General features: G+C 62.5%; 49 protein-coding genes, 4 tRNA genes and 1 other RNA gene (1 of these 54 cut by a window edge). 35 read left to right on the top strand and 19 right to left on the bottom strand.

Annotated features, from left to right (window positions below):
• Positions 1-93 precede the first annotated feature (93 nt).
• The 8 genes from QLG02_RS04650 (at position 94) to hypA (ending at position 9075) form a co-directional block, all read left to right on the top strand.
• Positions 94-185 (top strand) — tRNA-Sec (locus QLG02_RS04650).
• Between the two features lie 269 nt (positions 186-454).
• Entirely contained in the window at positions 455-1891 is a 1437-nt protein-coding gene (gene selA / locus QLG02_RS04645; protein WP_282464629.1) for an L-seryl-tRNA(Sec) selenium transferase, read from the top strand.
• Between the two features lie 4 nt (positions 1892-1895).
• Complete coding sequence (gene selB, locus QLG02_RS04640) at positions 1896-3779, top strand: selenocysteine-specific translation elongation factor (RefSeq protein ID WP_282464628.1); 1884 nt, start codon at positions 1896-1898, stop codon at positions 3777-3779.
• Positions 3776-6214, top strand: a complete 2439-nt coding sequence (hypF, locus tag QLG02_RS04635; RefSeq protein ID WP_282464627.1) for a carbamoyltransferase HypF — start codon at positions 3776-3778, stop codon at positions 6212-6214. The genes selB and hypF overlap by 4 nt, the downstream gene beginning before the upstream one ends.
• A gap of 5 nt (positions 6215-6219) precedes the next feature.
• Positions 6220-6471 carry a HypC/HybG/HupF family hydrogenase formation chaperone gene (locus QLG02_RS04630; RefSeq protein WP_040065728.1) on the top strand — a complete coding sequence of 84 codons (252 nt, stop codon included), beginning with the start codon at positions 6220-6222 and terminating at the stop codon, positions 6469-6471.
• Positions 6465-7577, top strand: a complete 1113-nt coding sequence (gene hypD, locus QLG02_RS04625; RefSeq protein ID WP_041217651.1) for a hydrogenase formation protein HypD — start codon at positions 6465-6467, stop codon at positions 7575-7577. The genes QLG02_RS04630 and hypD overlap by 7 nt, the downstream gene beginning before the upstream one ends.
• Before the next feature lie 85 nt (positions 7578-7662).
• Positions 7663-8667, top strand: a complete 1005-nt coding sequence (hypE, locus tag QLG02_RS04620; RefSeq protein WP_282464626.1) for a hydrogenase expression/formation protein HypE — start codon at positions 7663-7665, stop codon at positions 8665-8667.
• Positions 8668-8733: 66 nt separating this feature from the next.
• Entirely contained in the window at positions 8734-9075 is a 342-nt protein-coding gene (gene hypA / locus QLG02_RS04615; protein ID WP_024944968.1) for a hydrogenase maturation nickel metallochaperone HypA, read from the top strand.
• On the opposite strand, the gene QLG02_RS04610 is transcribed toward hypA, so the two are convergent.
• Complete coding sequence (locus QLG02_RS04610) at positions 9053-9433, bottom strand: hypothetical protein (RefSeq protein ID WP_282464660.1); 381 nt, start codon at positions 9431-9433, stop codon at positions 9053-9055. The genes hypA and QLG02_RS04610 overlap by 23 nt on opposite strands.
• Between QLG02_RS04610 and hypB the strand changes: the two genes are divergently transcribed.
• Positions 9314-10186 (top strand): hydrogenase nickel incorporation protein HypB, encoded by an 873-nt coding sequence (gene hypB, locus QLG02_RS04605; protein WP_282464659.1) that lies wholly within the window; start codon positions 9314-9316, stop codon positions 10184-10186. The two genes, QLG02_RS04610 and hypB, sit on opposite strands and share 120 nt — an antisense overlap.
• A 356-nt stretch (positions 10187-10542) precedes the next feature.
• Here hypB and QLG02_RS04600 read toward each other — a convergent pair whose 3' ends face one another.
• The 11 genes from QLG02_RS04600 to hybO all read right to left on the bottom strand — a co-directional run bounded on the left by QLG02_RS04600 (position 10543) and on the right by hybO (position 21697).
• Entirely contained in the window at positions 10543-11184 is a 642-nt protein-coding gene (locus QLG02_RS04600) for an ATP-binding cassette domain-containing protein (protein WP_282464625.1), read from the bottom strand.
• 100 nt (positions 11185-11284) lie between these two features.
• Entirely contained in the window at positions 11285-12073 is a 789-nt protein-coding gene (locus tag QLG02_RS04595; protein ID WP_282464624.1) for an ATP-binding cassette domain-containing protein, read from the bottom strand.
• The gene (locus QLG02_RS04590) at positions 12067-12879 is read right to left on the bottom strand and encodes an ABC transporter permease (RefSeq protein WP_282464623.1); all 813 of its coding nucleotides are present in this window, start codon (positions 12877-12879) and stop codon (positions 12067-12069) included. The genes QLG02_RS04595 and QLG02_RS04590 overlap by 7 nt, the downstream gene beginning before the upstream one ends.
• Entirely contained in the window at positions 12869-13846 is a 978-nt protein-coding gene (locus QLG02_RS04585; RefSeq protein ID WP_282464622.1) for an ABC transporter permease, read from the bottom strand. Before QLG02_RS04585 ends, QLG02_RS04590 begins: the two co-directional genes overlap by 11 nt.
• Positions 13847-13857: 11 nt before the next feature.
• The gene (locus tag QLG02_RS04580; RefSeq protein WP_282464621.1) at positions 13858-15489 is read right to left on the bottom strand and encodes an ABC transporter substrate-binding protein; all 1632 of its coding nucleotides are present in this window, start codon (positions 15487-15489) and stop codon (positions 13858-13860) included.
• Positions 15490-15595: 106 nt separating this feature from the next.
• Positions 15596-16144: a hydrogenase-2 assembly chaperone gene (hybE, locus tag QLG02_RS04575; protein ID WP_282464620.1), complete on the bottom strand. Its 549-nt coding sequence runs from the start codon at positions 16142-16144 to the stop codon at positions 15596-15598.
• A complete protein-coding gene (locus QLG02_RS04570) occupies positions 16126-16656 on the bottom strand; it encodes a HyaD/HybD family hydrogenase maturation endopeptidase (protein WP_226031841.1) in 531 nt (176 codons plus the stop codon). The genes hybE and QLG02_RS04570 overlap by 19 nt, the downstream gene beginning before the upstream one ends.
• Positions 16656-18359, bottom strand: a complete 1704-nt coding sequence (hybC, locus tag QLG02_RS04565) for a hydrogenase 2 large subunit (protein WP_282464619.1) — start codon at positions 18357-18359, stop codon at positions 16656-16658. Before hybC ends, QLG02_RS04570 begins: the two co-directional genes overlap by 1 nt.
• A complete protein-coding gene (gene hybB / locus QLG02_RS04560) occupies positions 18356-19543 on the bottom strand; it encodes a Ni/Fe-hydrogenase cytochrome b subunit (protein ID WP_011706348.1) in 1188 nt (395 codons plus the stop codon). Before hybB ends, hybC begins: the two co-directional genes overlap by 4 nt.
• Positions 19536-20561, bottom strand: coding sequence for a hydrogenase 2 operon protein HybA (gene hybA / locus QLG02_RS04555; RefSeq protein ID WP_282464618.1), 1026 nt, complete (start codon positions 20559-20561; stop codon positions 19536-19538). Before hybA ends, hybB begins: the two co-directional genes overlap by 8 nt.
• A 2-nt stretch (positions 20562-20563) precedes the next feature.
• Positions 20564-21697, bottom strand: coding sequence for a hydrogenase 2 small subunit (gene hybO, locus QLG02_RS04550; RefSeq protein WP_201888946.1), 1134 nt, complete (start codon positions 21695-21697; stop codon positions 20564-20566).
• A gap of 730 nt (positions 21698-22427) precedes the next feature.
• Here hybO and QLG02_RS04545 point away from each other — a divergent pair.
• From QLG02_RS04545 to alr, 10 genes are all read left to right on the top strand, one after another.
• Positions 22428-22796: a response regulator gene (locus QLG02_RS04545; protein ID WP_282464617.1), complete on the top strand. Its 369-nt coding sequence runs from the start codon at positions 22428-22430 to the stop codon at positions 22794-22796.
• A complete protein-coding gene (locus QLG02_RS04540) occupies positions 22793-23113 on the top strand; it encodes an STAS domain-containing protein (RefSeq protein ID WP_254200026.1) in 321 nt (106 codons plus the stop codon). Before QLG02_RS04545 ends, QLG02_RS04540 begins: the two co-directional genes overlap by 4 nt.
• Positions 23100-25256: a chemotaxis protein CheA gene (locus tag QLG02_RS04535; protein WP_282464616.1), complete on the top strand. Its 2157-nt coding sequence runs from the start codon at positions 23100-23102 to the stop codon at positions 25254-25256. The genes QLG02_RS04540 and QLG02_RS04535 overlap by 14 nt, the downstream gene beginning before the upstream one ends.
• Positions 25257-25317: 61 nt before the next feature.
• On the top strand, positions 25318-26976 hold the full coding sequence (locus tag QLG02_RS04530) for a methyl-accepting chemotaxis protein (protein WP_282464615.1): 1659 nt from the start codon (positions 25318-25320) through the stop codon (positions 26974-26976).
• 9 nt (positions 26977-26985) lie between these two features.
• Positions 26986-27513: a chemotaxis protein CheW gene (locus QLG02_RS04525; RefSeq protein WP_011706355.1), complete on the top strand. Its 528-nt coding sequence runs from the start codon at positions 26986-26988 to the stop codon at positions 27511-27513.
• A gap of 2 nt (positions 27514-27515) precedes the next feature.
• The gene (locus tag QLG02_RS04520; RefSeq protein WP_282464614.1) at positions 27516-28379 is read left to right on the top strand and encodes a protein-glutamate O-methyltransferase CheR; all 864 of its coding nucleotides are present in this window, start codon (positions 27516-27518) and stop codon (positions 28377-28379) included.
• The gene (locus tag QLG02_RS04515) at positions 28376-29452 is read left to right on the top strand and encodes a chemotaxis response regulator protein-glutamate methylesterase (protein ID WP_282464613.1); all 1077 of its coding nucleotides are present in this window, start codon (positions 28376-28378) and stop codon (positions 29450-29452) included. The genes QLG02_RS04520 and QLG02_RS04515 overlap by 4 nt, the downstream gene beginning before the upstream one ends.
• 2 nt (positions 29453-29454) lie before the next feature.
• On the top strand, positions 29455-30663 hold the full coding sequence (locus tag QLG02_RS04510) for an EAL domain-containing response regulator (protein ID WP_282464612.1): 1209 nt from the start codon (positions 29455-29457) through the stop codon (positions 30661-30663).
• Between the two features lie 108 nt (positions 30664-30771).
• Positions 30772-32403, top strand: a complete 1632-nt coding sequence (locus tag QLG02_RS04505; RefSeq protein WP_282464611.1) for a methyl-accepting chemotaxis protein — start codon at positions 30772-30774, stop codon at positions 32401-32403.
• A 475-nt stretch (positions 32404-32878) separates the two neighbouring features.
• Positions 32879-33991 carry an alanine racemase gene (gene alr, locus QLG02_RS04500; RefSeq protein WP_244088892.1) on the top strand — a complete coding sequence of 371 codons (1113 nt, stop codon included), beginning with the start codon at positions 32879-32881 and terminating at the stop codon, positions 33989-33991.
• Positions 33992-34137: 146 nt separating this feature from the next.
• Here the strand turns inward: alr and QLG02_RS04495 are convergent, their stop codons facing one another.
• Positions 34138-34833, bottom strand: coding sequence for a B3/4 domain-containing protein (locus QLG02_RS04495; RefSeq protein ID WP_282464610.1), 696 nt, complete (start codon positions 34831-34833; stop codon positions 34138-34140).
• 43 nt (positions 34834-34876) lie between these two features.
• Here QLG02_RS04495 and QLG02_RS04490 point away from each other — a divergent pair, with 43 nt between their 5' ends.
• On the top strand, positions 34877-35479 hold the full coding sequence (locus tag QLG02_RS04490) for a helix-turn-helix domain-containing protein (RefSeq protein WP_166463855.1): 603 nt from the start codon (positions 34877-34879) through the stop codon (positions 35477-35479).
• Positions 35480-35803: 324 nt separating this feature from the next.
• On the opposite strand, the gene QLG02_RS04485 is transcribed toward QLG02_RS04490, so the two are convergent.
• The 3 genes from QLG02_RS04485 to dauA form a co-directional block, all read right to left on the bottom strand.
• A non-coding RNA gene (locus tag QLG02_RS04485) (RtT sRNA) lies at positions 35804-35932 on the bottom strand.
• Between the two features lie 55 nt (positions 35933-35987).
• Positions 35988-36075 (bottom strand) — tRNA-Ser (locus QLG02_RS04480).
• Between the two features lie 183 nt (positions 36076-36258).
• Positions 36259-38055 carry a C4-dicarboxylic acid transporter DauA gene (gene dauA, locus QLG02_RS04475; RefSeq protein WP_171280683.1) on the bottom strand — a complete coding sequence of 599 codons (1797 nt, stop codon included), beginning with the start codon at positions 38053-38055 and terminating at the stop codon, positions 36259-36261.
• Positions 38056-38549: 494 nt separating this feature from the next.
• Here dauA and QLG02_RS04470 point away from each other — a divergent pair.
• From QLG02_RS04470 to QLG02_RS04425, 10 genes are all read left to right on the top strand, one after another.
• Positions 38550-38625 (top strand) — tRNA-Asn (locus QLG02_RS04470).
• Positions 38626-38627: 2 nt separating this feature from the next.
• A tRNA-Asn gene (locus QLG02_RS04465) sits at positions 38628-38703 on the top strand.
• A 143-nt stretch (positions 38704-38846) separates the two neighbouring features.
• Positions 38847-39332 (top strand): YqhA family protein, encoded by a 486-nt coding sequence (locus QLG02_RS04460; RefSeq protein ID WP_011706364.1) that lies wholly within the window; start codon positions 38847-38849, stop codon positions 39330-39332.
• 117 nt (positions 39333-39449) lie between these two features.
• Entirely contained in the window at positions 39450-39899 is a 450-nt protein-coding gene (locus QLG02_RS04455) for a hypothetical protein (RefSeq protein WP_282464609.1), read from the top strand.
• 4 nt (positions 39900-39903) lie between these two features.
• The gene (locus tag QLG02_RS04450) at positions 39904-42873 is read left to right on the top strand and encodes a hypothetical protein (protein ID WP_282464608.1); all 2970 of its coding nucleotides are present in this window, start codon (positions 39904-39906) and stop codon (positions 42871-42873) included.
• On the top strand, positions 42873-43697 hold the full coding sequence (locus tag QLG02_RS04445) for an FTR1 family protein (protein ID WP_039213490.1): 825 nt from the start codon (positions 42873-42875) through the stop codon (positions 43695-43697). The genes QLG02_RS04450 and QLG02_RS04445 overlap by 1 nt, the downstream gene beginning before the upstream one ends.
• Positions 43698-43793: 96 nt before the next feature.
• Positions 43794-45218, top strand: coding sequence for an FAD-dependent oxidoreductase (locus QLG02_RS04440; RefSeq protein ID WP_282464607.1), 1425 nt, complete (start codon positions 43794-43796; stop codon positions 45216-45218).
• Between the two features lie 34 nt (positions 45219-45252).
• Entirely contained in the window at positions 45253-45813 is a 561-nt protein-coding gene (locus QLG02_RS04435) for a hypothetical protein (protein ID WP_282464606.1), read from the top strand.
• A gap of 179 nt (positions 45814-45992) precedes the next feature.
• Positions 45993-47276: a hypothetical protein gene (locus QLG02_RS04430; RefSeq protein ID WP_282464658.1), complete on the top strand. Its 1284-nt coding sequence runs from the start codon at positions 45993-45995 to the stop codon at positions 47274-47276.
• Positions 47277-47327: 51 nt separating this feature from the next.
• Positions 47328-48515 (top strand): Bcr/CflA family multidrug efflux MFS transporter, encoded by a 1188-nt coding sequence (locus QLG02_RS04425; RefSeq protein WP_049047841.1) that lies wholly within the window; start codon positions 47328-47330, stop codon positions 48513-48515.
• Positions 48516-48632: 117 nt separating this feature from the next.
• Here the strand turns inward: QLG02_RS04425 and QLG02_RS04420 are convergent, their stop codons facing one another.
• Complete coding sequence (locus QLG02_RS04420; RefSeq protein ID WP_016351033.1) at positions 48633-49100, bottom strand: DUF4357 domain-containing protein; 468 nt, start codon at positions 49098-49100, stop codon at positions 48633-48635.
• Positions 49101-49297: 197 nt separating this feature from the next.
• Between QLG02_RS04420 and QLG02_RS04415 the strand changes: the two genes are divergently transcribed.
• From QLG02_RS04415 to QLG02_RS04400, 4 genes are all read left to right on the top strand, one after another.
• On the top strand, positions 49298-49978 hold the full coding sequence (locus QLG02_RS04415) for an ABC transporter ATP-binding protein (protein WP_282464605.1): 681 nt from the start codon (positions 49298-49300) through the stop codon (positions 49976-49978).
• A gap of 21 nt (positions 49979-49999) precedes the next feature.
• Positions 50000-52447, top strand: coding sequence for an FtsX-like permease family protein (locus QLG02_RS04410; protein WP_282464604.1), 2448 nt, complete (start codon positions 50000-50002; stop codon positions 52445-52447).
• Positions 52444-53511, top strand: a complete 1068-nt coding sequence (locus QLG02_RS04405) for a lipocalin-like domain-containing protein (RefSeq protein ID WP_282464603.1) — start codon at positions 52444-52446, stop codon at positions 53509-53511. The genes QLG02_RS04410 and QLG02_RS04405 overlap by 4 nt, the downstream gene beginning before the upstream one ends.
• A gap of 302 nt (positions 53512-53813) precedes the next feature.
• Positions 53814-54179, top strand: coding sequence for a hypothetical protein (locus tag QLG02_RS04400; RefSeq protein ID WP_282464602.1), 366 nt, complete (start codon positions 53814-53816; stop codon positions 54177-54179).
• 80 nt (positions 54180-54259) lie between these two features.
• Here QLG02_RS04400 and QLG02_RS04395 read toward each other — a convergent pair whose 3' ends face one another.
• Complete coding sequence (locus tag QLG02_RS04395) at positions 54260-55201, bottom strand: hypothetical protein (protein WP_348994619.1); 942 nt, start codon at positions 55199-55201, stop codon at positions 54260-54262.
• 666 nt (positions 55202-55867) lie between these two features.
• Between QLG02_RS04395 and QLG02_RS04390 the strand changes: the two genes are divergently transcribed.
• Positions 55868-56251 carry a hypothetical protein gene (locus QLG02_RS04390; protein WP_268031129.1) on the top strand — a complete coding sequence of 128 codons (384 nt, stop codon included), beginning with the start codon at positions 55868-55870 and terminating at the stop codon, positions 56249-56251.
• Positions 56252-56444: 193 nt separating this feature from the next.
• Here the strand turns inward: QLG02_RS04390 and QLG02_RS04385 are convergent, their stop codons facing one another.
• On the bottom strand, positions 56445-57671 hold the 3' end of the coding sequence (locus QLG02_RS04385; protein ID WP_282464600.1) for an FAD-binding and (Fe-S)-binding domain-containing protein. It continues 1566 nt past the right edge of the window; 1227 of the gene's 2793 nt are visible here — the last part of the coding sequence; its start codon lies beyond the right edge, outside the window — the gene reads right to left on this strand; the stop codon is at positions 56445-56447.

Here is a 57671-nt window from a genome sequence, read left to right as displayed (position 1 = left end):
GGACATTTTTCAGAAAATCGGCCAACTCGCTATTTTTAAACATAAAAAAGCGTTGCCAGTCACAGAAAATTGCCACAAAATGGTGGCCATTGCGGAAGCTGATGGGGTCTGGTGGCCTCCTCGGTCTTCAAAACCGATGAGAGCCGAGAAGGCTTTGGCAGGTTCGATTCCTGCCTCTTCCGCCAAATTTCATATATTGGAGAGAAACCGTCAATTATGTTTCAGGCTGGTTGGCGACTGTTTCACATATTGTTCTAACAAGGCGCCTGTCGCATTGCCAATATAATCTGAATGCGCTCCGACACGCTTATTTATCTGCTCGAACATTAATTTATCCATTTGCCTTTTTAATTAATTCATGAATGGCGAAAAGCAGCAAATAAGCAGCGTCGCAGCGGCCTTCCTCCGGCAAGGCGGCGTGCATGTCACTCCCACGCACAGCCCGGGTCATCCCATGCCAACTCCGTCTGACGTATCCTCCCTCGCCCCCAGCGCCTCTTATGCCGCGACTCCAGCAAACCAGCGTCGATTGCCACAAGTGCAACAGCTGCTGCAGCAACCTTTTCTCGCCGGTTTTATCGAGGCGCTGAGCCGCCCGCTGGTGACCCAGGCGGTGCGCGACACCCTGAACGAACTGCGCCAAAGTGAGACGTTTCGCCAGCACGGAGTCACCGCTGAACGCCTTGAAGCGCTGATTGCCAAGCGCTGCCAGCAGCTGCTGCGCCAGCGTCAGACCCGGGTAATCAACGCCACCGGCACCCTGGTGCATACCAATCTGGGGCGCTCGCCGTTAAGTGCCGATCTGTGGGACGAGGTGCGCGACCTCAACACCGGCTACAACAATCTGGAGCTGGATCTCGCCACCGGCAAACGCGGCGGGCGCAAGGGGCTGATCGCCCCCCTGCTCCGTTGCCTCACCCAGGCCGAGGATTCGCTGGTGGTCAACAACAACGCCGCCTCGCTCTTTTTGCTGCTGCAGGAGGTGGCCAAGGGGCGCGAGGTGATCGTCTCGCGCGGCGAGCAGATCCAGATTGGCGGCGGCTTTCGCATTCCCGACATTCTGGCCCTCTCCGGCGCCAAACTGGTGGAGGTGGGCACCACCAACATCACTACCGCCAAGGATTACCTCGATGCCATCACCGATCAGACCGCGCTGGTGCTGATGGTGCACAGATCCAATTTCGCCATTCGTGGCTTTACCGAATCCCCCGACATCGGCGAAGTGGCCCGCGTCCTGCCCGAGCACGTGGTGCTGGCGGTGGATCAGGGCTCGGGCTTGACCAGCGAAGAGTTTGCGCCGGATGAAACCTCGGTGCGTCAGTACATCAAGGCGGGAGCGGATCTGGTCTGCTACTCAGGCGACAAGCTGCTGGGGGGGCCGCAATCGGGCATCATCAGCGGCCGCAGCGATCTCATCAAGCGGCTGGAAAAACACCCCATGATGCGCACCTTCCGCCCGAGCCGCATCGTCTACTCCCTGCTCGAACGCCTGCTCATTCACAAGCTCAACAAATCCCCCGTCGGCGAGGGCATAGCCCAGCAAGTCTTAAGCAACCCGGCCGCCATGCAGGCGAGAGCCTCCCAGCTGATGGCCACCTTGCCCGGCTGCTTTGTGCCGGTCCCCGCCCAGCTGGTAGTGGGCGGCGGCACCTTGCCGGACGAGTTCTACCCGGCCCCAGCGCTGGAGTGCACCGACCCGCGCCCGGCCCAGCAGCTGCTCGATGATTTGCGCGAACTGCCGGTGCCGGTGATTGCCACCGTGCGCCAGCAGAAGGTGCTGCTCAATATGGCGACCCTGTTGCCGACCGAGATGGAACTGCTGATCGCCCAGCTCAAGGAATTGCTGCAGCCCACTCCGCTCAATGCAACAAATGCGCCCGAGGAGCCCTGATCCCATGACCCCCTATCGCGCCGTTATCGGTCTTGCCGGCCACGTAGATCACGGCAAGACCCTGCTGATCAAAGCCCTCACCGGCATCACCACGGCCCGCGCCCATGAGCAGGCCATCGGCATGACTCAGGATCTCGGCTTTGCCCACTTCGACGACGGTCAAGGCAACACCATAGGCGTCATCGATGTGCCCGGTCACGAGCGCTATATCCGCAATATGGTGGCGGGGCTCTGGAGTCTGGATCTGGTGCTGCTGGTCATCGCCGCCGACGAGGGGTGGATGCCGATGACCGGCGATCACCTGCGCCTGCTCAAGGCGATGGGGGTGCCGCGCCTCTTGGTCTGCATCAACAAGTGCGATCTGGTCTCCCCCGACGAGCTTTTGCTGTTGGAAGAGAGCCTGCTGGAGCGGGTGATGGACGAGAGCGGCATGGTGCCCGACATCGTCAGCGTCAGCGCCAAGACCGGCGCCAATATGGCTGCCCTGCACACCGCCATCGTGCGCCAGCTCGCCGAGCTACCAGCCTCACAAGCGGCTCGCGAGCAGAGCGCCCCGCGACTGTATGTAGACAGGGTCTTTACCGCCAATGGCACCGGCACCGTGCTTACCGGCACCTTGCAGCAGGGCAGCCTCAAGGTGGGGGACAAGCTGCGCCTCTACCCTGCCGATCGGGAGGTGCAGGTGCGCTCCCTGCAGGCCTATCACCAGAGCGTCGACGAGATCGGCGCCGTCTGCCGGGTAGCGGTGGGCCTTAAAAAAGTGCCCCACAAGGAGGTGGCCCGCGGTCACTGCCTCACCAGCGCCGCTGGCCAATGCGAGGCGGCGACGCATCTGATCGTGCGACTCAACGCCGAGAGCCCGAGCGGCAAGGCACTACGCACGCAGGAGGTGGAAGTGGCCCTCGGCAGCTGGCATGGTCGAGCCCGTTTTGTCCCCATCAAGGACACCCGGCTGGCACGGCTGATCGTTGCCAGCCCCATCCCCTGCTTCTTCGGCCAGCCAGTCGCCATCATTCGCCACGGCAGCAGCGAACTGCTGCACGGTGCCCGCATCGTCTGGTGCGGCGACATCCACCCCGCCAGACGCAAGGCGCTGCACGCCCTGCTGGGCGAGCTGCCGGATGACTTGGAGCACTACAACCCGGCCACCCTGCAGTTGGGGCTCAACGGCTATGTGCTGGCCAGCCGCTTTGACCAGCGGCCAGAGCAGGTCACCCCCCTCGGTGACTGGCTGCTGGACACCCACTGGCTGGCTCAGAGCCGTGATCAGCTGCTGGCTACGCTGGCCAGCGAACCGCTGAGTGCCGCCGAGCTGGCAACCCGCTTTGGCATCGCCCTGCCGGTCATGCAAGCCCTGCTCCAGCAGCTCAAGAGCGAGCAGCTCATTCGCCTGCACCATGACAAGTGGCAGCCGGGCAGCGGCGAGTCGGAAGATGATCTGGGAGAAGAGGCGCAGCTGGTACTCAAGGTGGTGCGAGATCAAGGCAAGGAGGGGTACGAGCCCGGTAAACTGGGCCCCGGCGGCGTGGAGCTGGATCCCTTTATCACCCGCAAGCTGCCCGCGGCCCTGCAGCAGGGCTTGCAACAAAAAGGCGCCCTGCAAAAGCAGCTGCGCAACCTGGCGCGACTCAAGTATCTGGTGCAGCTCGATGGCCCCATCTACTACGACGCCGAACTTTACAACCAGATGGTCGCCGCCGTGCTGGCGGGCCAGCAGGTGGGAGATCTGATCGACATGGCATCCCTCAAGGAGATCACCGGTTTGTCGCGCAAATACGCCATTCCGTTCTGCCTGCGCATGGAGATGGATGGCTGGGTACGGCGCGAGGAGAACGAGCGCCGGGTGCTGCGTTTGCCAGCCACTCAAGATGAGATGGAGCCGGCATGAGCGCCACCATCGCCCCCTCTGGCTCTCCCAATCCTGTGGCCAGCCGGCTGCGCCGCGAATTTCATATCGACGGCATAGTGCAGGGGGTCGGCTTTCGCCCCTTCGTCTATGGGCTGGCACTGCGCCACGGCCTTGCCGGTTATGTCTTGAACGATGCCAACGGCGTCACCATTGGCGCCGAAGGCTCCCCCGAGCAGCTCGCCAGCTTTGCCCGCGAACTGCGGGAACTGGCACCGCCGCTTAGCCGCATCGATCACTTCAGTGAGCGGGAACTGCCCCTCGCTCATGATCCCGACTTCGATGGCCAATTTCATGGCCAGTTTCGAATTAAAGCGAGCCAGCAGCAGAGCGCTGCCACGGTCGCCATCTCGCCAGATCAGGGGATGTGCGAGGCGTGCGCCACGGACGTGGCCAACCCCAAAGATCGCCACCACCGCTACCCCTTTACCAACTGCACCCACTGCGGCCCGCGCTACACCATCATCCGCCGCCTCCCCTATGACAGACCCCACACCGCCATGGCGAGCTTTGCCATGTGCCCGCGCTGTGCGACAGCCTATGAAAATCCGCTGGACAGGCGCTACCACGCCCAGCCGGTGAGCTGCCCCGAGTGCGGACCCCATCTCAGCTGGCGCAGCGGCCGCGGCGATGCGCTGGCCGAGCGCGAGGATGCCCTGCAAGCAGCTGCAAGCGCTCTGCAAGCGGGCGCGCTGATTGCGGTCAAGGGGATGGGTGGCTATCACCTGATGTGTGATGCCCGCAATGAACAGAGTGTTGCCAGATTGCGAACGCTCAAGCGACGCGCGCGCAAGCCGCTGGCGGTGATGATGGGCTCCCTGGCCGAGGCCAAACTGCATGTCACCGGCTGCGAGGCGGAGTGGAAGCTGCTCGCCTCTCAGGCCAGACCCATTACCTTGCTGCGCAAGCGCAAAAATGATGATCGGCACTCAGAATCTGGACAGTCAGCCGCGCCGCTGGCCGAGGGGATAGCCCCCGACATCCCCTACCTCGGCATCATGCTCCCCTATACCCCGCTGCACCAGTTGTTGCTGGATGCCTGCGCCATCCCGCTGGTGGCTACCAGCGCCAATGGTCGCGGCAGCCCGATCCTCATCGAGTGCGATGCTGTGGTCAGGGAGCTCGGCAGAGAGATTGACGGCATCCTGGATCACAACCGCCCCATCCTGCACCCGTGCGACGACAGTCTGGTGCAGTGGGCGGGCGGGCGACGCCAGACGTTGCGGCTGGCCCGGGGCTATGCCCCCTGCACCCCCAGCCTGAAACAGGCGGTCAAGGTGCCGCTATTGGCAGTCGGGGCGCAGCAGAAGAACCAGCTGGCGCTGGCCTTCGGCCGTCAGCGTATCTACAGCCCCTATATCGGCGATCTGCACAGCCTGCCGATGCAGGGCCACTTCGAGCAGACCCTGGCCACCTTTCGCGATCTCTACGATCTCAAGCCCGAGTTGCTGGTATCGGACCGCCACCCGGGCTATCTCAGCCACCAGTGGGCCAAGGACTATTGCCAGGATCAGGGTGCCACCCACCTCGAGGTACAGCACCATCACGCCCACCTGCTGGGGGTGATGGCCGAGCACGACATCACGGGCCCGGTGCTGGGTGTTGCCTTCGATGGCACCGGCCTTGGCAATGACGGCACCCTCTGGGGCGGCGAGCTGCTGCTGGCCGATGTGAAGGGCTTCGAGCGTGTTGCCCACCTTGCCCCCTTCAAGCTGATCGGCGGCGAAGCGGCCATCCGCGAACCGGTACGCCAACTGCTGGGGCTGCTATTTGAATCACACAGTCCTAAGCAGATCAGCACACTCGATATTCCGTTGATCAACAAACTGCCTATAGAGCGGATCAGCAACCTGCACCAGCTCTGGCAGCTGGGTCGCAACGCCCCCCGTACCAGCTCCATCGGCCGGCTGTTCGATGCCGTGGCGGCGCTGCTGGGGGTGATCGATACCCCGGATTACGAGGGCGAAGCGGGGCTATTGCTGGAGGCGGCCGCCTTGCAGCTGGCCGCCGATGAACAGCCCTTCCCCCTCGCCTTTGATCTCAGCCAATCAACAGGGGAGCCGCTGCAGATCGAGTGGGCCGAGCTCATCAATACCCTTGTCAGCGAGCGGCGCCAAGGCACTTCCACCGCCAGCCTGGCCGCCGGTTTTACCCGCGCCATCAGCAAGCTGGTTGTTGCCCTGGCCGAGTGCTTCCCCGGCTATCCGGTGGCACTCGGGGGCGGCGTCTTTCAAAACCGGGTACTGATGGACCAGCTGGTGCCCGCTCTCGAAGCCGCCGGTCGGCAGGTATTGACCAGCGAAACCCTGCCGCTCAATGACGGTGGCATCGCCGCCGGTCAGCTCTGGTTTGCCATCCACCATCTTGCCACGCATCAGCCTGTCACCACCGGTTGTGCCACCTTGTCGGAGTCCTGAAATCCATGTGTCTATCCATTCCCTCTCAGGTGGTGCAGCTGCACCCCGAAGATAACTGCGTCACCGTCGACACCCTGGGGGTGCAGCGACGCGTCAGCTGCATGCTGCTCGAAGAGCCTCTCCAGGTGGGCGACTATGTGCTGCTCCATATCGGCTTTGTGATGAGCAAGATTGACGAAGAGGAGGCGCAGGCCAGCCTCGAGAGCTTCCGCCAGATGGTGGCCCTGATGCCCAAACAGGATATCTTGCCATGCTGACCTTGAATGATCTCTTTCAGGGCTTTCGTCAGCCCGAGGTGATCCGCGCCCTCGCCGCCCAGATCACTGAACTCGCTAAAGATCTGCCCGAGCCGCTGCGGGTGATGGAGGTGTGCGGTGGCCATACCCACACCATCATGAAGTACGGCCTGCACCAGCTGTTGCCGGCCAGCATCGAGTTTGTCCACGGCCCCGGCTGCCCGGTCTGCATCATGCCCAAGGAGCGCATCGATCAGGCCATCGAGCTGGCTAGCCAGTCCAACGTCATTCTGGTCACCCTGGGGGACATGATCCGGGTGCCGGGATCCAAAGGCACGCTGGCCCAGCAGCGCGCCAAGGGGAGCGATATCCGCCCGGTCTATGACCCCCTCGATGCCCTGCGTATCGCCAAAGAGAACCCTGAGAAAACCGTGGTCTTCTTCGCCATCGGTTTCGAAACCTCCACCCCGATGACGGCGGCGCTGCTGGCTGCCGCCGAAGCTGAGGGGATTGAGAACCTCTTGTTTCATATCAACCATGTGCTGGTGCCCCCCGCCATTCACGCGGTGATGGCTGACGGGGTGGCCAAGGTGAACGCCTTTATCGGCCCCTCCCACGTCAGCGTCATCACAGGCGCCGATATCTACCTGCCCATCGTCGATCGCTATCAGGTGCCTGTGGTGGTGAGCGGTTTCGAGCCGGTGGATGTGATGGAGGCGCTCTTGATGATGGTGCGCCAGAAGGTGGAGGGTCGCTACGCGCTGGAGGTGCAGTACAGCCGCGCCGTCACCGCCAGCGGCAATAAAGCCGCCCAGCGGCTGGTCGAGCGCTTTTTCGAGACCCGCGAGCACTTTCGCTGGCGAGGTCTGGGGGATATCAACGCCTCCGCCCTGCGCCTGCGCGATGCCTTCGCCAAACGCGATGCGGAGCGCCACTTTCAACTCAATGATACCCCCATCGATGACCACAAGGCGTGCCAATGCGCCGATATCCTGCGCGGCCTGGCCAAGCCGAACCAGTGCAAAGTCTTTGGCCGGGGCTGCACCCCGACCCAGCCCATGGGCAGTTGCATGGTCAGCTCCGAAGGGGCCTGCAATGCCTACTACCGATATATGGGGATCCAATGAGAGAAATTCAGTTAAGCCACGGCGGTCGGGTGATGAGGAGAGATGAACCAGCCTGTTTCTGCAATCTTGTGGAGAACCAGACCCGATGAGAGAAATCCAGTTAAGTCACGGCGGCGGTGGTGTCGAGATGAACCAGCTGATCAACCAGCTCTTCTTTCGCCACTTTGGCAACGAGATCCTGCTGCGCGGTGAAGATGCCGCCCTGCTGCCGGTAAACGGCCCCGTCGCCTTCACCACCGACAGCTTTACCGTCTCGCCGCTCTTCTTCGAGGGGGGCGATATCGGCAAGCTGGCCATCGCCGGTACGGTCAATGATCTCGCCATGATGGGAGCCAAGCCCGAGTATCTGAGCTGCAGCTTTATCATCGAGGAGGGCTTTCCCTACGCCGATCTCGCCCGCATCGTCGAGTCGATGGCCGCGGAGCTGGCCAAGAGCGGCGCCCGCATCGTCTGCGGCGACACCAAGGTGGTGCCCAAGGGGGCGGCCGACAAGATCTTTATCAACACCAGCGGGGTCGGCACCTTCCCGCTGCCTGAGCAGAGCCGGGGCATCTCGGTACGCAACCTCAAGGCCGGTGACGCCATTCTGGTGTCGCGGGATATCGGCAGCCACGGCGCCTGCATCCTGATGGCCCGCGACGCCCTGCAGCTGGGATCTGATCTCAAAAGCGACTGCACCACCCTCTGGCCGCAGGTCGAAGCGCTGCTAAAAGCGGGGATTACCCCTCACGCCCTGCGCGACGCCACCCGCGGCGGCCTTGCGGCCGTGCTGAATGAATGGAGCACAGCCTCCCAGGTGGCCATCGAGCTGGAGGAGTCCGCCATTCCGGTCTGCGATCCGGTGCGTGGCCTGTGCGAGCTCTACGGCTTCGAGCCCCATGATCTCGCCAACGAGGGAACCATGGTACTGGCCCTGCCTGCCGAACAGGCGCAAGACGCACTGGGCATCTTGCGGCAATTCAACCCCGCCGCCAGCCAGATCGGCGTGGTACAGGCAAGCGATCGCCACAAGGTGATCCTGAGCAACCCCTGGGGCAGCCGCCGTTATCTGGAGCTGCCTCAAGGGGAGCTGCTTCCGCGGATCTGTTGAGCGGCCATGCCGTTCCGTCAATTACAGGGAGGAGTCACTCCTCCCCATATCGGTTAAGGAGCCACCATGCACGAAATGTCTCTGGCCATGGCCGCCATCGATCTCGCGGCCGAACAGGCCACCCAGCGGGGCTTTACCAAGGTGACCGCCCTCTGGCTCGAGGTCGGCAGCTTCTCCTGCGTCGACCCGGACACCATTGCCTTCTGTTTCGAGGCCGCCGCCAAGGGCACAGCCGTCGAAGGGGCCCAGCTGCACTTTCAGCACCAGGCGGCAGAGGCCTGGTGTTACGACTGCAACCAGACGGTCACCCTCACCGAGCGCGGGCAGGCCTGCCCCGAGTGTGGCGGATACAAATTACGAGTCGCGCAGGGTGATAGCCTGCGCATCACCGACATCGAGGTAAGTTGATATGTGTAGCGTATGCGGATGCGGCCAGGCGCGGATCGCCGGCCATGAGCACGATCATGAGCATCATCACGAGCATGAACATCACCATGAACATGGTCATGAGCACGACCATCATCATGCTCATGACGCCCATCACCATCATGGCCACGAGCAGAGTGCGCCGCGCACCCTGATCATTCACCACCACTACCACCATCAGGGGGATGTCCATCATCACTACCACGGGGTGCTGGCTCCCATAAGCCATGAGGGGCATGATCACTCGCATGAGCACCACCATGATCACCCCCACGACCATCATCATGAACATGCCCACTCTCATGACCACGGCCATTCCCACGCGCATCCCCATGATCACAGCCATGACCATGACCATGACCATGACCATGACCATGACCATGACCACCAGCAGGGTGATCTGCACTACGGCAAAGGGGAAGCGGGATTGTCGGTTCCGGGCATGGGGCAGCGCCAGCTGATCGCCATCGAGATGGATGTGCTGGCCAAGAACAACGCGCTGGCGGCCCACAACCGCGAGCACTTCGACGAGGCGGCCCAGCTGGTGCTCAATCTGGTATCGAGCCCGGGTTCAGGCAAGACCACCCTGCTGTGCGAAACCCTGCGCCAGCTGGCTGACCAGCGGCCTTGCGCGGTGATCGAAGGGGATCAGCAGACCAGCGCCGATGCGGATCGCATCCGTGCTACCGGCGTCCCTGCTGTGCAGATCAACACCGGCAAGGGCTGCCATCTGGACGCCAAAATGGTCCACGACGCCTGCCACCAGCTGCCCGCCAATGAAGGTGGCATCCTCTTTATCGAGAACGTGGGTAATCTGGTCTGTCCCGCCAGCTTCGATCTCGGCGAGAAGTACAAGGTGGCGATCCTCTCCGTCACCGAGGGGGAAGAGAAGCCGCTGAAATACCCGGACATGTTCGCCGCCGCCCAGCTGATGGTGATCAACAAGATTGATCTGCTGCCCTATGTCAGCTTTGACGTGGCCCGCTGCATCGAGAACGCCAAACGGGTCAACCCCTATATTCAGGTGATCCAGGTCAGCGCCACCACGGGTGAAGGGATGGATGCCTGGCTTAACTGGCTGGCCAGTGCCTGAACCGGTTAAACGCCGCTGATAACGGTAGAAAACAAGAGAGGGAGGCTGATGCCTCCCTCTCTTTTATCTGCGAACCTTGCCAGCCGTTCTATCTGCCCAGAATAGGCAGCATCGCACACTCGCGTCCCCTCACCCTGGCCCTCTCCCCAGGGAGAGGGAACCGGTTCGTGGATGCCGAATTCCGCTCTCTTTTCAACAGTGAAAGGGGAGCTTGTTCATGGATGCTGGCAATATGCTCGAAGTACGCGCACTGCGAGCATAACAACCAGCATTGTGCCCCCCAAGCTTGGGGAGAGGCACCTTCAGCTCCCTTCTCCCCTTGCGGGAGAAGGGCTGGGGATGAGGGGACCTAACCCTCAAGCCGCGCTTTCGGTCAGCTCCCCAGATTCGGGCTGCATCTCGCCAAAGCGCAGCACCCGATGGCAGATCTGGCGCAGCAGTGCCTGCTGGTGACTGAAGACAAGCATGCCAAGACCACGCTGCTCGCACTCAACCATCAACTCCCGCCAGAGCTGGCGCTGAATTTGCGGATCCAGCTGGGCGGTCACCTCATCGGCAATCAGCAATCGGGTGCGGGGATCGAGGGCGCGCAGCAACGCGATGCGCGCCAACTCGCCACCGGAGAGCTGACCGGGTTTACGACCGAGCCACGCAGGCTTGACCATAAAGCGGGCCAGCATGGCCTCATCGGGACGCCACACATCCCACAGCGCTTGGCCGGTGGTGCGATAGGGATTGAAGGTGAGTTCCGGGTGCTGGGGCACCAGCTGGATGGGATTGTAGCCTTTCACCTGCTTAGGCAAAGGCTGCCCATCCAGCAGGATCTGCCCGCCAGTCCCAATCGGTTGCCAACCGGCCAATACCCGCCCCAGCGTGGTCTTGCCATGACCGCTCGGGGCGGAGATGCCGAGCCGCTCGCCCGCTTTCACCGTCAGCGATAACCCCTGCCAAAGAGCGCGTTCCCCCTGGGCGATATTGAGATTTCGTACTTCCAACATCAGGAAACCTCCGGCACAGAGAAGAGTGCGTTGAACTCCGGCAGCGCCTGCCACTGAATGTCTGCCGCGCAGCACACGGCTAGTCTCAGAGATACCAACATCAGGAAACCTCCGGCACAGAGAAGAGTGCATTGAACTCCGGCAACGCCTGCCAGTGGGCTCTGAGCATCTCGCTCCCCTGCCCCTGGCGCAGATGGTGACAGCTCAGGGTATCGCTCACCTGGCCCTGATGCAGCGCCACGATGCGATCGGCAAAGCGGGCTGCCAACGCCAGATCGTGGGTGACCCAGAGGATACCGCTGCCCTGATTGGCCAATTCACGCAACTGGCTGAGCAGCTGGCAGGCCAACCCCTCGTCGAGCCAGGCGGTGATCTCGTCCGCCAGAATGTAGCGAGCGCCGCCAAGGGCCGCGGTGCAGGCCAGAATGCGCTTGGCCATGCCGCCGGAGAGCTGGCGCGGATAGCGGTCCAGAGTGGCGGCGGGCAGCTGGTAGCGCAGCAGTTGCTGGCCGAGCCGATCGCGAGAACCGCTCTGGCCGCACAGACGCGCCGCCCGGCCCAGCTGGCGCTCCACCGTCAGCAACGGATTGAGGGCGCTCACCCCCTGCGGCACATAGCAGAGGGTGTGGCCGCGCAGTCCGGCCCGGCTGGCGTCGCACAGGGGCACGCCATCGAGGGAGATGCTGCCGCGCATGCGCAGGTTGTCCGGCAGCAGGGTCAGGGCGCTTTGCAGCAACAGGCTCTTGCCCTCACCGCTCCCCCCCACCAGCGCGACGATCTCCCCCGGCGCCAATTGCAGGCTGATATCGGTCAGCAGGGGCCGCCAGCTGCGCCGCCCCAGCCAGGAGTAGTGGGCCGCCTCTATGGTCACCTGGTCGAAGCTCAGCATGATTCCCCCCCAAACCAGAGTTGTTGCAGGGCACGGGTGGCCTGATCAAACAGTAAAACCAACGTCAGCAACATCAACCCCGGGAAGAGGGCCAGCCACCAACCGCCACCGGCCAGATAACGCAGGGCATCGGCCAGCAGCAGACCCAGCGAGGCCTCGTGGGCCGCCAGCCCAAAGCCGAGAAAACTCAAGGCCGCGCTGTGCAGCACCGCATGGGGGAACATCAGCAGGGTGCCGATAAACCACTGGGGCAACAGCCCCGGCAACAGGTGGGTGCGCCAGCGGCGCAGCGCCCCCATCCCCTGACAGCGCGCCAGCACCACGTAGTCGCTGCAGGCGATCCGCCGCGCCTCGGCGCAGAGAATGAGCGCCAGCTTGGGCCAGTGGGTGAGCGCCATAGCCAGGATCACCCCGCGCATGCCGCCCCCTGCGGTAAAGCAGATCAGGATCAACAGCAGCATATGGGGCAGCGCCAGCATGGCGTCGATAACCAGCCGCACCGCCGCATCGCACCTGGGGTGAATGAGCGACACGCTTGCCGCCACCATGGCCAGCAGGCCGCTGCACAGGGCCGTGCTGATGCCCAGCTCCAGACTGGTGAGGGTGCCCTGAAAGGCGCGCAGCCAGAGATCCCGTCCCATCTGATCGGTACCGAACCAGTGCACCAGCGAGGGGGGCTGCTGGCGGGCCAGCAGATCCATCGGCACATCCTGATGAGAGAGGCTCCAGCCGTAGCTGGCCAGCAGCAGCAGACAGATCAGCGCAAAGCCCAGACGCAGCAAGGAGGGGAGCGGATTAAACAGCATGTACACCCTCCCAGCCCCGATTGATGCGGGCCAGCAGCACCCGCGCCGCCGTATTGCCCAAAAAGACCAGCAGGGTGCAGAAGAGCACGATTCCCATCAGCAAGGGGATATCTCCCCGCAGCCCCGCATCCACGGTGGCCTGGCCGAGCCCAGGGTAGGAGAAGACCTTCTCTGCCAAGAGCGATCCGCCAATCAGCTCACCAAGGGAGGCAAACTGCAGGCAGAGCGCCGGGGTCAGGGCGTGGCGCAGCACGTGAAAACGCAGCATGGGCCAGCCGCCATCCCCCTGAGCGCGGGCATAGCGGATAAAGTCGCTCGCCAGCACCTCGGCCACCCGCCCCCGGGTATGCAGCGCGATATTGCCTACCCCGAGCAGCGCAAGGGTGGTGACCGGCAGCAACAGATGGCGCGCTCGCATGACCCAATCCGCCTCATCGGCGGAGAGGCCCGGTGTCCAGGCGCAGCAGACCGGCAGCAAGTGCCAGTGCACCGCAAACAGCGCGAGCAGCAAGAGGCCGACCCAGAAGGTGGGCAGGGAGGCGAGCAGATAGGCAAACCGGCAAATCAGGCGATCGGGCCAGCGATTGAGATAGCGACCGGCGCAGAGGCCCAGCAAAATCCCGAAAAAGCCGGAGAGCAGCCAGGCGCCCGCCAGCAGCAGGAAAGAGGCAGCAAAGCGCTGGCCTATGACTTCACCCACAGGCGCGTTGTAGAGCATGGAGTAACCGAGATCCCCCTGCAGCACCTGGCTGAACCAGTGCCAATAGCGCAGCCAGAGCGGCTGATCCAGCCCCCAGCGGGCGGCGATGCGGGCGTACTGCTCCGGCGGCACATGGAGCAGATCGTTGCCGATATAGGCCTTGATGGGATCGATGGGGGAGTAGCTCAGCAACACAAAGGTGGCGACGGATACCAGACAGAGCAGCCCTGCCAGACGCAGCAGGGCTTTCAGAGTGGCAGTCATCATGGAGGACGAACTTAGCGGCACGTCCACCGCCAATCCTGCAGGTTGTTGAGCAAAGACCAGCTGCCGTGAATTTCCGGCGCCCCCTTGCCAAGGTCGATGCAGCGGTTGGCGAGATAGGTATGCTGCACATTGAGCAGCCAGGCCCAGGCGGCATCCCCCTGAACCCCGGCGCCACGCTTGCCATCCCACTCCACCTGCTGCCAGAACGGCACGGCCGCCTGCCAGTTCGGGGCATCCAGCGCCTGCTTGAGGTACGCATCCACCACCGGATTCTGGTAATAGCCCGGGTTGTAGAACTCCACGCCGGCGGAACCGCTCTGGTAGTGGTGATAGAGCTCCATGGGATCCAGACTTCCCCACCCCATCAGCACCGGATTGGCGTGCATCTCGCGCTCCACCTGCTCCCAGCTGCCGGATTTGAGGCTCACCTCGAGGCCGATGGGTTTGAGCATGGCCCGCACCGCTTCCGCCAGATCCCGGCGGGTGCTGTCGCCACTGGTGTACCAGAGGGTAAAGGCGGCGCGCAGGTCGCCCTTGTGGCGAGCGCCGTCGCTCCCCATCTTCCAGCCTGCCTCATCGAGCAGGGCGTTGGCATGGGCCGCATCCCCGTCCTTGAAGGCGGTGGCCTTGTTTAGCCAAGGCAAGCCTTCTACCGCGCTGTAAGCGGGGATGGCGTGCCCTTCCAGCAGCTGATCGGCCAGCAGCTGGCGGTCGATGGCGTAGTTGATGGCGCGGCGCACCGCCACGTCCGAGGTCACGTCGTTGCCGATGGGATACCCCTTGGCATCCTTGCCGCCCGCTGGCGGAATGGGGAAGACGATGCCGCGGTTTTCCACGCTCGGCCGCACCCACAGCTTGAGGGTGTCGGGTACGGTGGGCGCCAGCGACGGGGCGATGCGCACCAGGTCGAGCTGGCTGCTCTGGGCGGCGGCATAGGCGCTCTCTTCATCGATAAAGACAAACACCAGCCGCTTGAAGTCATTGCTGCCGCCGGCGTAATGGGGGTTGGCCTCCACCACCAGCTGCTGGCTAGGCAGGAAGCTCACCAACCGGTAAGGGCCGGCACCGACCGGATGGCGGGCGTAAGCTTTTGCGTCGTAATCCCGCTTCGACACGATTCCGAGCGATCCCAGCACGTTGACGAAGGTGCTCTGGGGGGCACTCAGGGTGATGGCAACCTCGGTAGGCGAGAGCACCTTGGCCGAGACAAAGTTGCCCATGTCGATCTTGCCGCCGCCCTGGGCTGCGCTGTTGTAGGTAAAGGCCACGTCTTCGGCAGTGAGCGGCGCGCCGTTGGAGAATGTCAGATCCGGCTTGAGGCGGATAAGCCACCCCTTGCCATCCTGGTTCGGGGTCACCACCTGGGTAAGCACGTTCTGCCAGCTGAGATCGGAGCTTTGTTTGAGCAGCGGGCTGTGCAGCAGCAGGTAGCTGCCGTGGCTCCAGCCAAGCAGGGGGTCGAACCCTTCGGTGGGCTCACTGCCGATGGCGAGCTTGAGTTCGGCGGGGACGGGCTGGGCCGCCAGCGCCATGGAAGATAAACCGCCCGAGAGCAGGGCCAGCAAGGCGGCCGCAGTGACTGAAAGGCCTTTATGGCGGGCGGCGTTGCTGCCTGAATGGCAGCCAAAGCATTGAATGGTCATAAGATCCCTTGTTCGTTTTACCACTCACTATCGAAAAACAGGGGCACGACAGAAGCGAGTGAGGGGCCAAAACGGCCCCTATTCTAAACCTGATTGCAGATGAGACCTAGCGCTGGGTGTCGCCCACAGGGTCGCCGCGCCGGCCGCTGAACAGGCGACGCCGGCTTAAGTTCATGCCGCCCTCCCCCTGCTGCACCGGAAGCGAAAGCAACATCTTGAGGGTGCTGCTCACCAGCGCGCGCCCCTCGTCGGCCCCCAGATGCGGGTCGATGGGGGACATGAGCGAGCAGGCCAGCAACTGCCCCGTCTCGGGCAATGCCCCCACCATAAAGGTCAGGTTGCCGCAGGGGAGCTGCAGGGCGAGCCGATCGCTGCTGCCGCGCACCGGCCAGAGTTGATCCGGCCCCGGCAGCACCACCACGCTCAACATCCAGGGGGTGAGCACACAGCCGAGCCACTGACCTTCAAACAGCACGCACTCCGCCACGATGGGCATGGTGGCGTGATAGAAGGGCAACGCCTGCATCTCTTCGCGAGCGATCCGCTCGTACTGGGCTACCAGCAGAGGCGCGGGATTGGTGGCAAAACCGGCAAACTCCTGCGCCGGCTCTGTCGCGGCTTCGTTCACTGCCTCATTCACAATGGATTGCGCCATGTGACCTCCCGCGCTCGCTCGGTCTTCTCCTGCTCAGAGAGCGGAATGGCCGGTGCCCCCAGGCTGGCCAGCAGGGTCAGGATCCGATCCGTTGCCTCCCCCATGGCAGCCGCCACCACAGGAGTGAGGCCGATGCGGGGCTCGAGGGATTCAGGCTCGACCCCGATCAGGGTGAGCCGCCTGGGGGATTCCCCCGTCATGTGCAGCGCCGAGAGCACGTCCGCCAGCCCCAGCTGATGGGGGGAGATCTTGCGACCAAACAGGGTCGGGATCTCTTCATCTTTCAGGGTCACCACGGTGCCCGGCGGATTGCCGCTGCGCACCGCGTCCGCCAGTATGATGTGGTCACGACTGGCCATCGCTTCGAGCAGTTCCATGCCGGCAGTACCGCCATCGAGTAACTCGATGCCGGGGGCGAAACGGTAGTCGCGCTCCAGCCCCTCGACGATACGCACTCCGACGGCCTCATCGCTCAACAGCAGGTTGCCCACGCCCAGGATCAGGGTGTTCATCACAGCACCTTCACCTGAGTCGTTTCACCACTCTGGGTATCCACCACATGGACCGCGCAGGACATGCAAGGGTCGAACGAATGGATGGTGCGCACCACCTCCAGCGGCTTGGCGGGGTCGGCCACCGGGGTGCCTACCAGGGATTGCTCGTAGGGGCCGGGTTCGTCGTTGAAGTTGCGCGGGCCCGAGTTCCAGGTCGATGGCACCACCGCCTGATAGTTCTCGATCTTGCCGCCCTTGATGACGATCCAGTGGGAGAGCATGCCGCGCGGCGCCTCTTCAAAGCCTACCCCGCGAAACTCCTTGTCCGCCGGGATCTCGGTCTTGATGTAGGTGCTGAAATCCCCCTTGCCGATGTTGTCCACCAGCGCCTTCCACTGATGGGACAGGGTGTCTTTGAGCACGCAGCAGCGCACCGCCCGGCCGATGATGCGGCCCAGGGTGGAGTGCAGCTGTTCAGTCTTGATGGCTGAACCGGTGAGCGTCTTGTAGAGACCGTTGAGCTGATCGAAGTGCGCCACCGTCTCCGGGTGCTTGGCGGCGAGCTTCACCAAGAGGTCTGCGAGCGGCCCCACCTCCACCACCTTGCCGTAGAAGGTGGGGGATTTGACCCAGGAGTACTTGCCGTCATCCTGCCAGCCGGTGTAGTTGGGCTCGGTCTTGCCCTCCCAGGGCTTGAGGGGTTCGTCATCCTTGTACCAGGCGTGCTTGTTGCTCTCGGCAATGCCATCCATCAGCCAGGCATCCTGATGGCTCTCGATGGGGCGATAGCCGGCCAGATCGCCGTTCTCGATGTAGCCACCGGGCATCAGGAAGCTGCCGCCGTCACCGTCGGTGGGCAGTTCAGGCACGCTCAGGTAGTGCTTGGCCCCCTGCCCCAGGTTCAGCCACTCGGGGTAGTGCGCGGCTATGATGGCGGCATCCACCTTGTAGACCTGCTCGATAAACTCGCCGAGCCGGTCGATAAAGCTCTTCACGTAGAGCAGTCGCTCCAGGTTGAGCACGCTCGGCGCATCCAGGTTGATGGGGTTGGCCACCCCGCCCACCGCCAGGTTCTGGATGTGGGGGGTCTTGCCGCCGAGGATGGCGACGATGCGGTTGGCATCGCGCTGGCACTCCAGTGCCTGCAGGTAGTGGGCCACGGCGATGAGGTTCACCTCCGGGCTCAGTTTCATCGCCTTGTGGCCCCAGTAGCCGTTGGCGAAGATGCCAAGCTGGCCGCTCGCCACCAGGGCGCGGATCTTGTCCTGCACCTTGGTCAGCTCGTCGGCGCTGTTTAGGGACCAGGTCGATACCCCCTTGAGCAGGTCGGCCGCTTTTTGCGGATTGGCCTGCAGGGCGGCGGTGATGTCCACCCAGTCCAGCGCGGAGAGCTGATAGAAGTGGACGATGTGATCGTGGATGTTGTGGGCCGCAATGATCAGGTTGCGGATGTACTGGGCGTTGACCGGCACCTTGGCGCCGATGGCATTCTCCACCGCCCGCACCGAGGCGATGGCGTGAATGGAGGTGCACACCCCGCAGATGCGCTGCACTATCATCCAGGCATCGCGCGGGTCGTTGCCCTTGACGATCTCCTCCATCCCGCGCCACATGGTGCCGGACGACCAGGCCTTGGTGACGACGCCGCCTTCGATTTCACAGTCGATACGCAGGTGACCCTCGATGCGGGTGATGGGGTCTATGGTGATACGTTGGCTCATACGTTGGCTTTCCCTCGGGCCTGATAATCTTGGTGAACACGTTCAAGTGATGGCAGTACCGGCAAGAGCCGGATCAGCAGCAAATAGGCACACACCTCGATGGCGACGAAGCCCAAGGAGATCAGCACTTCCGCCGCGGAGGGGAAGTAGTGGTAGCCATTGCCGGGGTTGAAGGCGAGCAGGGAGTAGTCCAGTCGCCAGAGGGCGGCGCCCAGCAGCATGCTGAGGGCCCCCAGGAACAACATGCGCGAATCGCGGCGGCTCTTGTCCCAGTGGAACACCAGCAGCGGGAAGATCATCAGCGCGATCTCGCTCCAGAACATCAAGGCGTAGCGATCCCACTGGGAGAGGTACTCCGACTTGTCGTTGATGACGATCTCGGCAAAGCGCAGCGCCACGAACAGGATCAGGAAGATGTCGATCACCTGGGTCAGCTTGTAGAACAGCGGCTTCTCATTCGGACCGCGTCCCGCCAGCCCCGCCTGCACCAGAGAGCCTTCAAACACCACGATGGAGAAGCCCATGATGAAGGCGGTGAGCAAGGAGAAGACCGGCAGCAGCTCGTAGCTTTGCCAGAGCGGATGGATCTTCTCCCCCGCCACTATCATCAGGGATCCCATGGAGGATTGGTGCATGGTGGGCAGCAGGGCCCCCAGCGCCAGGATGAAGAACATGACCTTGTTGATCCGCGCAAGGGAGACCTTCCAGCCGAACTTCTCCATCAGCACGGGGGCAAACTCCAGCGCCATCACCCCGATGTAGATGGTCATGCAGACCGCCGTCTCGAACAGCACCGAGGAGGTGTTGAAGAAACCCGGAATGTAGAAATACGGCAGGTTCCAGTAACGGCCGACGTCGATGGTGATGGAGAGGCCGCCCAGCGAATAGCCGAACAGGCTCGCCAGCAGGGCCGGTCGCACCAGGGGGTGATACTCGCCCCGGTTGAAGACGTAGACCGCCCAGGCCAGCGCCCAGCCGCCGCAGGCGAAACCGGTGCCGATCAGCAGATCGAACGAGATCCAGAGCCCCCAGGGATAGCCGCCGTTCAGATCGGTGACCGAGCCCAGCCCGAAGATCAGGCGTTTGAGGATCAGCATGCCGCACAGGATGACGAACGGCGCCAGCACCATGACCGGCCAGCTGACCAGCCTGCCTCCCAGCGGATGTGCCTTGTGATTACTCATGATCCTTGCCTCCCGATTGCTTGTCATGGCCCGCGTGCGGGTCATGATCGTCGCCATCCTGATGGTCCTTGGTGTTGCGGCGAATGAGCACCGAGAGCCCGGTCAGCACCACCAGCGGCAGCACCATCCCCTTGTAGAGGGTGTGCTGGATATGCTCGGAGCGCGCCCCGGAGGAGAGCTCCGGCAAGTCAGGCATGTCGAGCTTGGTGTAGGGCACCCCGGCCAGCACCAGCACCTGGGTGCCGCCCCCCTCCTTCTCGCCATAGACGTAAGGCTGGTAGTTGGGCACCTCGTGCAGGTAGGGATCGTTGGCGCTGAAAGTCTGGCGCGGGTAGGCATATTCGCTGCCCGGGGTGGCCAGCAGCCGGCGCCTGGCCTCGGCCATCAGCGCCTCGCGGGTGCCGAAGATGACGGCGCCGGTGGGGCACACCTCGACGCAGCCGGGCAACTTGCCCTGATCGATGCGCTCAAGCCCCTTCTGGTTGCAGAGCTCGCACTTGTGGATCGCCCCGAACGGGTTGTCGTAGTCATATTTGGGCACGTCGAACGGGCAGCCCACCATGCAGTAGCGACAACCGGTGCAGACGTCAGGGTCATAGTGGACGATGCCGGTTTTGGGATCCTTGGTCAGCGCCTGCACCGGGCAGACGGAGACGCAGTTGGGATCGACACAGTGCATGCACTGCTTCTTGATGTAGGCATAGCCATCCACCAGCTGATCCTTGTGCTCACCCGTGCCGCTCTTCCACACCTGAATGATGTTGTTGGTGTAGGGACTCAGCTTGTCGTTGTTGGACCAGGTCGCTTCCCCGGCCGGATTGGCCGGGTTGCCGTTGAGGCGCTGACACTCCGCCACACAGGCCTGGCAGCCGATGCAGAGGGTGGAGTCGTAGAGCATGCCGAGCGCGCCGGGAATGGGCGGCTTGTTCTCGGCCGCCGCCAGGGCACTGCCGGGGACGGTGGTGCCCGCCGCCAGCGCACCGACGGAGGCGAATTTGAGGAAGTTGCGTCTGTTCACGGTTACTCCTCCCGTGAGGTGTGCTGCCCGGCTTCATGGCGCTTTTGCTGGCGACCGAGCTCGCGCACCGTCATCAGACTCACCCCGACCAGCACCCCGAGCGCCCCACCGATAAGGCCGGTGGCGGTGGGCGACATGTGTCCTCCCTCCTGGATGGCCACGTCGGGCTTGTTCACCCGCGGGGTGGGATTCTCCACCTTGGCGAGCTGGAAGATCCCCTTGCTGAAACCCACCCCCTGCTCGTTGCAGCCGTAGCAGGGATGGCCGATGCCCACTGGCCAGATGCCGCCGCCCACATCGCAGAACTCCAGGGTCGAGCAGTTGCCGTAGGTCTCCGGCCCCTTGCAGCCAAGATGGTAGAGGCACCAGCCCTGACGGTGGCCCTCGTCGCCAAACTCCTTGGCGAAGCGACCGGCGTCGAAATGCGGACGGCGCTCGCAGTTTTCGTGGATCAGCCGCTCATAGGCAAACAGCGGCCGCTTCTTGGCATCGAGCGCCGGCAGCTTGCCGTAGGTGATGTAGTAGGCGACCGTGGTGAGGAAGTTGTGGGGATTGGGCGGGCAGCCCGGGATATTGATAATCGGCGTGCCGAGGTTGCCGAGGGCCTCTTCCAGGCTGACGGCGCCGGTCGGATTGCCACCGCTGGCGGGCACCCCGCCCCAGGCGGCGCAGGAGCCGATGGCGATGACGGCGGCCGCGTCACTGGCGGCGCGGCGAATATGGTCGACGATGGGCTCGCCAGCCACCATGCAGTAGATGCCGCCATCCTTGAGCGGGATGGAACCATCCACCACCAGCACATACTTGCCCTTGTAGCGTTCGATGGCATTGTGCTTGTTCTCTTCGGCCTGATGACCGAAGGCCGCCGAGAGCACCTCGTGGTACTCCAGCGAAATGGTGTTGAGGATCAGGTTCTCGATGGTGGGGTGGGTGGCGCGCAGCAGCGACTCGGTGCAACCGGTACACTCCTGCGCCCCTATCCAGATCACCGGTGGCCGCTCGGGGCTGGTGAGCGCGGTGGCCATCTTGGCCACGGCATGCTGGCTTAATCCAAGGGTTGCGGCCATCCCGGCGCACAATTTCATGAAGTCACGGCGATTAATTCCATGAGCCGATAAAAAAGTATCCTCGACCATTCTTTTTATTCCCGTAGTGAGCACTTGTTTGATAAATGCTTAATAGCGGAAATGCTAAGTACTCCCCCCCTGCCCCGCGTTGATCTCCATCAAGTGACGGAACATTATTCAAATAGAAAACTCATCAGCATGGATTTAAAAATTTCATATGTAGCATAGACTTAGAAAGCATGGCGTGAGCCTTCAAAATACCCACTAGGGGGTAATTTTACGTGTTAATGAATTTAATTCATTTAAATTACCCGTTAATTCGTGATGTTAAATAATCAGAATGAAAGCGTTGTCACACTATTTGACCCGGTCTTTATGTTACCAGCAATAGGCTATTTTACCTCGCCAAAAGTGGCTGATAATATATACCTTTATATTTGTATGATTATATGTAAACAAGCGGAATGGACGCGCGAACGATATTTATTATCAGCTTCTAAAATAGGCTCCTCTGCCTATTTCAAGAAATATCCCCCTTGCTTGATTAATTAACTATCATCAACAGGGTATCTGCATTTCCCCCTATTCCCCCTCTTGCAACAGGTGGCCCACCCCCTCCTTCCCGGCTCGGCTGCGCCACCTGGCCGGTACAACTGGCGCCATTTGTCTCTATTAGTCAGTGATGACATAAAAATCTCTCCAACATCAAGCTGTTGAACAACAATTATCACTGAGCCCTGTGCGGGCTCTGCCCTTGGCGCTAAGGGCAAGGAACCCATGAAGTCGATGAGGATGACCGATGAGCAAAACCATACTGGTGGTGGATGATTCCGTGGGGATCAGGGCGGCCATCACCATGACGCTCAGCAGCGCCGGTTTTGAGGTGATTGAGGCCGGCGACGGCGAAGCCGCCCTCATCGAACTGAATCAGCGGCGAGTACACCTCATCATCTCCGATCTCAATATGCCCGGCATGGATGGCATGACCCTGCTAAGACGGGTCAAGGCCCAGCAGACTACCCGCTACCTCCCCTTCATCATGCTGACCACCGAAGACTCCGAGCAGATCAAGCGGGAAGGATTCGAGGCCGGCGCCCGAGTCTGGCTCACCAAGCCGTTCGAACCGCTCAAGCTGCTGGACGATGTCTGCAAGGTGGTGCAGCCATGAGCCTGGCGATCGACACCCGGCAAACGCCGGTGACCGCCACCCTGAGCGGTGAACTCAGCGTCATCACGCTGGGGGATCTGCAGGATGATCTGTTCGGCCTGCTCAATTTCTCGGTATTGACGCTGGATCTCACCCCGCTGGAGATGCTCGATGGCTGCGGTGCCCAGCTTATCGCCATCCTGCAGCAGGAGGCCGGCCAGCAGGGCAAGCAGCTGCGACTCGAGGCCGCTGAAGGGAGCCAGGCCCGCCATGTCTTGAGCCTGATGGGGTTGTGGCCGACCGACCATGGGGAGGGCCGCGCGGATGGACATCAATAAGGCCCGTGCCCTCTTCTTCGAGGAGGCCTACGAGCAGTGCGACAATCTGGAACACGCCCTGCTGGATCGCGACACCTATCCGGCCAACCCCGACACCTACAACCTGATGTTTCGCACCGCCCACACCATCAAGGGCTCGGCCGGCATGCTGGGGCTGGCCATGCTGGTGCGCTTCGCCCACGCCATGGAGAACATGCTGGAGCGGCTGCGCAGCGGCGAGATCGCGCTGGACGAACACCTCATCAACCTGCTGCTGGCCTGCAACGATCAACTGCGCGACCTGCTACAGGGGGCCGAACACAACCCCGAGCTGCAGCAGACCGAGACCCAGCAGATCCTGGCCCTGCTCTCCCAGCTGCAAGGGCACCAGACCCTGCCCAGCCAGCCGCTGATCATGCCGGCTCCCGCACCGGTCAATCAGACGGATCGGCGCGCCTGGCACCTCTCCCTGCGCTTTTATCCGGCCCTCTATCAGGACGGCTTCGATCTGCTGGCCTTCATCCGCTACCTCGGCAACCTGGGGGAGATCCGCGTCATCCAGCCGGTCTGGCAGGAGTGGCCCCCGCTGCAACTGCTCGATGCCACCGAGTGTTTTCTCGGCTACGAGATTGGCCTGCTCAGCGCCGAACCGACCGAGCGGATCCGGAGCACCTTCGATTTCGTTGCCCACGCCAGTCTCATCTGTCTGCTCAGCCCCCATCAGGATCTGGCGCAGTTTTCAGAACAGGGGCAAAAGCTGGCGGCCTGGCGCAATGAGCCGCTCGCGGCCCAGCTGCAGCGCTGGGTGCAGACCGGCGCCCTGAGCGAAGAGGAAGCGGCCTGCATCGCGCGGGGCGAGCTGACGCCCGGCGCGGCAAGCGCAGAACCGGCTCTGGCGCCCCCCATCCAGTCAGCCCAGCCGCCGCAGGAGGCCCCCCCACAGCAGGCCAGACCCGCACCGCTGCGGGCGGAGGGACACTACATCCGCATCGAGGCGGCCAAGCTCGATCGGCTGATCAATCGGGTCGGCGAGCTGGTGATCGCCACCTCGGCCACCACCCTGCAGGCGAGGATGAGGGGCGATGCGGAGCTCATTGAATCAGTCGCCATCGTCAACACCCTGGTGGAAGGGATCCGCGACGACGCACTCACCCTGCGCATGGTGCCCATCAACGAGATCTTCAACCGCTTCCCGCGACTGGTGCACGAACTGTCCCAACAGACCGGCAAGGAGATCCAGCTGCAGATCCGCAACGCCGATACCGACATCGACAAGTCGATGGTCGAGAAGCTGACCGACCCCCTGATGCACCTGGTGCGCAACGCCGCCGATCATGGCCTCGAAGAGCAACAGGCTCGGCTCGCCGCCGGCAAGCCGGCGCAGGGCACCATCACCCTCAACGCCTATCACGATGCCGGCGCCGTGGTGGTGGAGGTCAGCGATGACGGCCGCGGCATCGACCGCGACAAGATCCTCGCCAAGGCCCATGGCCAGGGGCTGCTGCCGGAAGGCAAGGTATTGAGTGAACAGGAGATCTTTCAACTGCTGTTTCTGCCCGGCTTCTCGACGGCCAGCGATGTCAGCGATCTCTCCGGGCGGGGAGTCGGGCTCGACGTGGTCAAGCGCAACCTGGAGTTTCTGCGCGGTGAAACCACCATCGATAGCCGGCTGGGGCTGGGCACCACCTTCAGGCTGAGACTGCCGCTCACCCTGGCCATCATCGACGGCTTTCGCATCGAGGTGGATCACGCCTCCCTGGTGATCCCCCTCGACATGATGGTCGAATGCATCGATCTGCCGCCGGATGCCCTGCGCACCCCGGCCCGCCAGATCAACGTGCGCGGCGAATGGGTGCCCTTCATTGTCCTGCGCGAGCTGTTTGCCCTGCCCCCTGCCGACGAACCCGAGTTCGTGGTGATGGTGGACTATGCCGACCATCGTGCCGGCATCGTGGTGGATCGCCTGATTGGCGAGGTACAGGCCGTCATCAAGCCGCTCGGCGAGCTGTTCAAGTCCCTGCGCTACGTGAGCGGCTCCACCATTCTGGGCAACGGTCAGCCGGCGCTCATTCTCGACGTCCCCCAGCTCATCCAGCTGGCCTGGCGGCGGGAACAACATGCGCTCCGGCAACAGGCCGATGCCCTCTACAGCCTCAGAGATTGACCACACACCTTAAGCACATCAACGGAATTGACGGAGTCAGACCATGGACTGGTTTCACAACTTGCAAGTCAGAACAAAGCTGGTGTTCTCGTTCTCCATCCTCATGGTGCTGCTGGTGGTGCTGTCGCTCACCAGCTACTACTCCACCAGGACCATGGTGCAGCTGGTCAGCAACATGCACGCCAACCAGCTGTTGCCGATCAAGGACATCGCCAACGCCAACATCTATGCGGTCTACCAGAACCGGGCCCTCTATCGCTACATCGGCGAGGTCGACCCGGATCTCAAGGCCCAGGCGTTGGTCAATGTCGACAAGTTCGAGAAGGGGATGTGGGATTTTCTGGCCAGCTACCGCAAGACCTATCTCACCCAGCGGGAGGTGGACCTGCTGACCCGCTTCGATCAGGCCTGGGCCACTTACAAGCAGTACGCCAGCGAGATCCTGAAACTGGCTCAGACACCGGGCCAGGATGGGGTGCCCGAGCGCAACGCCTTTCGGCTGATGGGGGACAAGGGGCGCCCCGCCTTCGACATCGCCGATGCCCTGCTGAGCGATCTGGTCAAGGTGAACACCGAGCTGGCTGCCCAGTCCATGGATGAGAGCCAGAACATCTATCAAGACAACCTGCAGATCCTCATCGCCATCGCCAGCGCCGCCTTTCTCATCTGCCTCATCCTGGCCCTGCTGGTGACCCGCAGCATATTGCGCCAGCTGGGGGGCGACCCCTCCTATACGGTGCAGGTGGTGGCCCGGGTCGCGGAGGGGGATCTCTCCACCCCGGTGCTGCTCAAGGCCGACGACACCTCGAGCCTGCTCTATGCAATCAAGAGCATGGCCCACCGCCTCTCCGACACCCTCAACGAAGTAGGCGCCATGTCGGAAGCCATCGGCTCGGCCTCCGAGCAGGTGGCCGCCACCGCCAATGCCCTCTCCCAGACCTCTTCCGAGCTTGCCTCCAGCGTCGAGCAGACCAGTGCCTCGGTCGAGGAGATGACCGCCACCGTCAGCCAGAATGCCGACAATGCCAAGGTGACCGAGAACATCTCCACCCGGGCAGCCAGCAGCGCCACCGAAAGCGGCAAGGCGGTCGGCGAGATGGTGCACGCCATGAAGGAGATAGCATCGCGCATCACCGTCATCAACGACATCGCCAACAAGACCGACCTGCTGGCCATCAACGCCGCCATCGAGGCGGCCCGCGCCGGCGAGCACGGCAAGGGCTTTGCCACCGTCGCCGCCGAGGTGCGCAAACTGGCCGAACGCTCCCAGACCGCAGCCAAGGAGATTGGCGAGCTGGCCGGGCGCTCGGTCAGCGTCGCCGAGCAGGCGGGATCCTTGCTGCGTGAAATGCTGCCCGGCATCGATCAGACCGCCACCCTGGTGCAGGAGATCGCCTCCGCCTCCCGCGAGCAGCGGGCCAGCGTCTCCCAGATCAACATCGCCGTGACCCAGATAAGCGACGGCATGCAGGCCTCGGCCGCCTCGGCGGAAGAGCTCAGCTCCACCTCGGAAGAGCTGAGCTCCACCGCCCTGCAGTTGCAGGAGCTGATGCAGCAGTTCACCCTGCGCGGCGGCAACACCCGCCAGCCCTATACTCCGCACGGCGGCGCCCATGTCATCCGGCGCAGCAAACCGAAGTCTGCATTCTCCCGCCCCTACCCTTTTCATGAAGAGGATCTGGAGCGAGAGATAGACGATGGCAAGTTCACCAACTACTAGGAGCCGGCGATGAGAGACAAGCTTGCCCCTGATACCAGCGCCCACTTTCACTGCGTCACCTTCATGCTGGGCGGCGAACTGTACGGCATCGACATCGGCTGCATCCGCGAGATCATCGAATTCGAGGGGATGACCCCGGTGCCCATGATGCCGCGCTTCGTGCGAGGCATCATCAACCTGCGCGGCGCCGTGGTGCCGGTGATCGACCTCTCCATCCGTTTCGGCCGGGGCCAGACCCTGCTGCAACCCACCACCTGCGTCGCCATCCTCTCCCTGCCCAACAGCACCGGCGAGGAGCAGGAGATCGGCATGCTGCTGGATGCGGTCTGCGAGGTGTTGGAGATCCGCAGCGACGCCATCGAACCGGCCCCCACCTTCGGCACCCACATCCGCGGTGACTTCATTCAGGGGGTGGTCACCATCGATCAGCAGTTCGCCATCCTGCTCGACATGCACAGGGCCCTCTCCATCGCCGAGCTGAGCGCCATGGCCGAGGCGGCCACCGAGCAGCAGTTCTCCCCGGAACAGGGCGGCTGACCATGGTGGCGCCCCCCTTCACCGCCGAACTCACCCCGACTCTCAGCCAGAGCGAGTTCGATCTGTTTCGCCGCTTCATTCTGAATTCGGCCGGCATCGACCTTGCCCCCTGCAAACGGGCGCTGGTGCAGTCCCGGCTCGCCAAGCGGCTGCGGGCACTGCACCTCTCCAGCTATCACGCCTACTGGGAGCGGATCAACCAGTCCGTCGATCCCCACGAGCGGCAGCTCGCCATCAACCTGCTCTCCACCAACGAGACCTATTTCTTTCGCGAATCCCAGCACTTCAGCTGGCTCAAGCACCATGCCGAACAGCTGCTTGCCACTCGCCGCCAGCCGCTGCGAGTCTGGTCCGCCGCCTGCTCCACCGGGGAAGAGGCCTACTCCGCTGCCATGGTGCTGGCCGAACAGCTCGGCATCAACGATCGCTGGAGCATCCACGGCACCGACATCAACACCCGGGTCATCCCCTTTGCCCGCCGCGCCGTCTACTCGGTCGAGCGGGCCCAGCACGTGCCACCCCATCTGTGGCTGCGCTATTTTCAGCGCGGCCATGACGAGTTCGCCGGCAAGATCCGGGTCAAGCCGGAGCTGGCCGGCAAGGTCACCTTTGCCAACCTCAACCTGCTGACATGCGGCGACTATCCGGAGCGCAACTTCGACGTCATCTTCCTGCGCAACGTGCTCATCTACTTCAATGACGAGACCAAGGCCCGGGTACTGTCGCAGCTCTGCAACCTGTTGCGCCCGGACGGCTACCTGCTGGTCGGCCACTCCGAGATCATTCGCCAGCAGGATCTGCCGCTGGTGCAGGAGGCCCCCTCCCGCTACCGCTGCCTGCCCCTTCAGCCCAAGGAGCTGCCATGACCATACGCGTGCTTATCGTCGACGACTCGGCCCTGGTACGAGAGGTACTGACCCAGATGCTGAGCAAGGCGGAGGACATCGAGGTGATCGGCGCCGCCTTCGATCCTATCTTCGCCATGCAGCAGATGAAGAAGTGCTGGCCCGACGTCATCATTCTCGACATCGAGATGCCACGCATGGACGGCCTCACCTTCCTCAAGAAGATCATGGCCGAGCACCCCACCCCGGTCATCATCTGCTCCTCCCTCACCGAAGAGGGAGCCATGATCACCCTGGAGGCGATGTCGGCGGGGGCCATCTCCATCGTCACCAAGCCCAGCGTCGGCATCAAGAGCTTCCTGCAGCAGTCCGCCAACGACTTCATCCAGGAGATCCGGGGCGCCGTCGGCGCCAAGCTGCGCAATCTGCTGCCCGGTGCCGCCCCGCTGCCGGTCACCCCGAGGCGCAATGCCGACGAGGTACTCTCCCCGCCGGCGGAGCGGATCTCCTTTCGCACCACCGAGAAGATAGTTGCGCTCGGCACCTCAACCGGTGGTACCCAGGCGCTGGAGTACCTGCTCTCCCGCCTGCCCGCCACCTGCCCGGGGATCGCCATCGTCCAGCACATGCCGGCCCGCTTCACCGCCTCCTTTGCCGAGCGGATCAACGGCCTCTCCCAACTGGAGGTGAAAGAGGCCGAGACCGGCGATCGCCTGCTGCCCGGGGTCGCCATCATAGCGCCGGGGGGCAAGCACCTGCTGATCCAGCGCAGCGGCACCCAGTATCTGGCGGAAGTCAAAGAGGGGCCGCCGGTCTCCCGTCACTGCCCCTCGGTGGACGTGCTGTTTCGCTCGGTGGCGGTGAGTGCGGGGCGCAACGCCCTCGGCGTCATCATGACCGGCATGGGGGATGACGGTGCCCGCGGCATGCGGGAGCTGCACGACACGGGCGCTCGCACCATTGCCCAGGATGAAGCCAGTTGCGTGGTGTTCGGCATGCCCAAAGAGGCCATAGCCCACGGCGGAGTGGATGAAGTCATGTCCCTCACCCACATTACCCAGACGCTCAGCCGTCCGGATCTACGAGGCGTGTAATTATGTCATTGGAAAAATGGCAAGGCCGCAGTGCCATGGTGGTGGATGACTCCCGCACCCAGCAGTACGAAGTGACCTGTCTGCTGCAGGAGCTGGGGTTCGGCCAGATCCACGTTGCCCATGATGGCCAGGATGCCCTAGACAAGCTGCAGCAGCTCGAGCGCATCGATCTGCTGCTGACCGATCTCAACATGCCCGGAATGGACGGAGTCGAGCTCATCAGCAACCTGGAGAAGAATACCCACTACCGGATGTTCGTGGCCGTGATGAGCGGGGTGGAGCGGGACGTGCTGGACGTGATCCACGCCATCGCCGATGCCAGCACCCTGGAGGTGATCGGCGTGCTGTCAAAACCGCTGCGACAGAGCGATCTGCGCAACATGCTGCAGCATTGCGATCCGCTGGCGCACCGGGAAAACAAGAAGTGGATGCAGCTCACCTTCACCGCCGAGGATGTGCAGCAGGCGCTGGACAACCGCCAGCTGATCCCCTTTCTGCAGCCCAAGGTGCTGATGGCGGACGCCAGTCTCTACGGCTTCGAGGCGCTGGTGCGCTGGATCCATCCCGACCACGGGGTCATTCCCCCCATCTGCTTCGTTCATCACCTGGAAGAGGGGCAGCTGGCGCTCGATTTCTTCTACCAGTTCCTGCACGCCACCTGCGAGGCGATCACCACTCTGGGCGCACTGTCCGAGCACCCCACCTGCTCCATCAACATGCCGGTCAGTCTGCTGCTGACAGACAAGCTGGTCGAGAACATGATTACCATCGTGCAGGCCCATCAACTGCCCTGCAGCGCCATCATCATCGAAGTCACCGAGACCACCTTCATGTCCAACCTCGCCATGTCGCTGGGCACCCTGGCACGCTTGAGACTGCGTGGATTTGGCATCGCAATGGATGATTATGGCACCGGCTACTCCTCCATGAAGCAGCTATCTCGCTGTCCTTTCACCGAGATCAAGATTGACAAGGAATTCGTGCACGACGCCCATAGCAGCCCCAAGAAGCTGGCTATATTGACCTCAGCGATCGTCATGAGCCAGAAGCTCAACCTCAAGACGGTCGCCGAGGGAGTGGAGACCGAAGAGGACTGGAAACAGCTGGCACTGCTCGGCTGCGAGCTGGCGCAAGGCTACTACATCAGCCGACCGCTGCCGGTCGATCAGATTGAAAAATGGTTTGCCGAATGGCAGGCCAGGGCGACCTGAATCGTGTCCCTTTGCGCTATTGAGGAACCCCGCTCTGACAGGGCGGGATAACAACACCGGCAGTATCGACATCGCTGCATGGACGCTTGAAACAAGCATGAGGCTACCATGAACAACCTACTTCGCCAGCTCTCCATCAAGACGCGGCTTATCGTCTCCTTCCTGTTGCTGAATCTCATCCTGATCGGGGTCGGACTCTACGGCAAGCAGAACACCAACACCATCAATGACATGCTCAACGACATGTACCTCAACATCCTGACCCCCATCACGGATGTCGCCAACGCCAACATGCAGGCCATCTATCACAACCGCTCGCTGTTCGATTACGTCATCGAGCCGACCCAAAGCGGCATGGACAAGATTGCCAGGGATATGGATCTGCACGAGCAGAAGATGGCCGCCTTGCTGGACAAGTACCGGGCAACCCAGCTGAGCGAACCGGAGAAACTGGCTCTGGCGGACTTTGACCGCGCCTGGCCGCTTTACAAGGAAGCGGCGCACAAGGCGATGGCGGCAAGTGCAGCCAACGACAACGACAGCGCCATCAAGCTGATGAAGGGCGAGGCCGCCACCACGTTTCAGGTGGTGGACGATCTGCTCAGCAAGCTGGTCGACATCAATCAGGGGCTGGGCAAACAGGCCTTTGATGAGAGCGACGTGATTGCCAGCGACATCACCACCGCCACCTACACCATACTCGCCATCTCGGTGCTGCTCTCCTTGCTGCTGGGCTGGTTGCTCAGCAGCAGCATCAACCAGCCGCTGCTCGCCATCATGCAGGATCTGCAGCAACTGGCGCAGGGCCGGCTCACCGCCCCGGATCAGGCCGAGGGCAACGACGAGCTGACCCGCATGCAGCAGGCGATGATCAGCACCCGCCGCAGCCTGCGCGACATCGTCTCGACCATGCAGCATGCCGCCGAGAGCCTCACCGCCAGCGCCTCCCAGCTGGGGGCGGCGGCCGAGCAGGTCAATACCAGCTCCCAGCAGCAATCCCTCGCCACCGCCAACACGGCCGCCTCGGTCGAAGAGCTCACTACCTCAGTCTCCCAGCTCTCCTCGTTCGCCAATCAGGCCAACAGCGTGGTGATGCAATCCGGGGAGATTGCCCAGGCCGGCGAGAAGCAGGTCAAACACGCCTCCCAGGAGGTGCTCAGGGTTACCACGGCGGTCAACGACTCCGCCAAGCAGGTGCAGGGACTGTTTGACGACATCACCCGCATCAGCCAGATCTCGGTGATGATCCAGGGGGTCGCGGATCAGACCAACCTGCTGGCGCTCAACGCCGCCATCGAAGCGGCCCGGGCCGGCGACATGGGCCGCGGTTTCGCCGTGGTGGCCGACGAGGTGCGGACCCTGGCGGCACGCACTACCCAGGCCACCCAGGAGATCAACGAGATGCTCACCTCCATCCAGCAAGGGGCCACCAGCGCGGTCAAGGGGATGAACGCCTGCTCCGACAGCATGAGCACGGTGCGGGAGACCACCGAGGGGGCCAGCGAAACCATGGCCCAGGTGGATCAGAGCTCCCGCAAGGTGGTGGAGCTGATCCAGGAGATAAGCTCCATGCTCCATGAGCAGGCCGCCGCCAGCCAGCTCATCGCCCAGTCCGTGGAAGAGATCACCCAGATGTCGCTGGAGAACGTCTCCGCCGCCGAGAGCGTCAATCACGACGCCTCCCAGCTGACCACCATCATCCAGCAGCTCAACCAGGGCATCGGGTTCTTCAAGGTCTAATAAAAACTCCGAGACCCGCCCGGCCATAGGCCTGGCGGGTCTCTCCCCCTCACCTTTCCATCAAGATCCCATCTTCACCCTTCCTCTTTGCCACGAGCTCACGACGGCCCGGCGCTGGAATGCCGACATCAGAGCGGCATCAGCTCAAACATCCATCAAAAACAGTCCAAAACAGCCTCATTCCCCTCCCGTTTGGAGGGATAAAACCAGTGATAAATACTGGGTCATAGGGAGCCAGAGAAAGCATTGGCAGGCAAATTTATACAGAGGAATACCCCGTATTTTGCGCATTTACACATTCCTATTCGCCACATAATTTACCAACCAAAAAACAACTGATAACATCTTTTTACATTTTAAAGCATATAAAACAACATGATTCAGTGGCCCCCCGTTTGCTCGTCGCGGCAGCCAGGATCACCGGATCAGGATTGAAACCAGCAGCCAACTTCTCATCGAGCAGACACCCGACCCCATGATGAACACAGTTACGGCCAGCATCGATATCGATGCACTCCAGCACAATTTCGCCGTGGTGCGCCGCCATGCCCCCCACAGCAAGATCATCGCGGTACTCAAGGCCAATGCCTATGGCCACGGGCTGCTGCCGGTGGCCCATGCACTCGCCCAGGCCGATGCCTATGCGGTGGCCAGGGTTGAGGAGGCGCTGGTGCTGCGCGCCAACGCCATCACCAAGCCCATTCTGGTGCTGGGAGGCTTCTTCAGTGCCGAGGCGCTGCCGCTGCTGGCGAAACACGAACTGCAAACCACCTTGCATACCTGGGAGCAGCTGGCACTGCTCGAGCAGGCCAGTCTGCCCGCCCCCATCAAGGTGTGGCTCAAGCTCGATACCGGAATGAACCGGCTCGGGCTGCGCGCCGAGGAGTTGCCCGCCTTCATCGAGCGGCTGAGCCATTGTCGCAACGTGGTGCAGCCGTTCCATCTGATGACCCACTTCAGCCAGTCCGATGAACAGGATACCCAGGCCACTCAGTTGCAGATCGAGGAGTTCAACCGCCTCTCTGCTCATCTGCCTGGCGAGCGGGCCATGGCCAACTCCGCCGGCATCCTCGCCTGGCCGGCATCCCGCAGCGACTGGATCCGGCCCGGCCTCATGCTCTACGGCGCCTCCCCGTTTGCCGGTCAGCTCGCCGCCGACCATGACCTGCGCCCGGTCATGACCCTCAAGAGCCAGCTCATCGCCACCCGCGCCTGCGCGCAGGGCGAAGCGGTCGGCTATGGGGGACACTGGGTGGCGGATCGCAATACCACCCTCGGCGTGGTGGCGGCGGGCTACGGGGATGGCTATCCGCGCATGGCACCCGAAGGGACCCCCATGCTGATCAATGGCCGCCGGGTACCCATCGTGGGTCGGGTTTCCATGGACATGATCACCGTCGATCTGGGGCCGGCGGCCAGCGACAAGGTGGGAGACGAGGTGACGCTGTGGGGGGAAGGGCTGCCGGTGGAACAGGTGGCCGAAAAGATAGGCACCATCCCCTACGAGCTGCTGACCCGCCTGACCAGCCGGGTCCATCTCAGGCACTGCGACAAACACGAACAGATGCCGCTGTTGAAGCTGGCCTGAGCAAGCGGGGACGGGCCTGCGATCTGGGCCCTGTTATGCCGTCATCAGGCAATAAGTTGGCCTCTCCTCATGGCGGGAGCTGCAATACCGCGGCAGGAACGCCCTTCCTCCCAGCGTTGGAATGAAGGGCGCCCCTGCTGCCGGGTTCAAGGAAGATCGAAGCCGACCAGGCTCTGCTCGATGCGGGCGTCAGGCATCATGCGCCGCAGCCCGTTCACCAGCCTGGTAGCGGCCTCCTGCAACGCCGCCAGCGGCATCTCGGGCAGGCTCTCCAGAATGAACCACATCTGTCTGGCATCGCTATCCAGGCTCGTTCTCACCCCTTGACGCCAGTTCCAGCGCCGGCAGGTAACGCCCAGATCGTCGCGCCAGATCACCTCGCCCGCCTCCGGGCACTCCTGCGCCGGCGCCCCCTCTTTCATGGTGTCAAAGGCTTCGCTGCCATCGGCAATGACCAGCCGGGGCGTCCCGACATAGGCGGCCAGGTTTTCCCCGCCGACCGGGAGGGCGTAGGCGAGGCTGATGGCGTTGTAGAGATCCACCACGGGATCGATGCTCGGCAGAGCGCCATCACGCAGCACCCGCTTGCGCAGGGCATCCGCCGAACAGGGAGTACGCTGGGGCTTGGCGCCAAACCCCTTGAATACCTCGGCCCAAGCGGCCAGATGCGCCTCGGTCCAGGGAGCGGGGTCGTGCAGAACCCGCTGGCAGGCCTGCGCCAGCTCATCGACGGCGATGGCCGGATTGACGATCTCGTCGGTCTGCAGGGTAATGCTGATAGCCCGAAATCCCGGGGCCAGCGTCGCCAGCGCGGGATCGATTGACGGTTGTACCGATCTCATGGAATATCCTTATATCGACTATTTTATTTCATGATAATGACCGATGACCAAGAGAGTCAATATAACGACCGATACCGGCGCCGACGTGGGGCATGTCACCGCCGCCGTCTCCCGCCGGCTCAAGGAGTACAGACAACAGGGCCGGCTGTCGCTCGATGAGCTGTCGCGCCGGGCCGGGGTGAGCAAGGGGATGCTGGTCGAAATCGAAAAGGGGGCGGCCAACCCCAGCATCGCCATCCTGTGCAAGCTGGCCGCCGCGCTCGGGGTATCGGTTGCCGATATCGTCGACGTGGCCAGTACCCCGACGGTGCACCTGATCGAGCCGCAAGCCATCCCGACCCTGTGGCAGGGCCCGCTCGGCGGCTCGGCCCGCCTGCTGGCCGGCACCCGGGGACCGGACATGATAGAGCTGTGGCACTGGCAACTGTACCCCGGCGAGCAGTTTGACTCTGACGGCCACCCGCCCGGCACGGTGGAACTGTTTCACGTCGAGCAGGGCACCCTGCAACTGCAGCTGGGAGAGAGCGAGCTTGCCGTCACTCAGGGCTGCTCTGCGGTGGCCCGCACCGACCTGCCCCACGCCTATCGCAACGCGGGCGACAGCGTGCTGCGCTTTACCATGACGGTAGTGGAGCCGCACGGCTGAGGCTGGCCGCTGCGAGGTGACAAGCCGTATCCTGGTAAACACGCCTCCTGATAAACAAAAAGGCCCCGTCTTGCGACGGGGCCTTTACCAATTGTTAGCGAGAGCAGGTATTGCTACGCCCAAAAAAAACCGACCATCAGGTCGGTTCTTCAATATGGGCGATGGGTCGGGATTGACTCACGCCATCCCTGGCGCTCGCCCTGCGGGCGGCCTCTGGCGGTCCAGATGGGCTGTCCTGCCCACCTGTCGAACCAGGGCTCGAACCACGCCGCCCCTCACCGGATAAAGCAAAAGGGCCTGTCTTGCGACAGGCCCTTTTGCTTTATCCGGTGAGGGAGGGATGATTCGCCACTGCGTGGCTCACCCCTTCGGGGCGGCCTGCGGCCGTTCATCGCAGCAAGCTGCTCTGCTCGAACCCTGCGAGGGTTCTTACCCTCCCTCTTCGACATGAGCTGATAATTCTTCCCCCAAAGCAAAAAACCGACCATCAGGTCGGTTTTTTGTAATTTGGCGGTGAGGGAGGGATTCGAACCCTCGATACGTTGCCGTATACACACTTTCCAGGCGTGCTCCTTCAGCCACTCGGACACCTCACCAAATTTTGGTCTGTTGTTTAACGTGCTCAGCCAGCACGATGTTCACTGCGCTGTTGCGCTGGAACGGGGCGTAATGTACGGGATACGACGGCATGCGGTCAATGCAATTTTTCACTTTTTGCGTTCGTTTGCTCATTATCCGAACCAAGTGACTAAAAACATGCCATTTCGTATCCCTTTCCATCAATTTCCAGTCGCTTCGTGCAAGTGCTCGCCTTTGAGCGCCTCTTCCAGCGAGCCATAAAACTCCAACTGACCGGGCACCGGACGCACCTTGGCGCGCGCCAGAGTCTTGAGCGGCTGGAACTGCAACTCGGCGACCCGCAGTTGCACCCCCGCCTTGGCCATCTGCTTTTCAAACTGCAGGAAGGCGGAGAGCCCGCCGGCGTCCAGGATGGAGACCGCCTCCATCTGCAGCACCAGCAGCTTGTGGCCCTTGACCTGGGCTACCAGCTCGCCGAACACCCGCTCGGCAGCGGCAAAGAACAGCGGGCCGTTGATCTTGTAGAGCAGCGCCTGCTCCGGCACCTCATGGGCATAGCGCTTGTGATCCGCCAGATCGTGCAGCTTGGTCATCTTGGCAATCTCGCGCATGAACAGCAGGGAGGCGAGGATCACCCCGAAGGTGATGGCGATGACCATGTCGAAGATCACGGTCAGCGACAGACAGACCAGCAGCACCAGCACGTCGGATTTTGGTGCACGCCGGATCAGCTCCACCACCTTGTGCGCCTCGCTCATGTTCCAGGCGACGATGAGCAGCAGGGCTGCCATGGCCGAGAGCGGCAGCCAGGAGAGCCAGGGCGCCAGCACCAGGATGGCCGCCAGCACCACCAGCGCATGAACGATGCCGGAGATGGGAGAAGTAGCCCCGGCCCGCACGTTGGCGGCGGAGCGGGCAATGGCGGCGGTGGCGGTGATGCCGCCGAAGAAGGGGGCGACGATGTTGCCAAGCCCCTGCCCCACCAGCTCGGCGTTGGAGCTGTGCTTGCGACCTGTCATGCCGTCCAGCACCACGGCGCAGAGCAAGGATTCGATGGCCCCCAGCATCGCCATGGAAAAGGCGGCGGGCAACAGGCGCTCGATGGCGGCCAGGTTCCACTCCACCGGCGAGCCATCCGGCCCCGGCAGAGCCCATGGCATCACCAGAGTCGGCGCGATGGGCGGGATCCCCATGCCCTGACTGCCGTCGGCCAGGGTATAGCTGAACTTGCTGCCGATGGTGGCGACGTCCACCCCGAACTGATGCAGGCCAAAGCCAAGGCCCACCCCCACCAGCACGGCGGGCAGGTGGCCTGGCACTGGCAGCCGCAGGCGCGGCCAGAGCAGCAGCACCGCCAGGGTCGCAATGCCGACCAGGGTATCCCCCCACTGCCAGCTGGGCAGGGCATGGGCCAGCGCCTCGACCTTGCCGAGGTAGGTTTCCGGCATCTCGGGCACGTGCAGACCGAAGAAGTCCTTGATCTGCAGGGTTGCGATCACGATGGCGATACCACCGGTGAAGCCCAGGGTCACCGAAGGCGGAATGTACTCGATGAGGCGTCCGAGCCGGGCCACCCCCATGGCCACCAGAAAAAAGCCCGAGATCAGGGTCGCCATCAACAGGCCGCCCACGCCGAACTGCTGGGCCACCGGATAGAGGATCACCACGAAAGCGGCGGTCGGTCCCGAAATGGAGAAGCGGGAGCCGCCGGTCACGGCGATCACGATGCCGGCGATGATGGCGGTATAGAGACCGTGCTGCGGCGGCACGCCACTGGCGATGGCCAGCGCCATGGCCAGCGGAATGGCGATGATGCCGACCGTGATGCCGGCGATCAGGTCGCGGCCGAAGCGGGGAACGCTGTAGGGTTCGTCAATACAGGATTGGCGTAAAGCAATGGCCAGCTTCACGCTTTGCAAAGGTGCTTGGTTGTGCATGTATTCGTAATACCAGAAGAGGGAGATAAAGGCCGGATTGAACCGGCGCCCGATCATCATCAAGGGCCGGCAGAGCTGTCGACACGGCGATGGTATCCTGGCCAACCATACCCCAGCCGATGAAATATTTCGATGGGCGGGATCAATGAATGGCCGTTACCACGCAGAATTACCGTTTATTGTCAGCATATCGACCACTTTTCTCACCATTACGCAGCACACTCACTTCGCCTGCTAACCAATTTATCCCGCCCTTATGCGTGCCCCGCCCCTTCCCTCCTTTATGTCTGCCATTGCTCGGCCATAAGACAGCTGCTTATCCCGCACCATGCCATCCCGAGCACCGACATCTCCTCACCCATTCCCTCTTCATGCCACTGAACCGTCTCGATGAGCCCGAGAGGCCAGCGCCAAGCTGCTGATTGTGCTGAAAATAGTCCGCAGCGGCCAAGTTTTGGGCAAACGGGCCGAAATCCCCTTTTTGCAGCGGATCGCGGGTTGACACCCGGCGGATGGGCCATTAATATCCGCACCGTCTCGACGAGACAGGCAATTCCTCCTTAGTTCAGTCGGTAGAACGGCGGACTGTTAATCCGTATGTCACTGGTTCAAGTCCAGTAGGAGGAGCCAATTCCCTCGTAGTTCAGTCGGTAGAACGGCGGACTGTTAATCCGTATGTCACAGGTTCAAGTCCTGTCGAGGGAGCCACATTCTAAAGCCCAGCCTTATGGCTGGGCTTTTTTCGTTTCCGCTTGCTCTGCCGCCATCAGCCCTCTGTGCGCAAACAGGGATGCCCTCGATCGCGGATCCGCGCCATAATCAGCGCAACCTCACCCTCTTCAGGAGTTTTCATGCGCCGTTTCAACTTCATGCTCAATGGCAGCCGGTTGATGATGTTCCCCTTCTATGTCTGCATTCTGGTCTGCGTGGCCCTGCTGATGGTGAAATTCGCCATGCTGCTTTATGCCCTGTGCATCGACATCGTGGGCATTCACTACATGGATCTCATCACCGGCGTGCTCACCCTGGTGGACTTCGTGCTGGTGGCCCAGATGCTGATACTGGTATCCATCTGCGGCTATGTGCAGTTCATCCAGACCCAGGAGCAGCGCGAGGCGCTTGGCAACAACTGGCTCAGCAAGATCAACTTCGCCTCCCTCAAGCTCATCGTCATCAACTCCCTGGTCACCATTGCCGGGATTGAAGTGCTCAAGGCCTTCCTGGATGACGGGGTCGGCAACGAGGTGGAGATGAAGTGGTCGGTGATCGTGTTCCTCGCCTTCTCCACCGCGGCGCTCATCTACGCGGTGACCGAGCGGCTGGCGGACCACAAATAGCGCTGGTTTTCATTCAGCCTTTATTCATCAAGAGCGGAATTGATAACTCTTTTCATTACCTTTCCTGCATTGTAAACTTGCTCCCCCGGGCTGAACTGCCCGGGCGTTGGAGCACCTATGACAAGCCTTTCCCTCTCACCACGACACTGCTGGCAGTGGCTGGCCTATCACCATCAGGCCGCCGAGGGCTCCCTCTATCTGATGTTCTTCTCCGGCCTGCTGCTGTGGGAACCCCTGACCCCGCTCTGGTCACTGGCACGCTGGAACCTGTTTCTGCACGTCGCCCTCTCGCTCACCCTGTTCCCCTTGCTGTTCGGCGCGTTCTGGCTCTCCCATCGCAGCCTGCTGAGCAAAAGCCGCAAGCCTTTCTTGCGCACCACCGGCCGCATCATCGAAGCCTTGCTGCTGATCTGTCTGGCCAGCGGGCTGCTGCTGGTACTGCACGGCACCCCGGGCGATGGCCTGGGCAACCTTGCCAGCTGGTCCCACTGGCTGAGCGCGCTCGCGTTGACTCCCCTGGTGCTGCGCCATGCCTGGCGCTGGACCATCTTGAAATGGCGCACCTGATCTTATGTTGAAGTTGTTGTTATCCCTGATGTTGGCCACCCTGCTGCTGGGGACCGCCTCGGCCCAGGAGATGGGCACCGCCATGATTGCCTATGACGAGGGGAACGCTCCGCGCCTTGTCACCGCCAACCAGAACGCCGGCTCGGTCACCCTGCTTGAGCGCAATAGCGGCAAGCGACTGAAAGAGGCACAACTGGGAGGCGATCTGCGCCAGCTGGCCCGCGCCGATGACGGCACCCTGCTGGTGAGCGATTATCGCGGCGATCGCCTGCTGCTGCTGGATGATGATCTCGACCTAGACAAGGCGATCCCCACCGGCCATCGTCCCTACGGGGTCATCTTCGATCCCAAGCGGCAGTGGTTCTGGGTCACGCTGTTCGAATCCGCTCGCCTGCAAGCCTACGACACGGCGGGCAAGCTGCAGCTGGATGTGGCCACTGCCGAGACCCCGCGCGGGCTGGCCTTGACCGACAATGACCGCCTGCTGCTCACCCACGCCATGACCGGCCAGCTCGCCATCTATGATCTCGCCAAGCTTGAGAAGGACGCGAAGAGTGCTGCCTTGCCCAAACCCAGACTCATCACCCTGGCCGAGACCCACAGCGACACCCCAAGCGACTCCCAGGGATTGCCGCGCCTGCTGGACGGCATCACCCTCTCCCCCGATGGCAGCGAAGCCTGGCTGCCCCACGTGCTGTGGAGTTTCGACCACCCCTTCCAGTTTCAAAGCACCGTCTTCCCGGCCGTCTCCATCATCGATCTCGATGAAGAGAAAGAGCGGGTGGACGAGCGCAAGCAGCTCTTTTTGCAGATCAACCTGCCGAGCGTCGGCAACCGCAGCCAGATCGTCTCCAACCCGTTCGCGGCGCGCTTCGCCGCCGACGGCAAGCGGGTCTACCTGACCCTGGCGGGCTCGGAGGATCTGCTGGTGTTCGACCTGTCGCGCAGCGGCAAGCAAAACAGCAACCGCCACCGCCGCAAGAAGTTCCAAGGCGGCGCCAAGGCGACCCAGCTCCTTCGCCACCTGCCGGGCCAGAATCCGCGGGATCTGCTGATCGATGGCGACCACATCCTGGTGCACAACGTCATGGGGCAGGATCTTACCCGCCTCAACACCGGCGGCAGCGGCCCGTTTGCCCGGGTCACCGTCGATCTGCCCCACTTCGCCAGGCTGGTGGAGACGGATCCGCGCCCGGAAGCCCTCAAGCGCGGCGAGCGGCTGTTCAACCTGGGCAACACTGCCGCCAACAGCCGCTTCCCCATGGCGGGGGACAACTGGATGAGCTGCAACTCCTGCCATCTGGACGGGTTCAACTTCACCAACCGCTATCTGATGGCGGCCCACCGCCAGCAGAGCGGCGACAACGCCATCAACGGCCACGCCAACCTCGCCAACATGGTGGCCGGGGACTTTATCGGCGAATACCTGCGCATGACCCAGCAGACCCAGGGCGGCATGGGTCATGACACCCGCGATGGCGCCGAGCCGGTCGACCCCGCCAGGCCCCAGCCTGAGGTGAAGGCGATGATGGAGGAGTTGCATGCCTTCGTCACCGCCGATGGCAACCTCCCCTATCTTGCCAACTGGCTCAGGCTCGATGCCCCGCGCAGGGATCCTGCCAAGGCACCGACCACCCATCCCAGGGAGTGGCTCAACTCCGCCTCCTGCCAGAACTGCCACCAACAGGCGTTCCAGGACTGGAGCGAGAGCAACCACCGGCTGATGGGCAACTCCCACCCCTACTACAAGGCGGTGCAGGCGCTGGCCCGCGAAACCGAGGGCGAAGCCTTCGGCCAGTGGTGCCAGGGCTGCCACATGCCCCAGCAGGTGATGAACGGTCAGCAGGATCTACCCAAGGGCTCCCACATGTTCGAGCAGGGCGGCGCCTCGCTGATCGCAGCCCACAAAGCAGGCGAACCGGTGGTGGAAGAAGGCACCGGCTGCGTGCTCTGCCATCGCATCACCCGGCTTGAGGATGCCGGCGGCAACAGCGCCTTTACCGTGAATCTGAAAGACCGCGAGAGCTATGTGTTCGAGGATGCCGCCGGCGGCAGCCTCCAGCACTGGCTGGCAGAGCGGCAGATCAACGCCCGCCCCGCCATGCACAAGGCCTCCTACCAGAAGGATTTCTACCGCGACGCCGCCCTGTGCAAGTCGTGCCACAACGAGTTTGCCCCCGGCACCGGCGCCAACATCGTCAACACCTGGGACGAGTGGGAAAACTCCAGCTTCGCCAAGGCGGACGATCCCGCCAAGCGGCGCACCTGCATCGACTGCCACATGAGCCCCGAACCGGGCAACGGCGGCGCGCCGGTGGCGGGCCAGTCCACCGAAAACGGCACCGTGAAAGAACGGCTCTATCGCCACAACTTCACCGGCGCCCAGCATCAGCTGGTGGGGCTGAGAAGTGCAACCCTCGAGCAGGAGAGCCTGGCGCTCTTGCGCTCAAGCGCCACCCTCTCGGCCCGTATCGAAGGGGCTGCCGATAACCAGCAACTGGTGGTGCGGGTCGCCAATACAGGCGCGGGCCACGCCCTGCCCACCGGGGTTGCCGATTTCCGCGAACTCTGGCTGGAGCTGACCGTCACCGACGCCAGCGGCAAGGTGGTGCTCCAAAGCGGCCAGCCGGTGGATGGCGCCGTGCCCGACAATGCGCGGCTATTCAGAAAAGTGTTCGGCGATGCCGAGGGCAAGCCGGTGGGGCTCAAGTTCTGGCGCTACGCCAAGCTCTTGGAAGATACCCGCATTCCGGCCGATGGCTGGCGCGACGAAGCCTGGCCGCTGCCGGCGGATGCCAAGGGGCCCTTCAAGGCCGATATCAGACTCAATTTCCGCACCTACCCCAAGTGGGTCAGTGATGCGGTGCGCGCCGCCGAGCCGAGCTTGCCGGCGCCACCCATAGTGCTACTCAATCGGCTGCAACTCACCTTGCTGCCTCTCCCCGTCACGCCCGCTACGGAGCCTCAATCCTGATGTTTGCAAGTTTTCTCATTACCCTGCGCGAGGGGCTGGAAGCCTTCCTGCTGGTCGGCATCTGCCTCTCCTACCTCGCCAAGCTGGGGGCGAGCCGCTACAACAAATTCGTCTATCTGGGGGTGGGGCTGGGTCTGCTTGCCTCCCTTGTCGTCGCCTTCCTGTTCCAGGTGGTGGTGAGCCAGTTCGAGAGCGAGCGCTACAACCATTTGCTGATGGCGGGGATCCTCATTTTCGCCACCCTGGTGCTCACCTACATGGCGGTCTGGATGCAGAAGCAGGCCAAATCCCAGGTGGGAGCCATGACGGCACGCATCGATGCCGCCATCGACGGCGGCAACCTGTTTGGTCTGGTGCTGCTCGCCTTCCTGGCGGTGATGCGCGAAGGCTTTGAAACCGTGCTGTTCTTCTCGGCCCTGGTCTACTCCGGGCAAGGGGTGGATCTGCACGAGGGGCTGATGGGGGCGCTGGGCGGCCTGCTGCTGTCGGTGGTGCTGGTGTGGGGCCTGCTGCGTTCCACCCGCAAGGTGGCGCTGGCGCCCTTCTTCCGTTGGACCGGCCTGCTCATCATCATCATCGCCGCCGGGCTGCTGTCGTCCGCCGTCAACATGCTGCAGGCAGCCGGGCTCATCACCTTCTGGACGACGCCTGTCTTCAACATCAGTCACATTCTCGACGATCAGGGGGTATTTGGTACCTTCCTGCGCGCCCTGTTTGGCTACAATGCCTCACCAGCCGGCCTGCAGTTGCTGACCTGGGCCAGCTACCTGGTGATCTTCGTCACCGTCTGGCATCGCAACTATCGTCCCCAGCCCCAGCGCTGATCGCTCGGCGCGGCGCAGCAGCGGATGACAAGGCGGCTCAGCGGGGCCGCCTTTTCAACGTCTTCTCTTTTGGTCAGCTTTTCGGATAACAGAGTCATGAGCGACAACAACACACAACACATTGCGGTATTGGGCGCTGGCCCCGCCGGTCTGATGGCCGCCTGGCGCCTGCGCCAAGCCGGTTTTGCAGTCACCCTGTTCGAGCAGGAGAGCGTGGTGGGCGGTATGTGCGCCACCCAGACCTTCAAGGGGCGCGATGGGGAGTATCGCTTCGACTACGGCGGCCACCGCTTCATCACCAAGAACCCCGAGCTGCTCGCCTTTATCGACGAGCTGATGGGGGACGATCTGCTCCACGCCGAGCGCAAGAGCGTGATCCGCTTTGGCGGGCGCACCTATGACTACCCCTTGAACCTGCCCAACCTGCTCAAGACGGCGCCGCTCGCCCTGATGGCCGGTGCGGTGAAAGACTTGCTGCTGTTGCCTTTTGCCAAGAAGCCCACCGATTTTGCCAAGGCGAGCTTTGCCGAGTGGATCCAGAGCCACTTCGGCCGCACCCTCTATCGCCAGTTCTTCGAGGGCTATACCGGCAAGCTCTGGGGCATCAACCCGGACCAGCTCTCCGCCGACTGGGCCGGTCAGCGCATCAGCCTGATCGATCTCAAAGACGTGGCGCGCCGCCTGCTGCCAAGACGCAACGGCAGCATCTCGGTGCGTACCTATGCCCGCAAATACCGCTACCCCAAATATGGCTTCGGGCAGATCTTCACCACCCTGGGGGAGCGGTTGGTTGCCGAGGGAGTTGAGCTCAAAACCGGCGCCACCATCACCCGCCTCCAGCAGGCTGATGGCCGGATTGAACGGGTTTATTGGTCACAAGATAACGTGGAGCAGAGCGAGCGCTTTGATCAGGTGATCTCCACCCTGCCGCTGCCGCTTACCTGCCAGCATCTGGGCTTGCCGTGCGATCTGCACTACCGATCCTTGCGCTTCGTCAATATACCCCTCAAACAGGAGAACCTGTCGGACAACACCTGGCAGTACCTCTCCGACCCCCATATCCTGGCTACCCGCCTGCAGGAGCCGCGCCGGCGCAGCCCCTTTATGGCGCCAATGGGCCAGACATCCGTGATGCTGGAGATCCCCTGCAACCCGGGGGATGCCACCTGGCAGGCGCCGCTCGCTGATCTGCGCGGTCGGGTTACCGCCGATCTGGCCAGCCTCGGCGTCGATACCCAGAAACTTGGCGATGAGACCTTCGAAGCCCGCAGTGAGTACGCCTATCCGCTGATGGATCTCGGCTATCAGGCCCGCCGCAACGAAGCCATCAAGGCGCTGATGCCGATCAGTAACCTCATCATGACCGGCCGTCAGGGGACATTCCGCTACATCTTCACCGACACTGCCATGGAGATGGGGATGATGGCCGCTGACATGGTGATCGACGGGGTGGACAGACGTCATGCCATCTTTAACCATCGCAACGAAAATACCGTGATTGAAACCCAGAGCGTGGCCTGAGTGCCGCGCCATTGGCATAAGTAAGGAGAACAGGATGACCATCCGCCCGGGTTTACTCGCCCTCACCCTGCTGCTGGCCCTGAGCGGGCAGGCGCAGGCTTACTCCTACGCCGCCGCCGGCAAGGAGCCGCTGATCGATGCCCGCGAGGCGCTGCTGGGCGCCGCCACTGACGGCAAGGATGCCAGCGCCACCTTGAGCGAGATTGCCGAGGAGCTGACCTATCTGGAGGAGCATCACAAGGTCGAGCTGCAAGCTCCGCTGGCGGCCGCCATCAAGGCCAAAGACACCGCGGCTACCGCGGCTCTGCTCAACCGGGCCTACAAGGCGGAGATCGAACGCCGCCTCGAGGGGGCCAGCCAGAACCTTGGCGACTACCAGACCGCCAAGGTGCTGGTGGTCAAGAGCAAGCGCTTCCTGGATCTCATCCTCCCCTCCCTGAGCGAAGGGGATCGCAAGGCCGCCGAACAGGCGCTGGCCAAGGTACTGGATGCCATCGGCAACCCTGGGGTGTTCGGGGTGGGCGCCAAGCCCGCCGATGCCGCCGCCTTCGCCGAGGCCGAAAAAGCGCTGATGGCCGTGCTGGCACCGCTTTGATGGCAATCTGCCCATCATTGCGCCACCTCGCTGTGACAAACGGTGGGTTTCGCTGCGCGCTACCCACCCTACGCGCGGCCGGCCGATAGATGCACCGGGACGCCGGTTTGCCCCCTTCTCCCCTTGCGGGAGAAGGGGGGGGTCACCACGGCCGATTGCGCCTCGCCAATCGACCCTACTTGCTTGCCCTGCTGCAATTGGCCTGGCTGGGCTGGTTGCTGGCCTTCCCGGTGGCGCTCGACTCCGACGATGCCCTCAATTTCGCCCACGGGGTGACGCGCTTCAGCGTGCTGGAGTTCTCCCCCCACTTTCCGGGCTACCCCGCCTTTATCTGGCTGGCGCGGCTGATCAATCTGTTGGTGGACGAGCCGGCCCGCGCGGTGCAGTGGGCAAGCCTCTTGGGTAGCAGTTTGCTGGCGCCGCTCGCCGCCTCCCTCGCGGTCAGGTTGTGGCAGCGGCCAAGCTTGCTGGCGCCGGTCTGGCTGCTGGTATTGTCCCTGCCGCTCACCCCCACGCTGGCGCTCTCCGGCCTCTCGGACGGGCCGGCGCTGGCCGCCTGGCTGGGCGCGCTCCTGGCTTTGCAACAGCGCAAGATAGCCCTGGCGGGTCTGCTGCTGGGCTTCATGCTGGCGCTGCGTCCCTCCTACTTCGTGCTGGCCCTGTTGCCCCTGTGGCTGGGGATGGCGCAAAAAGGTCAGCGGCTTAACTTTCTGCTCCCCATCGCGCTGGTGGGGCTAGCCTGCCTGCTGTTTGTCTGGCAGGCCGATGGCTGGGCCTATTTCAGCGAGGGGCGCCGCTTTACCGACGGTCACTTTACCCTGTGGGGCAACACGGCGGCGGCCCACGGCGATCGGGTGCTGAGCTGGGCCCGTACCTTCAACGAGCAGCTGACCCCGCTCTGGCCCCTGTTGATGGGAGCCTTGCTGGTAATGCCGCTCTGGCAACGGTCAAAGGATCACAATGCCGCCCCCTCCGTGCTCTGGCCCCTCTACTGGCTCGTCCTGCTGCTGTGGACCTTATTTGGCCAGAATCCGGACAATCCCCGCCATCTGGCGCCCATCACTCTGCTCGGCCTGGTGCTGCTGGCAGGCTGGCTGCCGCGCCGGGGCGAGCTGCCAGCCATGCTGGGATCCCTCTTGCTGCTGCTCTGCACCCTCACCCCGCCGGCGGCGCCAGCCATGACCCGGGCCGCCAGGCTGGCCGAGCAGGCGTGCCCGGCGCTGGTGACCCAGTGGGGGGTGAGGCTGCTGCGCGAAACCACGGCCCTGCCCGTCACCGACGGCTGGTATCAGGGGGATGCCCGCCTTGCATTGGCGCAAGGGGCCTGCCGGCTCAGCCGGCGTCCCCTCAGCCCGGAGGAGCTGCACGCCGGCAGCCAACGGGTCTGGTTTGCCCCCCGCTTTCACGCCGAGCCCGGCCTGTGGCTCGGCATACAGGATCACCCCCGTCACCAAAACTGGTAGACTGGATGTTTGTCACTCCCTGACTTCGCACTCATCAAGACTGGATAGCCTATGCCCCACGCCCCCCTCTCCCCCCGTTTTCTGTTCATCCTGCTCGGCGCGCTGGCGGGCCTGACCCCGCTCGCGGTCGACATGTACCTGCCCGCCATTCCGTCCATCGCCCGGGATCTGGCCACCAGCATCGACGGTGCCCAGCTCACCATCAGCGCCTTTCTGGGCGGCTTCGCCATCGGCCAGCTCTTTTACGGCCCGCTCGCCGACAGCTATGGCCGCAAGCCGGTGATCCTGGCGGGGCTGGTGATGTTTGCCATCGCCTCGGTGGGCTGCGCCATGGCGGACTCCCTGCCCGAGCTGCTGGCGTATCGGATGCTGCAGGCGGCTGGCGGGGCGGCCGGCTCGGTGGTGGTCAATGCCCTGCTGCGCGACCTGTTCGAGAAGGAGGCCTTCTCCCGCGCCATGTCGTTCGTGATCCTGGTGATGACGCTCGCCCCTCTTGTCGCACCGGTGGTGGGCGGCTACATCAGCGCCCACAGCGACTGGCGGGTGATCTTCTGGCTGCTGGTGGGGATCAGCCTGCTCATCTGCCTGATGATGCAGTGGAAAATTCAGGAGACCCTGAAGCCCGAGCACAAGCAGCCCCTCAACCTCGGCCAGATCCTGAAGAACTACTGGGGCGTGCTCTCCCATCGCGGCGCCATGGGCTACGTGCTGTGTGGCTCGCTCTCAAGCTCGGGCATGTTCGCCTTCCTGAGCGCCTCCCCCTACGTCTACATCGAGTACTTCAAGGTACCGACCGAGCACTACGGCTGGCTGTTTGGCCTCAACATCCTGCTGATGATGGTGGTCACCTTCGTCAACAGCCGGCTGGTGAAGGGGGTGGGCGCCGAGCGGATGCTGCAATACGGCCTGCTGGTGCTGCCCTGTGCCGGCGCCCTGCTCATCTACAACGCCTGGAGCCAGACCGGCGGCCTGTGGGGTATCGTCATTCCGGTGGTGCTGTTCGTCGGCCACATCAGCCTGGTGGGTGCCAACGCCATGACCGGCCTGATGGGTCACTTCCCGCAATCGGCAGGCACTGCCTCGGCACTGGCGGGCACCCTGCGCTTTGGCATCGGCGCCGTGGTGGGGATCCTGGTCAACCTCAATCCTCCCGAATCCCCGCTGCCGATGGCCATCGCCATCGCCGGCTGCGGGTTCGGCTCGACCCTGAGCTACTGGCTGCTGACCGGCAAAAAATAAGCCCCGACCACCAACAAGCGACAAACAACAAGGCCGCCCACCTGCATCGCAGGGGGCGGCCTTGTGTTATCTGCACGTTGTCAACGGATCCTCTGCCCCGAGGGATGAGGGCTCAGCCTACTTCTTGCCAAACCCCGAGCGCTTGAGGGTGTAGCCGGCGCTGTTTTGCCAGGCGTCCAGCCCGCTGCGGTTGTTGCCCGCCACCAGGCTGGCGGCCAGGCTCGGGCTGTTGAACAGCTGATCGGCAGTAAAGACGAAGCCCCCTTCACTGCGCGGGGCCAGGATCCCCTTGCCCAGCAGCTCCTGGCGCAGTTCGATCACCGCCTCGCGCAGGGAAGCCGCATCCTCGCCGTTGGCGGTGGAGCCCGCCAGCACCATGAAGCCGGGGTTCTGCCGTTTGCCCACCGGATAACCGTGCGCCTCGGCCCCCTTGCCGTTGAAGTGGTAGAGCTCGCGCTCGCCCGGCTTGTTGTCGGAGAGCGCCTTTTGCAGGGTCATCAGCTCGTTGTAAATCTCGATGGGGACCACGGCAGCCTGCTTGTTGCCCTTGCTGTCGATGATAAAACTGACTTGCTTGTGTAACATCCTTGCGCATCCTGTGACCCATGGAGGCCCCTATTCTAACCACCACAGGTGAGCGGGATCCAGCCAGGATCCTCACCTCTTTTGCAGCCTTGATCACTAACTGGCACTCTCGCGCAAAGGCAAAGCCGCGTGATCATTAGGCAGGGGAGCAACCTACATGGCATGATGAAAGCCATTGACCATCAACCGGTTATCCCATGCTGACCCTGCGCAATCTCGGCAAGAGCTTCGATAACGGCAGCGAACGGCTGCCGCTGTTTCACCACCTTGATCTGACCCTGGCGGCCGGCGAGATCACCCTGCTGCTGGGGCAGAGCGGCTGCGGCAAGTCGACCCTGCTCAATCTCATTGCCGGCCTCCTCCCCCCGGATGAGGGGGAGATCTGGCTGGGGGAGACCCGCCTTGACAACCAGTCGGCGGACGAGCGGGCCCGTCTGCGCGGCCGCCACTTCGGCATCGTCTATCAGGACTTCAACCTGCTGCCGACCCTGACCGTGGCCGAGAACCTCGCCCTTCCCCTTGCCATCAACCAGCTTGTCCACGATGAGGCACGCATTGACGGCCTGCTGGAGCGCCTCGATCTCGCTCACAAGCGCCACGCCTGGCCGGAGCAGCTCTCCGGCGGCCAGCGCCAGCGGGTGGCGCTGGCCCGCGCCCTCATTCACCAGCCCCAGTGGCTGCTCGCCGACGAGCCCACCGGCAGTCTCGATGAACACAACGCCGAACAGGTGATGGCGCTGATGATGACGGCGGTGCGGGGCACCGGCGCCGGCCTCTTGCTGGTGAGCCACAACCCCGCCTATGGCGCCCTGGCGGATCGGGTGCTGCGCCTTGAAGGGGGTCAGCTGGTCGAGCTCAAGGGGCACCACCATGACTGACGCCCGCCACGGAGGGCAGTGATGTTGCCGCTGCCGCTCAAGGCGCTGCTGCGCCTCTATCGCGCTCATCCCTGGCTGCTGCTGATGAGCCTGGTCGGGCTCACCCTCGGGGTCTCTTTGGTGGTGGCCATCGAGCTCTTGAACCACAGCGCCCGCACCAACTTTGTCGCCGCCCGCAGCCAGCTGGCGGGGGAAGCGAACTACCGGCTGGCGCCGGACGGCGGGCTGGACGAGCAGATCTATGTGACGCTGGTGCGCAGCCAACCGAACCTCGACGCCATGCCCCAGCTGCACGGCTGGCTGCAAGATGAGCAGGGGCGCAGTTTTCAGCTGCTGGGGATGGATCTGTTCAACCCCGGCCCCTTGCGCCGGCTGTTTGGCGCCGCGCCGGACCAAGAGCCCACCTTCTCCCTCACCCGCGCCGACAGCGTCTGGCTGGCTGCCCCCGAGGCCAAGCGCCTGGGCTGGCAAACGGGCCAGAGCCGGCACTTCGTGCTGGGTAGCGGTGAAGGGGCGCCGCCCCGCCCGCTGACCCTCACGTTGGCCGGCACCTTCGAGCCCGGCGCCGTGCCCATGGAGCGGCTGCTGGTGACCGACATCGGCCTCGCCCAGCCGCTGCTTGGCAAGGCGGGCCGACTCGATCGCATCGTCTTCAAGCTCAGCGAGGGCGAGGCCAATACCTTGCAAAGAGCCTTGCAGGCGGCCCTGCCATCCTATGCCCCCCATCAGCCCCTCTGGCTTGAGCCCATCAGCCCGGCGCTCGATGCCAGTCAGCTCGGCGATGCGCTGGCTCTGAACCTCACTGCGCTCTCCCTGCTCGCCATGGCGGTGGGGCTCTTTCTGGTGTTCAACGCCCAGCGCTTCGTGCAGAGCGTGCGCCGCCCCCAGCTGGCCCAGCTCATCATCCTCGGCATGCCGCCGCGCCGGCTGCTGCGCTGGCTGACCCTGGAGATCCTGATCCTCGCCAGCATCGGCACCCTGCTCGGGCTGCTGCTCGGCAGCCTGCTGGCCCTAGCCCTGATGGGGCAGCTCACCCAGGCGCTGGCCGATCTCTATGGTCCCAACCCCATCGATCTGCTGCGCCTCTCCCCCGCCAGCCTTGGCAAGGCGCTGGTGATCGGCCTGCTGGGCACGCTCGCCGCCAACCTGCCCGGCTGGTGGCAACTGCTGCGCCAATCCCCCCTTGAACTGCGAGAGGGCAACAGCCGCCCGCCGGCTCATCCCTGGCAACGTCGGGGGCTCGCCATCGCCATCTTGCTGCTCTGCGCCTTGTGCCTGTGGCGGCCAGAAACCGGGCTGGGCGGCGCCCTCTTTGTGGCCGGCGGCTGGCTGCTGGCCATGGCGCTCGCCCTGCCCGATGTGCTGCGCGCCGTGCTGGGCCGGCTGCGCCGACGCGAGCGCGGCCCCCTCAGCGCCCGGCTCGGGGTGGCCGAAACCCTCTATCACCTGGATCGCACCGCCATCGCGGTGATGGCGCTGCAACTGGCCATCGCCGCAGCCATCGGCATCGGAGTCATGGTGTCGAGCTTTCGCTCGAGCGTGGAGATCTGGCTCGGCCAGCGCCTGGCCGCCGATCTCTACGTCACCGCCCCCAAGGGGGTGGCCGGCAGCAAGGGCGCCCTGAGCGAGCAGACCTTCAACACCATACTCGCAGCACCGGATATGCGCGCCGCCTCGCGCCGCTCGGTGCACCCGGCCCGCTGGCAGGGGCAGCCCATCGAGTGGGCACAGATGGACTTTATCCCCGAGCTAAAAGCCGCCTACCCGCTGCTGACCGGACGCTGGCCCGCCACCCCCGACGAGGTGCTGGCGAGCGAACCGCTGACTGTGCGCCTCGGAGTCAAGGTGGGCCAAAGCCTCGAGGTGAGCGGCGAGCAGGGGCCACGCACGCTCACCGTCACCGGCGTCTATCAGGATTACGGCAGCGACAAGGGGCAGATACTGCACGCCTTCGAAGGGGGCAAGGTGCAATCCCTGGCCCTCTTCAGCCCGCACGTTGATCGCCTCGCCGATCGCCTGCGGGCCCAGTTTGGCGAGCGGGTGAACCTGCTGCCCGCCCCCGCCATCCACGCCGCCGCCCTCAGGGTGTTCGATCAGACCTTTGTGGTGACCGAGCTATTGAAGTTGCTCATTCTGGGGATCGCGTTCGTCGGCATCGGCTCGGCCTTCATGGTGCTGGGGCTGGCCCGGCGCGGCGAGTTGCAGACCCTGCAAAGCCTTGGCCTGAGCCCCCGCCACTGCCGACGGTTGCTGGTGTGGCAGGGGGCGGGCTTGGGGCTGCTCACCGCGCTGTTGGCCCTGCCAGTGGGATATGGCCTTGCCTGGGTGCTGATTGAGGTGGTCAACCCCCGCGCCTTCGGCTGGCGGCTGGCCTTCGAGGCTGCCCCCTTGCACGCCGTCACGGCGCTCCTGCTCGCCCCCGTCTGTGGTGCGCTCGCCTCCTGGTACGCCGCAAGGAGAGTGGTATGAAAACATTCAACATCTGGTCGCTGGCGCTGATCTGCACCCTGTATGGCGCCGGGATAAATGCCAACGATCTGGGCGCCATCCTTGGCGGCGGCAACAATCACTTCAAAAAGGCCCTGCCGGGTCAATCCATCCACCTGCCCGCGGATCACGCTGCCCACCCCGACTACCGCTCCGAGTGGTGGTATCTCACCGGCAACCTGAAAGACGAGCAGGGGCGCGGCTACGGCATGCAGTGGACCCTGTTTCGCCAAGGCATCGAGCAGGAGATAACATCCGACAACCCCTGGCTCACGCCCCAGCTCTGGCTGGCCCAGTTCGCCATCACGGATGTGAGCAAAGGCAGCCACCAGCAGGACGAGCGCACCAGCCGCCAGGGGCCAGGGCTCGCCGGGGCCAGTGGCGGCGAATACTGGCTAAGAGAGTGGCGGCTTGCCTCTCAAGGGGAATCGCTCTTTCCTGCCACCCTCAAGGTGCAGAGCAAGGCGGGGGATCTTGATTTGAAAGTAAGCGCCGCCAAGCCAGCGGTGCTGCAGGGTCAACAGGGTTACAGCGAGAAGAGCCCGGGCAACGCCTCCTTTTACTACTCCTACCCGCGCCTGACCATCAGCGGCACCTTGACCTTGGATGGCGAGACCCGCAACGTCAGCGGCCAGGGCTGGTTCGATCACGAGTGGAGCAGCTCGGTATTGGCCCAGTGGCAATCCGGCTGGGACTGGTTTTCGCTGCAATTTGAGGATGGCCGCGAGTTGATGCTGTTTCGCCTGCGCACCAAATCGGGCCGCACTGAGCCGGAGAACCGCTACGGCATCCTGATTGAGCGTGACGGCAGCAGTCGGGTGCTGAACCCTGCGCAGATCCGCCTCACCCCCGGCAAGACTTGGCGCGGGCCCAAGGGGCAACCCTACCCCATCGAGTGGCAGCTTAAGGCCGGGGATCTCAACCTCCGCATTCAGGCGCGCCAGCCCGATCAGGCCATGACGGGACGCTTTGACTACTGGGAGGGAGCGGTCTCCGTCTCGGGGGATGCCAAGGGGGTCGGCTATCTGGAGATGACGGGGTATTGAGCTGTTCAGATATTCGGAAATGAGTTTGTTCACCTGATTTCTGAATGGCTTTCTCTTACCATACTCAATAGATTGAAAATAAAGGGTTTTTATTCTCAGATAAAATAGCAGAGATCCACCGCATGCAAAGTGTCAGATCTTGCAGTTGATACTTATATAGAGAGTGTTGAACATCTATCGGCAATCAGAAAAGTCTTCATGTCTTTAATTTCATCAGTGTCCTTGATGGCAAGTTAAATCGTCCATCCGGCCTCTTCGAAATTAAAAAACAGCATCATTACTACAAATTAGAGGATGATAATATGGGAAGTTTAACCATAGTGAATGCCCTGGGTGTTGATGTAGAAATTATCGAAGCAAGCCCTTATCAATTCATGACGCTGACCATCAAGAATGGCCAGTCAGCAGTGGCAAACGTTGCAACCAATTTTGAACGATTCATATTGAAAATCAGAGTGCTGGGAAATATATATTTCTATGACCTTAATAAAGGACACTGGTATGGTGGCGATGGTGATAACCACTACCCTAACCCAGGCAGCAAGGTAAATATCATTTTGACTGGGGATCGTGGTAGTTATATTGAAACCAGCTACAACTATGCAGCTGATAACACAACAGTCATGTGCAAATACGCATCAGACACCAAGGCATTGGATAAAGTCTAAATCCTTCCCTCAAAACTTTTAAGATTGTGCCAAATAGACCCTAGGCATGTCCTAGGGTCTTGATTAAAAACGTAATGCTGTCAGAACTTTTCGCCCATCACCATCAGGCCGTTTTGCTCAGGAAAGCCCACCACCAGGGTCGTCTTGCGGGTGTCCGGCATCTCGAACGCGGCGACGTAGGCCGTTGCCCCCTCTTTGGCCTTGGCCAGGCCCAGCATCCACTTGTTCTCAAGCGGGCTGAGATCGCTTGATGCCTTGAAGCTGCACTTGCCAAACCCGCTCAGGTTAAGCTTGCTGAGCCCCTTGCCAGACTCTGCACTGCCCTTGCCGGTCAGGGTACAGCCCGCCTTGGGAAATTCGATCTCCAGGGTCAGGGAGCCGCCATTGTTGGTGCTGCGGATCAGCCCCACCATGGCATCGCCAAAGCCGGCGTCCTCTGCCACCCGCCAGCTGTCGCTGGTGATCGTCCGGGTGGCGAGCTTGCTCACGGCAAGGTGGCCGCTCCAGTCGCGATAGAGAGCGGTGCTCTGATCCGGATCCCGGAACTGGGTGCCGGTACGGCTGAAATCAAAGGTCCAGCGCTTGACCTCCTTGCCAGCCAGATCGGTTACCGCCTTGTCTTGAAAGCTGATGAGGTTGTGGTCGTTGCTCTGGGCATCGAGCCGCTTGCCCCGCACCGAGGTGCGCTCCAGCAACACCGGATAGATACCATCCTTGTTCTCTTTCTGGGCCGCCAGCCCCATCCATTGCGAAGAGGTAATCGACTTGCCGTCGTTCTCGACCCAGACGCCCCAGCGCTGCTCGCCATCCCCCTTGGGATAGACCAGCGCCAATCCCTCCACTCCCTTGATCATCTTCAGCGGCCCCTGATCGCCATCGCGGCTGAGCAGGTTCGCCTCATAGACGCCGGCATCGGGCAACGGCAGCGGCGCGCGCTTGGCGATGCTGTTGGCCGCCTTCTCGCTGTCACAGGCGGACAGGGCGGCGGTGCAGGCGATGGCCAGCATGGCTTTGTGGTGCATTCTCATGACTCTTGTTCCTTGCAATTGCTTTGTTATGTGAGGTGCATTCAATCGCCGCTGAATTTACTGGAGGAAGGGTTCGCCGGTCGACGCAAGATCTGTAACCAGCTGTTACAAGGCATTGATGAGCAAGAGATAACACATGACTTGGTTGACCGGGCGGTGCAGCAAAGTGGTATTACAAAAACACAAGTAACAAGGCTCTCAAGAGGGATGTATGCAACGGGGCATTGCAAGGCGTGACCAGGCACTGCTGCTCAAAAAAACACCACAACTCACTCTAACAGGGCTTTATGTATCTCTTCGTCTCACAGAATACTGTGATAAGGAATGTCAGTGTGATGGCTGAAAATTAGCTGGACCTAAATATACCCATGCTACGATAAATGACCGGCATCCCATTATTAAACAAAACATTTAAATGGCGAACCCCACCGATTTTCACTCTTCTTCCAACAGCATAATTTATTATGCCCCTCCATTCCGAAGCTAATGTCTGCTCACAATCCCCATCAACTAAAAACACTACCCTCTGCAAAGAAAATTCAATGGATGCTACAGAACACTAAAGATTCAAATAAATTAGATCAATATTGCCCCCCACATGGGTACTTCACCCACAATTAATCCATCTGTAGCATGACTTATTCACATTGGAGGAAAAACATGAAAAAGTTTTTGCTAATGGTATTGTTTTCAATTCCAGCGTTCGCTAACGAAAATACAAAGCTGCCATTCTCATTTATTACTGAATGTAAAAAGGTTTTCAATGTAGGTGAGGTTAAAAGAGCAGACAATAGATATTCTTGGAAAGAGGATGACTGTCAATTTCTTCCTCAAGGACAATGTCTTGGCTCTATTAGTGTGCATAGTATATGTGGTGGAGCAGAGGATGGTGTGACTGTTATGAACCCAAAACAGGCACAAGATATGCCAAATGGTGGTGTCCTATTCTACACCACATATAATAGAGAGCCATGTGACTGGGGAACAGGGAAGAGTGCTCATATCGCAGTGGTATATCAATGTTTTACTCCTACTACGAAGTAAACTCTATTTTCGTGAATGGCTTTCAATCCAAAATTGAGAGTTCTATTTTACATGGAATTTCATATGAAATGAAAAGTATGCCTGCATATATTTAAGTCACATTGACCAATACAAAGGCAACATGAATTACTAAAAAACACTCACTCTTCTTGAGATAGCCCCCTGACAGAATATATTCTGCCGGGGGGATTATCTATTTCGCAGCCTGATCCACCAGATAGAGGATGCTGTGATAGGGAATGCCGGCGTGCTGGCTCAGTCCCATCTCGCAGGTACGGCTGTTGCTGAATCCCTGACGGCAATCGCTGGGCACCTGGGTGGGCAGGCTGGCGAGCGCGGCTGCGTTGAGCTCCGGGGTCATCAGCCCCTTGTCGCCGGCAAAGCCGCAGCACTGGATATGCTCAGGCACGATCACCTCGCGGGCGCAGGCGCGAGCCAGCGCCAGCATATTCTCCCCCAGCCCCATGCGCCGGCTGCTGCAGGTGATATGGAGCATCACGGTCTCATCGATGGGGGTCAGCTCAAGGTGGGGCAGCAGGTGTTCCAGCACAAAGGTAGCGGGCTCAAACACCCGCAGGCCCTTGCCGAGCGCACCTGAAAGCAGTCGCTGCACGCAGGGGCTGGTATCGAGCAGCACGGGCCAGCGCCCCTGCTCGCTTGCCTGCCACAGGGCCGCCGCCAGCTCAGTACGCTTGGCGGCAGCCACCTCGCTCATCCCCTTGCTGTCATAGGGCATGCCACAGCAGAGTCCCTCAATGCCTTTCGGCACTATGACTAGGCAACCCGCCTTCTTGAGCAGGGATAACACCACGTCTGGCAGTGACGGGGCATCCTCCTGCTGGCCGAATACCCGGCTGGCGCACGACGGCAGATAAACCACAGCGCGCTCGCTGGATCCGCCATGGCTTCCCTCCCCTTGCGACCACTGGTAACGGCTCGGCCCCGGCAGGGTGGGCAGCCAGGCGGGTGTGCGCTGGCCGCTCAGATGGCGAACCCCATTCACCAATCCCGCCAGCGCTGTGTCTCCCAACAGCTTGCCGACAATGGCTTTGAGGCCCAGCGCACTGCGCGCCGTGCGGGTAACGCCAGCGAAGTGATCGGCGCTCCAGCGGGCGATGGGCACGAAGCGCTGGTACTTGTCAGTGCGCAGCTTCTTGATGAGCGCTCCGGTGTTGATGCCGACCGGGCAGCGATCGGCGCAGAGCCCAGTGGCGGCGCAGGTGTCGATGCCCTGATAGTCAAACAGCCGGGCCAACTGGTTGGAGGGCTCATCGGCACGATTGCGGCGGGCCAGCTCGCGATAGAGCACGATGCGCTGGCGCGGCGACAGTGACAGGGTGCGCGAGGGGCAGACTGCCTCGCAAAAGCCGCACTCGATACACGGATCGACGATGGCATCGCTCGCCGGCATGGGCTTGAG

It is taken from the genome of Aeromonas sp. V90_14, from assembly GCF_029967615.1.
GTDB classification, from domain to species: domain Bacteria; phylum Pseudomonadota; class Gammaproteobacteria; order Enterobacterales; family Aeromonadaceae; genus Aeromonas; species Aeromonas hydrophila.
This window is presented reverse-complemented; position numbering and strand designations above follow the sequence as displayed.

Excerpts from the sequence above, each read along its gene's own strand:
- QLG02_RS04495 (WP_282464610.1), bottom strand. The coding sequence starts at position 34,833 with ATGAGATCGGTACAACCGTCAATCGATCCCGCGCTGGCGACGCTGGCC.
- QLG02_RS04600 (WP_282464625.1), bottom strand. The coding sequence starts at position 11,184 with ATGTTGGAAGTACGAAATCTCAATATCGCCCAGGGGGAACGCGCTCTT.
- hybB (WP_011706348.1), bottom strand. The coding sequence starts at position 19,543 with ATGAGTAATCACAAGGCACATCCGCTGGGAGGCAGGCTGGTCAGCTGG.
- QLG02_RS04585 (WP_282464622.1), bottom strand. The coding sequence starts at position 13,846 with ATGATGACTGCCACTCTGAAAGCCCTGCTGCGTCTGGCAGGGCTGCTC.
- QLG02_RS04410 (WP_282464604.1), top strand. The coding sequence starts at position 50,000 with ATGTTGCCGCTGCCGCTCAAGGCGCTGCTGCGCCTCTATCGCGCTCAT.
- hypF (WP_282464627.1), top strand. The coding sequence starts at position 3,776 with ATGAGCGCCACCATCGCCCCCTCTGGCTCTCCCAATCCTGTGGCCAGC.
- QLG02_RS04440 (WP_282464607.1), top strand. The coding sequence starts at position 43,794 with ATGAGCGACAACAACACACAACACATTGCGGTATTGGGCGCTGGCCCC.
- QLG02_RS04535 (WP_282464616.1), top strand. The coding sequence starts at position 23,100 with ATGGACATCAATAAGGCCCGTGCCCTCTTCTTCGAGGAGGCCTACGAG.
- QLG02_RS04450 (WP_282464608.1), top strand. The coding sequence starts at position 39,904 with ATGTTGAAGTTGTTGTTATCCCTGATGTTGGCCACCCTGCTGCTGGGG.
- selA (WP_282464629.1), top strand. The coding sequence starts at position 455 with ATGCCAACTCCGTCTGACGTATCCTCCCTCGCCCCCAGCGCCTCTTAT.
- hybO (WP_201888946.1), bottom strand. The coding sequence starts at position 21,697 with ATGGTCGAGGATACTTTTTTATCGGCTCATGGAATTAATCGCCGTGAC.
- QLG02_RS04405 (WP_282464603.1), top strand. The coding sequence starts at position 52,444 with ATGAAAACATTCAACATCTGGTCGCTGGCGCTGATCTGCACCCTGTAT.
- QLG02_RS04540 (WP_254200026.1), top strand. The coding sequence starts at position 22,793 with ATGAGCCTGGCGATCGACACCCGGCAAACGCCGGTGACCGCCACCCTG.
- QLG02_RS04515 (WP_282464613.1), top strand. The coding sequence starts at position 28,376 with ATGACCATACGCGTGCTTATCGTCGACGACTCGGCCCTGGTACGAGAG.
- QLG02_RS04435 (WP_282464606.1), top strand. The coding sequence starts at position 45,253 with ATGACCATCCGCCCGGGTTTACTCGCCCTCACCCTGCTGCTGGCCCTG.
- dauA (WP_171280683.1), bottom strand. The coding sequence starts at position 38,055 with ATGATGATCGGGCGCCGGTTCAATCCGGCCTTTATCTCCCTCTTCTGG.
- hybC (WP_282464619.1), bottom strand. The coding sequence starts at position 18,359 with ATGAGCCAACGTATCACCATAGACCCCATCACCCGCATCGAGGGTCAC.
- QLG02_RS04570 (WP_226031841.1), bottom strand. The coding sequence starts at position 16,656 with ATGAACACCCTGATCCTGGGCGTGGGCAACCTGCTGTTGAGCGATGAG.
- QLG02_RS04595 (WP_282464624.1), bottom strand. The coding sequence starts at position 12,073 with ATGCTGAGCTTCGACCAGGTGACCATAGAGGCGGCCCACTACTCCTGG.
- QLG02_RS04580 (WP_282464621.1), bottom strand. The coding sequence starts at position 15,489 with ATGACCATTCAATGCTTTGGCTGCCATTCAGGCAGCAACGCCGCCCGC.
- QLG02_RS04425 (WP_049047841.1), top strand. The coding sequence starts at position 47,328 with ATGCCCCACGCCCCCCTCTCCCCCCGTTTTCTGTTCATCCTGCTCGGC.
- QLG02_RS04630 (WP_040065728.1), top strand. The coding sequence starts at position 6,220 with ATGTGTCTATCCATTCCCTCTCAGGTGGTGCAGCTGCACCCCGAAGAT.
- QLG02_RS04400 (WP_282464602.1), top strand. The coding sequence starts at position 53,814 with ATGGGAAGTTTAACCATAGTGAATGCCCTGGGTGTTGATGTAGAAATT.
- selB (WP_282464628.1), top strand. The coding sequence starts at position 1,896 with ATGACCCCCTATCGCGCCGTTATCGGTCTTGCCGGCCACGTAGATCAC.
- QLG02_RS04460 (WP_011706364.1), top strand. The coding sequence starts at position 38,847 with ATGCGCCGTTTCAACTTCATGCTCAATGGCAGCCGGTTGATGATGTTC.
- QLG02_RS04390 (WP_268031129.1), top strand. The coding sequence starts at position 55,868 with ATGAAAAAGTTTTTGCTAATGGTATTGTTTTCAATTCCAGCGTTCGCT.
- QLG02_RS04415 (WP_282464605.1), top strand. The coding sequence starts at position 49,298 with ATGCTGACCCTGCGCAATCTCGGCAAGAGCTTCGATAACGGCAGCGAA.
- hypA (WP_024944968.1), top strand. The coding sequence starts at position 8,734 with ATGCACGAAATGTCTCTGGCCATGGCCGCCATCGATCTCGCGGCCGAA.
- QLG02_RS04590 (WP_282464623.1), bottom strand. The coding sequence starts at position 12,879 with ATGCTGTTTAATCCGCTCCCCTCCTTGCTGCGTCTGGGCTTTGCGCTG.
- QLG02_RS04545 (WP_282464617.1), top strand. The coding sequence starts at position 22,428 with ATGAGCAAAACCATACTGGTGGTGGATGATTCCGTGGGGATCAGGGCG.
- hybE (WP_282464620.1), bottom strand. The coding sequence starts at position 16,144 with ATGGCGCAATCCATTGTGAATGAGGCAGTGAACGAAGCCGCGACAGAG.
- QLG02_RS04455 (WP_282464609.1), top strand. The coding sequence starts at position 39,450 with ATGACAAGCCTTTCCCTCTCACCACGACACTGCTGGCAGTGGCTGGCC.
- alr (WP_244088892.1), top strand. The coding sequence starts at position 32,879 with ATGATGAACACAGTTACGGCCAGCATCGATATCGATGCACTCCAGCAC.
- hypE (WP_282464626.1), top strand. The coding sequence starts at position 7,663 with ATGAGAGAAATCCAGTTAAGTCACGGCGGCGGTGGTGTCGAGATGAAC.
- QLG02_RS04525 (WP_011706355.1), top strand. The coding sequence starts at position 26,986 with ATGAGAGACAAGCTTGCCCCTGATACCAGCGCCCACTTTCACTGCGTC.
- QLG02_RS04420 (WP_016351033.1), bottom strand. The coding sequence starts at position 49,100 with ATGTTACACAAGCAAGTCAGTTTTATCATCGACAGCAAGGGCAACAAG.
- QLG02_RS04520 (WP_282464614.1), top strand. The coding sequence starts at position 27,516 with ATGGTGGCGCCCCCCTTCACCGCCGAACTCACCCCGACTCTCAGCCAG.
- QLG02_RS04490 (WP_166463855.1), top strand. The coding sequence starts at position 34,877 with ATGACCAAGAGAGTCAATATAACGACCGATACCGGCGCCGACGTGGGG.
- hypD (WP_041217651.1), top strand. The coding sequence starts at position 6,465 with ATGCTGACCTTGAATGATCTCTTTCAGGGCTTTCGTCAGCCCGAGGTG.
- QLG02_RS04510 (WP_282464612.1), top strand. The coding sequence starts at position 29,455 with ATGTCATTGGAAAAATGGCAAGGCCGCAGTGCCATGGTGGTGGATGAC.
- QLG02_RS04395 (WP_348994619.1), bottom strand. The coding sequence starts at position 55,201 with ATGCACCACAAAGCCATGCTGGCCATCGCCTGCACCGCCGCCCTGTCC.
- QLG02_RS04505 (WP_282464611.1), top strand. The coding sequence starts at position 30,772 with ATGAACAACCTACTTCGCCAGCTCTCCATCAAGACGCGGCTTATCGTC.
- QLG02_RS04445 (WP_039213490.1), top strand. The coding sequence starts at position 42,873 with ATGTTTGCAAGTTTTCTCATTACCCTGCGCGAGGGGCTGGAAGCCTTC.